The sequence below is a fragment of the Microcoleus sp. F10-B2 genome (genome assembly GCF_036704965.1).
Classification (GTDB): Bacteria; Cyanobacteriota; Cyanobacteriia; order Cyanobacteriales; family Microcoleaceae; genus Microcoleus.
Genome location: NZ_JAUBTB010000043.1, coordinates 1 through 57,671, shown reverse-complemented (window position 1 = coordinate 57,671; position 57,671 = coordinate 1). Strand labels below are relative to the sequence as shown.

General features: G+C 46.0%; 49 protein-coding genes and 2 pseudogenes. 22 read left to right on the top strand and 29 right to left on the bottom strand.

Annotated features, from left to right (window positions below; all coding sequences use genetic code 11):
• Window positions 1-430: 430 nt before the first annotated feature.
• The 4 genes from QUA99_RS17955 to QUA99_RS17940 form a co-directional block, all read right to left on the bottom strand.
• Window positions 431-1,309 (bottom strand): Rpn family recombination-promoting nuclease/putative transposase, encoded by an 879-nt coding sequence (locus tag QUA99_RS17955; RefSeq protein ID WP_333343458.1) that lies wholly within the window; start codon window positions 1,307-1,309, stop codon window positions 431-433.
• A 69-nt stretch (window positions 1,310-1,378) separates the two neighbouring features.
• Window positions 1,379-2,263 (bottom strand): Rpn family recombination-promoting nuclease/putative transposase, encoded by an 885-nt coding sequence (locus tag QUA99_RS17950; RefSeq protein WP_333343456.1) that lies wholly within the window; start codon window positions 2,261-2,263, stop codon window positions 1,379-1,381.
• A gap of 62 nt (window positions 2,264-2,325) precedes the next feature.
• Complete coding sequence (locus QUA99_RS17945) at window positions 2,326-3,909, bottom strand: chloride channel protein (RefSeq protein WP_333239354.1); 1,584 nt, start codon at window positions 3,907-3,909, stop codon at window positions 2,326-2,328.
• A gap of 414 nt (window positions 3,910-4,323) precedes the next feature.
• Entirely contained in the window at window positions 4,324-5,757 is a 1,434-nt protein-coding gene (locus tag QUA99_RS17940) for a hypothetical protein (RefSeq protein ID WP_333239352.1), read from the bottom strand.
• 38 nt (window positions 5,758-5,795) lie between these two features.
• Here QUA99_RS17940 and QUA99_RS17935 point away from each other — a divergent pair, with 38 nt between their 5' ends.
• Complete coding sequence (locus QUA99_RS17935) at window positions 5,796-6,449, top strand: pentapeptide repeat-containing protein (protein WP_333239350.1); 654 nt, start codon at window positions 5,796-5,798, stop codon at window positions 6,447-6,449.
• A gap of 91 nt (window positions 6,450-6,540) precedes the next feature.
• Here the strand turns inward: QUA99_RS17935 and QUA99_RS17930 are convergent, their stop codons facing one another.
• The 3 genes from QUA99_RS17930 to QUA99_RS17920 all read right to left on the bottom strand — a co-directional run bounded on the left by QUA99_RS17930 (window position 6,541) and on the right by QUA99_RS17920 (window position 8,869).
• Window positions 6,541-7,083, bottom strand: a complete 543-nt coding sequence (locus QUA99_RS17930; protein ID WP_333239348.1) for a hypothetical protein — start codon at window positions 7,081-7,083, stop codon at window positions 6,541-6,543.
• Between the two features lie 101 nt (window positions 7,084-7,184).
• Window positions 7,185-7,700, bottom strand: a complete 516-nt coding sequence (locus QUA99_RS17925) for an isoprenylcysteine carboxylmethyltransferase family protein (protein WP_333239346.1) — start codon at window positions 7,698-7,700, stop codon at window positions 7,185-7,187.
• A 224-nt stretch (window positions 7,701-7,924) separates the two neighbouring features.
• The gene (locus tag QUA99_RS17920; RefSeq protein ID WP_333239375.1) at window positions 7,925-8,869 is read right to left on the bottom strand and encodes an aldo/keto reductase; all 945 of its coding nucleotides are present in this window, start codon (window positions 8,867-8,869) and stop codon (window positions 7,925-7,927) included.
• Between the two features lie 141 nt (window positions 8,870-9,010).
• On the opposite strand from QUA99_RS17920, the gene QUA99_RS17915 reads away from it, so the two are divergent.
• Window positions 9,011-10,444 carry a BCD family MFS transporter gene (locus QUA99_RS17915; RefSeq protein ID WP_333239344.1) on the top strand — a complete coding sequence of 478 codons (1,434 nt, stop codon included), beginning with the start codon at window positions 9,011-9,013 and terminating at the stop codon, window positions 10,442-10,444.
• 75 nt (window positions 10,445-10,519) lie between these two features.
• Window positions 10,520-11,350 (top strand): inositol monophosphatase family protein, encoded by an 831-nt coding sequence (locus QUA99_RS17910; protein ID WP_333239342.1) that lies wholly within the window; start codon window positions 10,520-10,522, stop codon window positions 11,348-11,350.
• A gap of 124 nt (window positions 11,351-11,474) precedes the next feature.
• Here QUA99_RS17910 and QUA99_RS17905 read toward each other — a convergent pair whose 3' ends face one another.
• Both QUA99_RS17905 and QUA99_RS17900 read right to left on the bottom strand, forming a co-directional pair.
• The gene (locus QUA99_RS17905) at window positions 11,475-12,056 is read right to left on the bottom strand and encodes an NAD(P)H-dependent oxidoreductase (protein WP_333239340.1); all 582 of its coding nucleotides are present in this window, start codon (window positions 12,054-12,056) and stop codon (window positions 11,475-11,477) included.
• 546 nt (window positions 12,057-12,602) lie between these two features.
• Complete coding sequence (locus QUA99_RS17900; protein ID WP_333239338.1) at window positions 12,603-13,484, bottom strand: ChaN family lipoprotein; 882 nt, start codon at window positions 13,482-13,484, stop codon at window positions 12,603-12,605.
• Between the two features lie 802 nt (window positions 13,485-14,286).
• On the opposite strand from QUA99_RS17900, the gene QUA99_RS17895 reads away from it, so the two are divergent.
• The 3 genes from QUA99_RS17895 (at window position 14,287) to QUA99_RS17885 (ending at window position 15,176) form a co-directional block, all read left to right on the top strand.
• Window positions 14,287-14,580 carry a hypothetical protein gene (locus QUA99_RS17895; protein WP_333239336.1) on the top strand — a complete coding sequence of 98 codons (294 nt, stop codon included), beginning with the start codon at window positions 14,287-14,289 and terminating at the stop codon, window positions 14,578-14,580.
• A 54-nt stretch (window positions 14,581-14,634) separates the two neighbouring features.
• On the top strand, window positions 14,635-14,793 hold the full coding sequence (locus QUA99_RS17890; protein WP_333239334.1) for a hypothetical protein: 159 nt from the start codon (window positions 14,635-14,637) through the stop codon (window positions 14,791-14,793).
• A gap of 119 nt (window positions 14,794-14,912) precedes the next feature.
• Complete coding sequence (locus tag QUA99_RS17885) at window positions 14,913-15,176, top strand: hypothetical protein (protein WP_333239332.1); 264 nt, start codon at window positions 14,913-14,915, stop codon at window positions 15,174-15,176.
• Window positions 15,177-15,904: 728 nt separating this feature from the next.
• Here the strand turns inward: QUA99_RS17885 and QUA99_RS17880 are convergent.
• The 8 genes from QUA99_RS17880 to QUA99_RS17845 form a co-directional block, all read right to left on the bottom strand.
• Window positions 15,905-16,750: a nitrate ABC transporter ATP-binding protein gene (locus tag QUA99_RS17880; protein ID WP_333239330.1), complete on the bottom strand. Its 846-nt coding sequence runs from the start codon at window positions 16,748-16,750 to the stop codon at window positions 15,905-15,907.
• Window positions 16,751-16,934: 184 nt separating this feature from the next.
• On the bottom strand, window positions 16,935-18,935 hold the full coding sequence (locus QUA99_RS17875; RefSeq protein ID WP_333239329.1) for a nitrate ABC transporter ATP-binding protein: 2,001 nt from the start codon (window positions 18,933-18,935) through the stop codon (window positions 16,935-16,937).
• A gap of 258 nt (window positions 18,936-19,193) precedes the next feature.
• Window positions 19,194-20,039 (bottom strand): nitrate ABC transporter permease, encoded by an 846-nt coding sequence (ntrB, locus tag QUA99_RS17870; RefSeq protein ID WP_333239327.1) that lies wholly within the window; start codon window positions 20,037-20,039, stop codon window positions 19,194-19,196.
• A gap of 64 nt (window positions 20,040-20,103) precedes the next feature.
• Window positions 20,104-21,498, bottom strand: coding sequence for a CmpA/NrtA family ABC transporter substrate-binding protein (locus tag QUA99_RS17865; protein WP_333239326.1), 1,395 nt, complete (start codon window positions 21,496-21,498; stop codon window positions 20,104-20,106).
• Window positions 21,499-22,190: 692 nt separating this feature from the next.
• The gene (locus QUA99_RS17860) at window positions 22,191-22,976 is read right to left on the bottom strand and encodes a methyltransferase domain-containing protein (protein ID WP_333239324.1); all 786 of its coding nucleotides are present in this window, start codon (window positions 22,974-22,976) and stop codon (window positions 22,191-22,193) included.
• Between the two features lie 257 nt (window positions 22,977-23,233).
• Window positions 23,234-23,548: a hypothetical protein gene (locus QUA99_RS17855; protein ID WP_333239322.1), complete on the bottom strand. Its 315-nt coding sequence runs from the start codon at window positions 23,546-23,548 to the stop codon at window positions 23,234-23,236.
• A 289-nt stretch (window positions 23,549-23,837) separates the two neighbouring features.
• Window positions 23,838-25,316, bottom strand: a complete 1,479-nt coding sequence (locus QUA99_RS17850; RefSeq protein WP_333239320.1) for a bifunctional UDP-sugar hydrolase/5'-nucleotidase — start codon at window positions 25,314-25,316, stop codon at window positions 23,838-23,840.
• A gap of 352 nt (window positions 25,317-25,668) precedes the next feature.
• On the bottom strand, window positions 25,669-25,797 hold the full coding sequence (locus tag QUA99_RS17845; protein ID WP_333239318.1) for a hypothetical protein: 129 nt from the start codon (window positions 25,795-25,797) through the stop codon (window positions 25,669-25,671).
• 311 nt (window positions 25,798-26,108) lie between these two features.
• Here QUA99_RS17845 and QUA99_RS17840 point away from each other — a divergent pair.
• Window positions 26,109-27,145, top strand: a pseudogene (locus QUA99_RS17840) (IS701 family transposase).
• Between the two features lie 260 nt (window positions 27,146-27,405).
• Window positions 27,406-27,528 carry a hypothetical protein gene (locus QUA99_RS17835; RefSeq protein ID WP_333239316.1) on the top strand — a complete coding sequence of 41 codons (123 nt, stop codon included), beginning with the start codon at window positions 27,406-27,408 and terminating at the stop codon, window positions 27,526-27,528.
• A 147-nt stretch (window positions 27,529-27,675) separates the two neighbouring features.
• Here QUA99_RS17835 and QUA99_RS17830 read toward each other — a convergent pair whose 3' ends face one another.
• From QUA99_RS17830 to QUA99_RS17815, 4 genes are all read right to left on the bottom strand, one after another.
• Entirely contained in the window at window positions 27,676-29,211 is a 1,536-nt protein-coding gene (locus QUA99_RS17830) for a mechanosensitive ion channel family protein (RefSeq protein ID WP_333239314.1), read from the bottom strand.
• 27 nt (window positions 29,212-29,238) lie between these two features.
• On the bottom strand, window positions 29,239-31,569 hold the full coding sequence (locus QUA99_RS17825; RefSeq protein WP_333239312.1) for an adenylate/guanylate cyclase domain-containing protein: 2,331 nt from the start codon (window positions 31,567-31,569) through the stop codon (window positions 29,239-29,241).
• Between the two features lie 731 nt (window positions 31,570-32,300).
• Window positions 32,301-34,421 (bottom strand): mechanosensitive ion channel domain-containing protein, encoded by a 2,121-nt coding sequence (locus tag QUA99_RS17820; protein ID WP_333239310.1) that lies wholly within the window; start codon window positions 34,419-34,421, stop codon window positions 32,301-32,303.
• Window positions 34,422-34,603: 182 nt separating this feature from the next.
• Entirely contained in the window at window positions 34,604-36,685 is a 2,082-nt protein-coding gene (locus QUA99_RS17815) for a histidine phosphatase family protein (protein WP_333239308.1), read from the bottom strand.
• Between the two features lie 1,625 nt (window positions 36,686-38,310).
• Between QUA99_RS17815 and QUA99_RS17810 the strand changes: the two genes are divergently transcribed.
• The 3 genes from QUA99_RS17810 (at window position 38,311) to QUA99_RS17800 (ending at window position 42,494) form a co-directional block, all read left to right on the top strand.
• Entirely contained in the window at window positions 38,311-40,788 is a 2,478-nt protein-coding gene (locus tag QUA99_RS17810; protein WP_333239306.1) for an ATP-dependent Clp protease ATP-binding subunit, read from the top strand.
• A 443-nt stretch (window positions 40,789-41,231) separates the two neighbouring features.
• Window positions 41,232-41,849: a signal peptidase I gene (gene lepB, locus QUA99_RS17805; RefSeq protein ID WP_333239304.1), complete on the top strand. Its 618-nt coding sequence runs from the start codon at window positions 41,232-41,234 to the stop codon at window positions 41,847-41,849.
• Between the two features lie 321 nt (window positions 41,850-42,170).
• Window positions 42,171-42,494, top strand: coding sequence for a DUF1825 family protein (locus QUA99_RS17800; protein ID WP_333239302.1), 324 nt, complete (start codon window positions 42,171-42,173; stop codon window positions 42,492-42,494).
• Window positions 42,495-42,694: 200 nt separating this feature from the next.
• On the opposite strand, the gene QUA99_RS17795 is transcribed toward QUA99_RS17800, so the two are convergent.
• Window positions 42,695-44,614, bottom strand: coding sequence for a transglycosylase domain-containing protein (locus QUA99_RS17795; RefSeq protein ID WP_333239300.1), 1,920 nt, complete (start codon window positions 44,612-44,614; stop codon window positions 42,695-42,697).
• A 311-nt stretch (window positions 44,615-44,925) separates the two neighbouring features.
• Between QUA99_RS17795 and tyrS the strand changes: the two genes are divergently transcribed.
• The 3 genes from tyrS (at window position 44,926) to QUA99_RS17780 (ending at window position 47,617) form a co-directional block, all read left to right on the top strand.
• The gene (gene tyrS, locus QUA99_RS17790; RefSeq protein ID WP_333239373.1) at window positions 44,926-46,158 is read left to right on the top strand and encodes a tyrosine--tRNA ligase; all 1,233 of its coding nucleotides are present in this window, start codon (window positions 44,926-44,928) and stop codon (window positions 46,156-46,158) included.
• A 115-nt stretch (window positions 46,159-46,273) separates the two neighbouring features.
• Complete coding sequence (gene pyrF / locus QUA99_RS17785; protein WP_333239297.1) at window positions 46,274-46,981, top strand: orotidine-5'-phosphate decarboxylase; 708 nt, start codon at window positions 46,274-46,276, stop codon at window positions 46,979-46,981.
• Between the two features lie 36 nt (window positions 46,982-47,017).
• Window positions 47,018-47,617 (top strand): hypothetical protein, encoded by a 600-nt coding sequence (locus tag QUA99_RS17780; protein WP_333239295.1) that lies wholly within the window; start codon window positions 47,018-47,020, stop codon window positions 47,615-47,617.
• A gap of 367 nt (window positions 47,618-47,984) precedes the next feature.
• Here QUA99_RS17780 and QUA99_RS17775 read toward each other — a convergent pair whose 3' ends face one another.
• Window positions 47,985-48,662 carry a uracil-DNA glycosylase gene (locus QUA99_RS17775; RefSeq protein WP_333239293.1) on the bottom strand — a complete coding sequence of 226 codons (678 nt, stop codon included), beginning with the start codon at window positions 48,660-48,662 and terminating at the stop codon, window positions 47,985-47,987.
• Between the two features lie 191 nt (window positions 48,663-48,853).
• Here QUA99_RS17775 and QUA99_RS17770 point away from each other — a divergent pair, with 191 nt between their 5' ends.
• Together QUA99_RS17770 and QUA99_RS17765 are read left to right on the top strand one after the other, a co-directional pair.
• Window positions 48,854-49,525: a phosphoribosyltransferase family protein gene (locus tag QUA99_RS17770; protein WP_333239291.1), complete on the top strand. Its 672-nt coding sequence runs from the start codon at window positions 48,854-48,856 to the stop codon at window positions 49,523-49,525.
• A gap of 63 nt (window positions 49,526-49,588) precedes the next feature.
• Entirely contained in the window at window positions 49,589-49,858 is a 270-nt protein-coding gene (locus tag QUA99_RS17765; protein WP_333460387.1) for a hypothetical protein, read from the top strand.
• A gap of 184 nt (window positions 49,859-50,042) precedes the next feature.
• On the opposite strand, the gene QUA99_RS17760 is transcribed toward QUA99_RS17765, so the two are convergent.
• Together QUA99_RS17760 and QUA99_RS17755 are read right to left on the bottom strand one after the other, a co-directional pair.
• Entirely contained in the window at window positions 50,043-50,414 is a 372-nt protein-coding gene (locus QUA99_RS17760) for a VOC family protein (protein ID WP_333239288.1), read from the bottom strand.
• A gap of 60 nt (window positions 50,415-50,474) precedes the next feature.
• Entirely contained in the window at window positions 50,475-51,095 is a 621-nt protein-coding gene (locus QUA99_RS17755) for a histidine phosphatase family protein (RefSeq protein WP_333239286.1), read from the bottom strand.
• A 55-nt stretch (window positions 51,096-51,150) separates the two neighbouring features.
• Between QUA99_RS17755 and QUA99_RS17750 the strand changes: the two genes are divergently transcribed.
• A complete protein-coding gene (locus tag QUA99_RS17750) occupies window positions 51,151-51,618 on the top strand; it encodes a hypothetical protein (RefSeq protein WP_333239284.1) in 468 nt (155 codons plus the stop codon).
• A gap of 146 nt (window positions 51,619-51,764) precedes the next feature.
• On the opposite strand, the gene QUA99_RS17745 is transcribed toward QUA99_RS17750, so the two are convergent.
• Window positions 51,765-52,091, bottom strand: a complete 327-nt coding sequence (locus tag QUA99_RS17745; RefSeq protein WP_333239282.1) for a hypothetical protein — start codon at window positions 52,089-52,091, stop codon at window positions 51,765-51,767.
• 473 nt (window positions 52,092-52,564) lie between these two features.
• Between QUA99_RS17745 and QUA99_RS17740 the strand changes: the two genes are divergently transcribed.
• The 3 genes from QUA99_RS17740 to QUA99_RS17730 all read left to right on the top strand — a co-directional run bounded on the left by QUA99_RS17740 (window position 52,565) and on the right by QUA99_RS17730 (window position 54,397).
• Window positions 52,565-52,846, top strand: a complete 282-nt coding sequence (locus QUA99_RS17740; RefSeq protein ID WP_333239280.1) for a hypothetical protein — start codon at window positions 52,565-52,567, stop codon at window positions 52,844-52,846.
• 315 nt (window positions 52,847-53,161) lie between these two features.
• Window positions 53,162-53,989 carry a PHP domain-containing protein gene (locus tag QUA99_RS17735; protein ID WP_333239278.1) on the top strand — a complete coding sequence of 276 codons (828 nt, stop codon included), beginning with the start codon at window positions 53,162-53,164 and terminating at the stop codon, window positions 53,987-53,989.
• A 198-nt stretch (window positions 53,990-54,187) separates the two neighbouring features.
• Entirely contained in the window at window positions 54,188-54,397 is a 210-nt protein-coding gene (locus tag QUA99_RS17730) for a CsbD family protein (RefSeq protein WP_333239276.1), read from the top strand.
• 926 nt (window positions 54,398-55,323) lie between these two features.
• Here QUA99_RS17730 and QUA99_RS33195 read toward each other — a convergent pair.
• The 3 genes from QUA99_RS33195 to QUA99_RS17715 all read right to left on the bottom strand — a co-directional run bounded on the left by QUA99_RS33195 (window position 55,324) and on the right by QUA99_RS17715 (window position 56,396).
• On the bottom strand, window positions 55,324-55,614 hold the full coding sequence (locus tag QUA99_RS33195) for a WD40 repeat domain-containing protein (protein ID WP_445251023.1): 291 nt from the start codon (window positions 55,612-55,614) through the stop codon (window positions 55,324-55,326).
• Window positions 55,615-55,662: 48 nt separating this feature from the next.
• Entirely contained in the window at window positions 55,663-56,106 is a 444-nt protein-coding gene (locus tag QUA99_RS17720) for a WD40 domain-containing protein (RefSeq protein ID WP_333239272.1), read from the bottom strand.
• 65 nt (window positions 56,107-56,171) lie between these two features.
• A complete protein-coding gene (locus QUA99_RS17715) occupies window positions 56,172-56,396 on the bottom strand; it encodes a hypothetical protein (protein WP_333239270.1) in 225 nt (74 codons plus the stop codon).
• A 109-nt stretch (window positions 56,397-56,505) separates the two neighbouring features.
• Here QUA99_RS17715 and QUA99_RS33190 point away from each other — a divergent pair.
• A pseudogene (locus QUA99_RS33190) lies at window positions 56,506-56,955 on the top strand (transposase); the annotation flags it as partial.
• 260 nt (window positions 56,956-57,215) lie between these two features.
• Window positions 57,216-57,611, top strand: a complete 396-nt coding sequence (locus tag QUA99_RS17705) for a transposase (RefSeq protein WP_333239266.1) — start codon at window positions 57,216-57,218, stop codon at window positions 57,609-57,611.
• The last annotated feature ends 60 nt before the right edge of the window (window positions 57,612-57,671 follow it).

Genomic DNA, 57,671 nt, shown 5'->3' with positions numbered 1-57,671 from the left:
CGGTAGGTCGCTCTTTTTCCGTTATATCCCCGCAGGCTTTAAGTGCTGCGCTTAAGGAGGTATTCTATTTTTTCATGGAATCAGTCAACGTTTATTTTTTAAAGCCTCTCCTCTTTTCAAAGCAAAACTTTTAAGCTCTGCGGAAGTCAAAAAGATGCCAACGCAGAATGCTGTACAGATAAATCCACCCAATAAGGCTGTGTACCAGGGCAAATGACCTTTTCGACTCGTGAGTTGACTTGTAAATCATCATTAATGGCGATCCTAATGCGCCAAATAGCCCAAGATAGTATCCCAAGTCACCTATACGCCAAAGCAATCCCAAGAACCAACTTTGCTTGCGTAGTTTTTCATATTCAGGATAGTCTAATCACATCACAAATCCACTCCTTTTACCAATTCCTTTAAACTATGAATCGCCCGATTCCCTTCAAGATAGCTTCGCTTCACGCAAATTCCGTACATCCTCAAGGCTAAGCCCGGTAGTTTGGCTGATAGTTTCGTCATCTAGCCGTGAAAATAATTGTCGGGCGATCGCGATCGCCTTTTCTCGCATCCCTTGTTCTATGCCTTGTTCTATGCCTTGTTCTATGCCGTCCTGAACAGCTTTAATAATTGCTCCCTGTTGGTCGTAAATAAACTGTTCTCTTCTGTCCAAATCTTCCACTTCCTCTCGGCTCAAACTGGCTTGATTCGCAATATTAAAAGCTTCATGTATTTCTGGTATGCTATCCATTGTTTCTGGAACCGATGTCAGACTTCTCGCATTTTTCATAAAATAAATCCATTTGTCTGCTAAAGTTTCAAGTTCCTCCTGTCCTTTGGTAAACTTGGGCAACTCTACAAACACTAAATCCAGCTCGTTTTCGGGATAAGTCAAATTTGTCTTGACTTCTTTGAACACAAATCTGGAAATAAATTCGGGGCTGTTACGAAACATTTCAAAATCAGTAATTGTCAGAGCAATTACTGGCTTCAGCATTCGATATCCTTGGGCTGCTTCCAATTGAAAAGCGTAAGTTTTGGCTGCATTGTACAAAACTCGTTTTCCAAAAGACTGGACGTTGATCACTTGCATTTCAATAATTACTAAAGTGCCGTCGCTGAGTTTGGCTTTCACATCCAGATAACTATCTTTTAAGCCTTCTAGTTTGGGCGGCAGATTCGGGTTGATGATTTCTAAGTCTTGAATTGTGGGATTGCCTTCATAAATTAAGGCGTTGAGAAAGCTAATTAGAATCTCTTTGCTTTCTGAGGAACCGAATATTTTTTTGAAGGCGTAATCGGTTTTTGGGTTGATAAATATCATAGTTATAAATTTGCCCGTAGGGTAGGGTAGGAATTCAATCAGTACAGTAAATTATGCTCGTAGGAAGGGTTAAGAATCTCCCCGCAAATTTTGTACATCCTCAACGCTAAGCCCTGTAACTTGACCGATCGTGGCATTATCTAGCTGTGAAAGTAATTGTCTGGCTATCGCCAGCTTTTCTTCTCGCATTCCTTGTTCTCGTCCTTGTTCTATGCCTTGTTCTATGCCTTGTTCTATGCCGTCCTGAACAGCTTTAATAATTGCTCCCTGTTGGTCATAAATAAACTGTTCTCTTCTGTCCAAATCTTCCACTTCCTCTCGGCTCAAACTGGCTTGATTCGCAATATTAAAAGCTTCATGTATTTCTGGTATGCTATCCATTGTTTCTGGAACCGATGTCAGACTTCTCGCATTTTTCATAAAATAAATCCATTTGTCTGCTAAAGTTTCAAGTTCCTCCTGTCCTTTGGTAAACTTGGGCAACTCTACAAACACTAAATCCAGCTCGTTTTCGGGATAAGTCAAATTTGTCTTGACTTCTTTGAACACAAATCTGGAAATAAATTCGGGGCTGTTACGAAACATTTCAAAATCAGTAATTGTCAGAGCAATTACTGGCTTCAGCATTCGATATCCTTGGGCTGCTTCCAATTGAAAAGCGTAAGTTTTGGCTGCATTGTACAAAACTCGTTTTCCAAAAGACTGGACGTTGATCACTTGCATTTCAATAATTACTAAAGTGCCGTCGCTGAGTTTGGCTTTCACATCCAGATAACTATCTTTTAAGCCTTCTAGTTTGGGCGGCAGATTCGGGTTGATGATTTCTAAGTCTTGAATTGTGGGATTGCCTTCATAAATTAAGGCGTTGAGAAAGCTAATTAGAATCTCTTTGCTTTCTGAGGAACCGAATATTTTTTTGAAGGCGTAATCGGTTTTTGGGTTGATAAATATCATAGTTGTCAGATTTAGCTTTGAGGTTATTGGTTTTGTGACGAAGCAACGGGATATGAGCTGGGTCAAACTGCTGATTTTGTTTCAGGTAATGGTTTGACATTTTCCGGCAAATGTGCATTAGCGCTCGCGAGCACAGGCTCATCGTCCCTGTGTTCGTCATCAAGGGGAATTTGGCAAGAAATCAATTCTGTGACGATGCGATCGCCGAGAACATCTTCCCAATCTTGCAACTGTTCTCTGGCTTTGATCGGTGTATTGAGAGCCACGTCTACGCCCATTTGCTGAAGGTTGAGGCTGTGGGCTGTCGATCGGCGGTTGACACACTCCACCAGCCAAACGCTCAATCCGACTGCTGCCATCAAAGGCAAGACAATCCGGTAATCGCGGGTTAATTCAAACATCAATAGGATGGCTGTCAGCGGTGCTCTGGCGCTGCCGGCGAGGACGGCGGCCATTCCCACCATTGCGTAGGCGGCAGGGCCGGCGACTCGATCGCTCATTGCCGGCAGCATTTCCAAAAACAGGCCGTAAGCCGAACCCAGGGAAGCTCCCAAAAACATCGCCGGAGCGAATATACCGCCCACTAAACCGCTGCCGAGGCTGATTGCTGTCATCGCCAGTTTGACAAACAGCAGCTGCAGCAGCAAAGGCAAGGAAAATTTAACATCTTGGAGCATTGCTTGGATTGTTTCGTAGCCGACACCCAAAATTTGAGGAAATTGCAGGGCGACTAAGCCGACGCAGGCCCCGCCGATGATGGGCTGAAGCGGCCGGGGCAGTCGTCCGAGCCAAGCAAATCCTCGGATTTTGCCTTGAAAACAGCGATCTGCCAATTGAATTGCTTCTTTGTAGGCTAGGGAGACTCCGCTCGCCAAAAGTCCCAACCCCATGTACAGAGGAAGTTCTAGGGGGCTGCGGACATCGTAAACCGGCAAAGCAAACGCCGGCTGAGCTCCCAAGCAGATTTGAGCGATCAGCGCCGAAACTACGGCCGAGAGCAAGACAACGCTGACTGACGAAGTGGCGAAGGTGCTGCCGAGCACGACTTCTAAGGCAAAGAAGACTCCGGCGATGGGAGAGTTAAACCCAGCGGATAAACCTGCTGCTGCTCCCGCCCCGAGGAGCAAGCGCTGCCGTTCTGGCGAAAGCTGCAAGACTTGAGCCAGCAGCATTCCGAAGTTGGCACCGATTTCGACGCTGGGGGCTTCCGGGCCGAGGGAGGCACCGGTGCCGAGGGAAACTGAGGCTGCCATCATTTTGGTGATGGGCTTGAGAGGAGAGAGTTCTTGCAGGCCGCGGGTGGCTGCAATTAAGGAAGACATATTCGGGCCAAAGTCCCGAAACCGCCACCGCATCAGCCCGATGACGACTCCGCCGAGGGTGGGAATGCAGGCTAGCGTCCAAGAGCCTTTGGAGGCGATCGCCCCCATAAAGTCTTCCAGCATCAGGCTGTGGATCAAGTTGATGAGATAGTGAAAAGTGACCACGCCTGCGCCCGTAACTCCCCCGATGATTAGGGAGAGGATGAGCAGGAGGGTTTCAGGGCTCGGGTGCAGGCGGTTGAATAGCGGGCTTAGGCGGGAGGCTTGGGGAGTTGCTGCGGTTGGTCCGGGTGGCGGCAGATCCACAGGAGGGGTGACTCTCATTTAGCGGTTAATTCTTCTGTGAGAAGTTAGATAAATATTACATTTTATTTCTTTTTTTAATTTTGAGTGATTTTACGGGAATTGACAAGTTAATTAAGGCGTATTTTAGGGTAGATTTTTTGGGCCTGCGGCTGGGGTGGAATGACCAATTCAGAGAGTCAGCAGATTTGGCGTAATTGTATTCTGAGTTACATTCAAACTTAGATAGACTTTTGCGATAATGCTAATTAAGTATATTTACAGTGTTGGCGCTTAGGGCGATCGCATCAGTGAACTGTTAATATCATATAACTCAGTGAAAAACAACATTCAGATTAAATAATTGGAGATTTGAGATTTTACCTTAAAACCACAAATCTCAAATCTCAAATCTCAAATCTCAAATCTCCAATCTCCAATCGATCGCGCACAAGATCACATCGGTTGTTGACTGGGCGGGATTCTTGGTCTGGGTTTGGCGATCGGCATTAGCGGATCGCCGATGGTGGCGACTTTCCAGGGCGGGGATTCTAGCTGGCGTGCTGCGATTAAAAAGGGTGCCCCTCGCTTCAGGCGATCGACCATTAATTTAGGTGGAATAAATGCAGATAAAAGCGGTTCATTGACGCTGCCAATATATGCGTAAGCACCATTCTCTAGCCACCTTCCGGCAACGGTGTTTGTGTCATCTGGCGCTGCTGCTGACCAACTGTGGATCGTGTGGATTGCTGCGGGAAATTGGAGTTGTGGTATGTCCTCGACAGAAGCGTCGCCGTTGCCGACTTGAAATGATTTTGGATAGCCTTTGGAATTCATTAATATTAAGTCAAATGTCCACGGTTTTGAGGCTAAACTCCGCCACTTTTCCAAGCTAGATTCTGGTTGCTGCACTATTTCGACATTTAAACCTATGGTTTTTAGTCCGCTAGCTGCTGCCTCCATTTCATATTTTCCCCAATTTCCTTCCTTGGGGTAACTGTCATAAAGCATGGCTGTTTTGCTGTCTAGAAATATGGCACACATGGCTTGATAGATCGATCGTACTTCGGAGCCGTAAATCCAGCCGACAGCCGCCCAACGTTCGCCGTTCGGGTGCCGTCCCAAACCGTCGGTAACAGCTAATTGTTCGTCTTTGTTTTGAGGGGATTGATATTTTACGGCTAGTTGGCGTACAATGGTTATTGTGTCGATATTGTCTGCGAGTTGAGAGTAAAAATATCCGGTTGATTCGACGGCTTTTGTAACTGCTAGTTGCAGAGTTTTCCACTGTGTGTTATTGAGGGTATCGTTGGGTTTGCCGAAGTTGCCTTCAAGAAATACTAAAGGTTGGCCGTGAGCGGCTGCTAAGGCAACTGCTGCTGAGCGTGCGGGGTCGTTTTCTGATGTGATTACTACTCCTGGGGGTTCCCAGCCGAGTTGCGTCCATTTTGCTTTTAAGGTTTGAGTATCGGTGGCATTCCAGGCTGCTGCTGCGCTGTTGAGCATTAATTGTTGGAGTTTTTGATTTTTTGGCAGTTGCTGTTTGATGCTTGGCAAACGGACTATTTCTTCGGGTTGAAAGCGCTGCAAAAACATGGGCGCATATTTTTTATCTTCGATGAGAATAGGCCAGTTACCTTTGAGATTCCATTTTTGGATTGCTGCTAAGAATGTGGCTTCGTCGGGTACTAAAACTACGCGGTTGACTGTTGGTATGTTGTCGCGGAGGATGGCTGCTCGGAGGCCTGTTTGAATTGGCCAGGGTTCTTGTTTGGCTGAGGCGGGAAGTTGAAAGGGTTTTTTGAAAAGGCGATCGCATCCGACACCGATTATTGCTAAGCTTACAATAAGTGCGATCGTCAGGAATTTAAATTTTAACTGTTTTTTCATAGGGGAAGGGCAGGGAAGCCAAACACTGGATTATAAATATGAGCAATTCTCTAAATATTTTTAGGTGCTGCAAGCGGATTTTCCGAGAAATACAACAGAGAAAACTTGTAAGTGCGATCGAACTGACAACTTTTAGCATTATCGCCTTAACAGGTACAGGTTTGATAATTTTTGCAGCCAACATTTCCTCAGCTAAGCATCGAGTCCGACATTTGCTTGTAGCGAGAGAATGTCGGGACTGCAATCTCTCAGCCGCTAATTTGAGTGCTGTTTTTCTCGAAGGCGTTAATTTAGAAAATGCTAACCTTAAAGATGCCAATTTGTGGAGTGCCAATCTGGTAAATGCTAATTTGAAAAAAGCAAATTTGCGCGGAGTCTACCTGATTGGCACCAATTTAGTAGGGGCGAATTTGGAGGATAGCAATTTAGAAAATGCCTTTCTAGAGGATGCTTATTTGGGAGCTAATAACTTGAAAAATGCCAATTTAAAAGGTGCTTTCATGAAAGGGACTTTTCTGGTGAATGCTAACTTGGAGGGTGCGAATTTGGAGGGGGCGAATCTGTGGATGGCAAACCTGGAAGAGGCTAATTTAAAGGGTGCTAATTTGAGGAATGCTTTGCTGCTTAGTACCAATTTGGCAGGAGCGAATTTAAAGGGGGCGATTATGCCGGACGGTACCAGGCATGAATGATAGTCATTAGTCATTAGTCGTCTTGAATTCTGCTCTGCCTGGTCTAGACAATTGCAATTTACCCTTCTTCTCGTGCGTTAGTCTTAATTGTCTAGTTTAAATACTCAACTTTCTGAATCTCAGAGCTAAACATTTTCCATTTTCCATTATATTTGTTGAATTGATGCCTTAACACCATTCTATTATTTCTGAACTGCGGACCTCTAATTTTTGTTGTCGTTTGATCTACTGTAACTATCGCTGTATTGCCTGAAATGGTTGCCGCATCAAATTTATTCATTACATAATTTAAATCGTAGATAGAAAAAATTTGTGCAATCGCATTTTTTGTTAGTTCAAATCCTGGAGACTTTGGGTCTATTGTGGCCATATAAGCTTCTATATTTTCTTCATTCAAAGCTTTCAGATTTAATATGACAACTGATTTAATTGCTGCTTTTTCACTGTTGACATCAGCTACGACTAAATTTGGTTTTTGTTTTCTAGGTGAGGTAGTGGTCTGAGAGTCGGTAAAGTGAAAGAGATTTTTATGTATTTGAGAAGGTTTTGTGTTGGTAGCGTAACTGCTGAGCAATAATGATAAAGCTGTGAAGGCGAATGCTGTTTTTAACAGTTTGATATTTAAACGTAGCATGGCTGTTAAAATTCATAATTAATTGCGCCATTTCTAGCATAAATCACAATTCATGTCAATCTGTTAACTTCGCTCGGTTTTTTTAATGGGCGAGCGAGATTTTAATAGATTCCGGGAATTAGTTTTTTGACTCGCTGGCGATAATCTAAATAGTCGGGATATTTCTCTAGTAGCCAGGTTTCTTCGCGGTTGGCTTTAATGTCGAAAAATATTAGTAAAATTGCAGTGGCTATTAAGTGGGATATGCTCATTTGAAAAATTGTCCAGCCGAGGGCGGCTAAAATTAAGCCGCTGTATAATGGATGCCGCACTATTCCGTAAATGCCTGTTTGGACTAATTCTCCGTTTTCTATGGGATAGGGTAAAGGTGTGAGGTTTTTTCCTAAGTCTATCAATCCTTTGATGATGAAAATTAATGCGGTTAAGCCGAGAATTGTTGCTAAAATCCAGGTAATAGCAAGTAATTGAGTTGATTGCATTTTTAATCCTGGCAGTTGATAAACTGGTAAGATTACAAATGCTGCGAGCAATGCTCCTTGAAGCAAAACTAAATATTCGCCGCGGCTGTTGTTGCGCCAGCCTTCGCGCGTGAAACCCCAGTCAGTTAAGATTTTCATAGTAAGACGAAGAAGGAAGAAGGAAGAAGGAAGAAGGAAGAAGGAAGAAGGAAGAAGGAAGAGGGGAGAGGGGAGAGGGGAGAGGGGAGAGGGGAGAGGGGAGAAGGAAGAGGGGAGAGGAAAGTGAACTGTAGGTTGGGTAGAGTGAAGTAAAACCCAACCTACGGGAACAGCGAACAGCGAACAGCGAACAGCGAACAGTCAACAGTCAAAAATTAACAAATTTATTCTCGCCAGGGACGAGTCATTAGTTCTAGTTGGTTGACTTCATCTTGGCTCAAATTCCAACCTAAAGCGCCTGCATTTTCTTGGGCTTGTTTTGCGGTTTTGGCGCCGGGAATGGGGATGACTCCGTTTTGGCATATCAACCAGTTTAGGGCAACTTGGCCGGGCGTGCGATCGCGCTTTTTGCCCATTTTCCGCAGCGTGGACATGACTAATTCGATTTTTTCGATGCCGCTTTTGCTGAAGCGGGAGTCCATTTTGCGGGCTCCTGTAGGTTGTAGTTGGGCTGTGTATTTGTCGGTGAGCAATCCTTGGGCTAAGGGGCTGTAAGCTAAAATTGTGACTCCCAATTCGCGGGCTGCACTCACAATTCCTTGTTTTTCTACTTGCCGCGACAGCAAGGAGTACCGGACTTGATTTGTTGCTAGGGGAACGCCTTTTGCTGCTAGTATTTTGTGGGCTTGGCGCATCTGTTCTACTGAATAGTTGCTGACTCCTACTGCTTGAATTCTGCCTTGTTTTACTTCGTCGGCTAAGGCGTTCATCAGGGTTTCTTGACTGAGTAAAAAACTGAAGGGCCAGTGTACTTGGTAGAGGGTTATTTGTTCTACTTGCAAGCGTTTTAAGCTGGCACTCAAAGCGTCGGAAACTGATTTTCCTGTAATCCGCCAAGGTACGGGGCCGAATTTGGTGGCTATTTGCACGGGTTGGCTGGTTTTTTTGATAAACTGTCCCAGCAATTCTTCTGACAAGCCGTTACCGTAGACTTCGGCTGTGTCGAAAAAGTTGACTCCGCTGTCTAGGGATGTTTTGAATGCTGCTTCGACTTCGGCGGCGCCGTAGTTGCTGCCGTAGTTCCAAAATAGTTTGTCGCCCCAAGCCCAAGTTCCGACGCACAGGGGAATGACGGCTGGGCCATTTTTTCCTAGGGTAATGGTTGTCACGGTTGGTAAATCCACAATTCTTTATTGTCTATTATTTTTCTATAAATAGTCGCAATCGAGCTTCTAGCCTGGGGAGGAATGGCGGCGGGTTGCGATATCTCAGTTACTATAAATGCAAATGATGTGTTTATGTGAATAGTTATGTCGATCGACCGTTTGCCAGATTCAAGATTAACAGATTCCGCGACTGCTGCCATCAAGAGAGTTAACCTGCTGACTATGTTCCGGTTGGGTTTGTTTCAAATGGGATTGGGCATGATGTCGATTTTGACGCTGGGGGTGCTCAATCGCGTCATGATTAAGGAGTTGGCGATTCCGGCTACTGTGGTGGCTGGTACGCTGGCGATGCACCAGTTTGTCGCCCCGGCGAGGGTGTGGTTCGGGCAAATGTCTGATGCAAAGCCTTTGTTTGGCCATCACCGCACGGGTTATGTGTGGGTAGGAAGCGTTTTGTTTGTGATTTCTGCTTTTTTGGCGGTGCAGGTGATGTGGGGCTTGGGCGGCAGTTTGGAGGCTGTGGGGTGGACGACTCCTACTTACGGTTGGGTGGGTTTGTTGGGTTTGATTTTTGCGCTTTACGGTATTGCTATTTGTTCGAGTTCGACTCCTTTTGCTGCTTTGTTGGTGGATGTTTCGGATGAGGAAGACCGATCGAAGTTGGTGGGTGTGGTGTGGTCGATGCTGATGGTTGGTATTATTATCGGGGCGATTGTTAGCAGCGGTTTGCTGAAGCAAATTGATGGGGATGTGTCGCGGGAAGTGTTGCAGGCTTCGATTAACGGTTTGTTTGTGAAGGTGCCGGCGCTTGTTTTATTTTTGGTGGGGATTGCGACTTTTGGGGTTGAGAAAAAGTATTCCCGGTACGGGGTGCGATCGAGCGCAGTGAATCGAGAAGATAAAATTACTCTGGGAAGTGCGCTGCGGATTTTGACTGCTAGCCGTCAAACCGGTTTATTTTTTACTTTCCTGCTGATTATGACAATTTGCTTGTTTATGCAGGATGCAGTTTTGGAACCTTACGGCGGGGAAATTTTTAAGATGCCGATTTCGGAAACTACTCGGTTGAATGCTATTTACGGTACTGGTACTCTGATCGGTTTGAGTACCACTGGTTTTTTTATTGTACCGCGCATCGGCAAGCAAAATACGATTAGGTTGGGCTGTTTGTCGGTGGCGGCTTGTTTTGGTTTGATTATTTTATCGGGATTCACAGGAAATCCAATTGTGTTTAAGTCGGCTTTAATGTTGTTTGGTTTAGCTTCGGGTATTACGACGACTGGTGCGCTGAGTTTGATGTTGGATTTGACTGCTGCAGAAACTGCGGGGACTTTTATTGGCGCTTGGGGTTTGTCGCAGGCGATGGCGCGGGGTGTGGCGACGGTTAGCGGCGGTGCTATTTTAGATTTTGGCAGGAGTTTGTTTGGAGTGCCGATGTTGGCTTACGGGTTGGTGTTTGCTGTGCCGGCGGTGGGTATGATTCTGGCTGTTTGGCTGTTGGGTAGGGTGGATGTTCGGGAGTTTCAGGATAATGCTAAAAGTGCGATCGCCACTATTCTTGAAAATGAATTAGACTAAGGTTTGTAGTCAGGACGGAAGTCCTCATTCTCTTGTTAATAAAGGACTGAAGTCCTTAATACAAAAAAACTGCTAATGAAAGATTTTTGGGATTCTATTTTAAGTTTTGCAGGGGTTACTGTCGAGAGAGTCGGACAGCAGTTGTTGCAAGATTTCGGTTCCGTGCAAGCGGATGAGAAGGATGACGGGAGTTTGGTGACGAAATCCGATAATTGGGCTGATGCGGACATTAGAAGTGCGATCGCATCTGCTTTTCCCAGTCACGGGATTTTAAGTGAGGAGGGCGAACACGTTTTCCCCGATACTGAATGGTGTTGGGTTGTCGATCCTCTCGATGCTACGACTAATTTTGCTCGGGGAATTCCGATTTGGGGTATTTCTTTGGGTTTGTTGTATCGCGGAACTCCGGTTTTTGGCTGCGTGCATTTGCCGCCAATTAATCAGTCTTTTCACGGTTTTTATGCACCTGATTTTGCGGGCGGCGTGTTTGACAATATGCCTCAAGGTGCGTTTTTAAACGGGCAAAAAATTCGGCCGACTGCTGATAAAATGAGCGGCAATCATTTTTTTAATTTGTGTTCGCGGAGTGTGGGAATCGGGCCTCATCTTCCGAGTAAAGTTCGGATGTTGGGTATGGCTAGTTACAATTTTTTGACTGTGGCTTCGGGTGCTGTTTTGGGAGGGGTGGAAGCGACTCCGAAAATTTGGGATATTGCGGGGAGTTGGGTAATTGTGAAGGCTGCTGGTGCGGTTTGGTTGCCGCTGGAATCCCCGGCTATTTTTCCGCTGGAAGTGGGGAAGAATTACAGCAGGGTTTCTTATCCGACTTTGGTGATGAACCGGCAGGAGTTGGTGTCGGTGTTTTTGCCGTTTGTGGAGGCTTGGAAGAAGAAAAAAATGGGGTAATTTGCGATCGCACCTGAATTTGTTTTAAACCAAAATGCTCATGCAACTTTTGATAGTTGCATGATTGGAGGCGATCGCAAATTTGTATGATATTTACGCTAGACTCGGGATCTAGCTAATCGCTTCACGCGCTTAATTTTACTAAAATTCCAGCCAGCTTAGCACCGAGATGCTCTACAGCCTCTTGTTGCTTGGCATCTTTCAGTGTGCCGTCAGGATTAAATGCCTCAAAGGCTTTGGAAATCGCTTTTTGATCGGGAATCACCATCACGTTAATATTCTCCAAAAGCGATCGCAAATTAGCCAACCCCCGCATACCTCCCAAACCTCCGGGAGAAGCGCTCATAATTGCTGCTACTTTACCGTTGAAAGCTACCAGCCCCGGTTCCCCAGGCTGCGGGCGAGAGGCCCAGTCGATCGCATTTTTCAAAACTGCGGTAATTGAACTGTTGTATTCCGGGGAAGCTATCAAAAGTCCCTGATGCGCTATCATCAATTCCTTGAATTTCCGAGCATTTTCTGGAATTCCTTCATTTGCTTCCAAATCTTCGTCGAACAGCGGCATGGGCAAATCTCGCAAATCTACATAGGTTACTTCAGTCCCGGCTAATCTAGCGCCTGTCGCAGCTATTTTTACCAGCATTTTGTTGTAGGATGCTTGGCGGGTACTTCCGGCAAATGCGAGAATTTTTGGTGTGTTACTCACGGGTAGTTATTGATAGTTGAGTAAGGTGCTCTAGACATTTTCTGCGCTTAGTTTAACATTCCAAGCGAGCGCTGTCTCCCTTCCTCGGATATATCAGTTAAACAAATTAATTTTTACAAATAATTATGAACGGTCAATTAAATGATTTGGTTGACTGAAACACTTATCAAAATAATTCTTAATAAACCGTCTCAGGTTTTTGATAAAAAGACCCGGCAGGCGTGACGGAGGAGTATCCCGCGCCTGCCGTGCGGTTTGTTGCAAATATAACCGACCGATGACCGATGACTCAAGTATGTCAGCTCTCATCTATTTCTGGTAATCTGCGATCGGGTGGTTTTCTTTTAAGTCGATCGGGTGATGCGGTTTTCGTACAATTTGTGGTAATTTCCCGACTAGCTATTGATGGTTAGTTAACAAAACTTACGCACGGTCTACCAGAAACCCGGTTTATTAGTAAATATCTAGCGGTAAAACTTCATATTTTGGCGATCGACCGGGTTTCTTACCCTGCGCGCGACAGTCATGTTGTTAATTTTTTCTCCCCTATTCTGAATGCTTCCAGATATAATCGGCAATCGGTTTATCTGCCGACAAAGGAGTATCTGTAACTGAACTCAATAAGATCGATCGCATTTTTACATTCCCGACTCCCAAACGCCTCTCGACGCGACTGGGAATGCCGTAACCGTAAATAATGTGTCCTTTCCCCGCCAACACGACAACTTGATAGTCGGGGTTTGCTTTGACAAATTCAGCTATTTTTTCCGCCATAGTTTCGTCCCACAAAACTTGGGCTTGCAAGAATCTTTCAAAAGCCGTACTATTGCCCTGTTCTGCCTTTTGGTGTTGCTGGTAAACTTCTAGCAGCAGTTGCCGATATTCGGCGTTGTCGGTGCGAATTTCCGATATTGGGGGAATGTGCTTTTTTTCCTCTGCTGTGAGGCTTTCTAAACCTTGACTGGCAACTTTTCTCGTTACTTCGGAGGGTGTATTTAAGGCGAGGACTGGTAGTTGATTTTCTTTGGCAAACCGCAAAATGGGGGCGTAATATTCCCAGGGAAAACGCCACCTGCGATCGTACTCTGTTTGCTCGATTAATTGCTGTTCAGTCAGTTTACCTGCTAAGTAGTTGTCGATCGCGCTTTGAAAGGGACGCTGAAACATTTCCATCGCGATCGCAATTTTTCGATTTTGCCGCTGCATTTCTCGGATAATCGCCAGTTGAGCTTGGTGGTCTTCCGCGCTATCGTGGGTTTCTCCCAGATACACGACTTTTGCCTTTGCCAACTGTTGCAGAATCTCTTGGTTAGTGTAAGTTTGCACAGGTTGAGGGTTCGCCGTCGTTGAAGCAGCCGCTGCTATGCTGCACAGCATCAAGATGCCGATCGATAAGGCGCACAGTTTGATGAGTTTGGTTGTTTTCATACAAACATTATGCCTGTTTGTCGCAACAGCAAGCACAGCCGAACTCTACTGTTTTGCCTGAGCAGCTAGAAAGCTGGATGCTTGATTTAACTTCATAATTATCCGCCCTTACTTCTCAAAATGTAAAGTTTAGTTGCAGGTACTTGTGCTTCTAGAAGAAGGTGCTAAATTAATAATATGAAGCGAACAAAAAGCTTCTCTGACAGATACCACATCCAAATCCCACAGCGAAGTTCACAATAAAATCTAAGGAGTAAAACGCTGTTTAATCTCAAATCTGTCTCATTAAAAAGCAATAACAGCACCCACCAACAAAGCTGATACTTCCTCAACTAATTAGAGGGGAGCAATGCAAGTGAATCTCAGGATCTATTGCAACTCCGCATCGAAGTTGAAAAAAGAGGAAATCACTCGGTACATATGGCTGGGTGCTGTTGTTGTTAAAAGAGATTTTCGGTTTGTGATGTTTTTTTCTGTAAAGGCAGAGCCTCTATATATCCGTTACCGGGCAGAGCCTGGTAACGAGCAAACCCACTCCTATAAGCAGCGGGTTTCACCAACAACTTTTAATTCACATCGACAATATCTATAAACCCGCCCTTGATAGGCGACTTTCTCGAAACAGGCGTCTATTATAGCATTCCGGTTTCCGACGATCGCACTTTCACGCTCGAACATAACGCCTGTGAGTGCAGCAAAGAGTTAGAGAAGATCGTATAGTCGATCGCTCTTGACGGTTGTGTATTACATATATGGTAGGAAAGCTCGATCGACACTAGCAAACAATATTTAGAAAAAACCTATGCAGCCCATCCGACAAGGCGACGTAATTCTCACCCCCGTACAGCAAATTGAAGGAGAAAAAAAACCTCACCTAACTCTTGCCGAAGGTGAAGTCACCGGACATTCTCACCAGATTATTGAAGGACAAGCTGAACTTTACGAAAAAGACGGCACCCTGTACTTGCGGGTGCTTTCTCCGACAGCTTTATTGAGTCACGAAGAACACCGTGCGATCGCAATTCCCGAAGGTAATTGGATGGTGCGAATTCAGCGCGAATACGAGCCGCAAGGCTGGCGGTATGTCGCAGACTAAAGTTAAAAAACAAACGCCATAACAAGCAGCTTTGATTCCAGTGTATCGGGAAAAGTGGAAAGCGCGATCGCGCTTTCCACAGGCTCAATAAATTGCTCGCAAGCTGCCGAAACAATTAAATCGGCTGATTGTGCGATCGGCAAAACAGCACCGGAAATCATTTTTGTCGATCGTATTTGTCAACAACTAGCAGCCACTGAATTAGAGATTTGACAGGAATATACCATGTTAAAAATCGATTTTTAGGACGATTTAGACGCAGGCGAGCGCCCTGTAACAGTTTTTTTGTTAAAAATGACCTCTCCGAGCACCGGGTTCATTCATGCGTTGCGATGGCCGCCAAAAGTGCGATCCTCTTGGGAGCATCTCAGTTTTGCAGCCAAGCTAGAAATTGGAGTTTTGAGGCCCGAGGCTGCGGGGCAGGAGGCAGAAGGAAAGAGGCAGAAGGAAAGAGGCAGAAGGAAGGAGCCAAAAGAAGTATTTTTACAAATATGAGATGCTCCCGATCCTCTTCGAGGGCTTCGCTAACGGCTCAAGAGGCAATTCGCTGGGTAAATTGGGATATTGACCCAGAGGAGTTTTCCCTGCAAACCTGAGTAATACCAATTTAAAAAAGTCTTGCTACAATCATCAGTCTGATACCAATTGTTAAAAGTCACAGATCCCCTCGCCGGACTTAGGATCGGCCGTTTCCCTACCCGAGCATCTGTACTTCACTCCACTGAAAACCGCTATATTGACAAAAACATTAATTCATCCAACACGAATCAACTTCCCGGAGTGTGCCAGTTCAAAGGGTGGAATGCACACACCCTCGATCGCGCAAAAACTGTTAATAACATGAAGAAGAAGCCCACCCTCGATCGAAGGTGGGCTCAGTTCATGCCAGCTTACCGACAGCTAGGCAATCGGGTCTCTTCGCTGGTAGACGTAAAACATCGGAAAAAGATCCGAACGTCCGAAAAAACTTATCGCCCACCATTAAGCTTCAGTTTACCCAACCGGATCGGGAAAATTGCGCCCGCAGCGATGTTCCCCTGAAATCGGGCAACACTGGGGCTTCAACTTTTCAAGAGAATTCTGCAACAAAGCAAGTCTTGGGCCGGCAGGATGCCTAAAACCTACTTCCCACAAGAATTAAAATTGTTCGAGAAGTCTCATAATTCTCCTCTTTAACTTTGATTTGCCAACCGATTAAGGATCGTCAATTAAATAATTTCCCTTTTTTTTTGTGGGATGGGCTCTCGTAGCCCGTCTATCGGGGACGGGCGGGACGCCCATCCCACAACAGTCATAAAAAGTGGATTTTATTTAATTCTCATCCCTAAGCATCGTGATCGTGTGCAAAACGACGGAACAGGAAATCTAGGGCGTAGTTCCGCAAATTGTAGTATTCCGGATCTTCCATCATTTGAACCCGATCGCGCGGACGCGGAAAAGGAATCTCCAAAACTTCGCCAATTGTCGCCGACGGGCCGTTAGTCATCATCACCAGTCGATCGGCCAAAAACAGCGCTTCGTCAATATCGTGAGTAATCATCAACACCGTACAGCGGTGATCGTTCCAGATTTTCAGCAACTCTTCTTGCAATTCCTCCTTAGTAATTGCGTCCAGAGCACCAAAAGGTTCGTCTAAAATCAGCACTTTCGGGCGAATTGCCAAAGCGCGGGCGATCGAAACCCGCTGCTTCATCCCCCCCGAAATTTGCGGCGGTCTTTTCTGGGCAGCTTCTGTCAATCCCACCATCGCCAAATGCTCATTGACGATCGCATTTTTTTCGACCTTCGACTTATTCGGAAATACAGAGTTAACCGCCAAATAAACATTTTCAAACACCGTTCGCCAAGGCAGCAAAGCGTAACCCTGAAACACCACCATGCGATCGGGGCCCGGCTTCGTAATCCGCTGCCCGTTAATCGTCACGGTGCCCTGGCTGGGATGGCTAAAACCCGACACCATATTTAACAGTGTTGATTTGCCGCAGCCCGAGTGTCCGATCAGAGTAATAAACTCTCCCTCAGCTACATTCAGATTGACGTTTTCTAAAGCCCTGTAACCGTTTGGATATTCTTTGTAAACATTCTCCATCACCAAAAAAGGTTGGCGGCGGCCTTTTCCCCGCTGGATTTCAGTTTTGGTGTTCCCCTGGTTTTTAGTGGTATTGAGCATGGGTTTAGGAAATTGTGAGTGGGTGATTTGCGAAGGAAGAAGGAAGTTCGGCAACGAGCAATGTACGGGATTTAACGGATGTAACGGAGGTCATGAAGAGGGAATTGCTCACTAGCAATTAGCACTTAAAAACTAACAACTAACAATTAGCAATTACCCTGTTTTTATCGAACTAAAAACCGCTCTAAGCAGCTCTGCGGCCAGAATCGAGTACAACTTCAGCCATCGTGAAATCGCGTTTAATCGCCAGATTGTTGAGATAGCCGATCGGATCGTCAGCATTAAACACCGAGCCGTCAAACAAGCTGAGAGAACCGCGAGTGTAATTAATATCAGCCATCCCCAGCTCTCGCGCCGCCGTGCTGAACGCACCGACTCGCACCACCCGTTCCAGAATTTCCACCCAGTTGCGCGGGAACACAGTATCGCCCCAGCGCGCCATCTGCACCATGTGCCAGAGTTGTTCGGTGCGGCTCGGGCGATTCACCCCCTCTCCAGAAAACAAGTGGTGGGCGTATTCCCGCATCGGAGTATCGAGGTTGCAAGCAACAGATTTCGGGTCGCCTAGTTGGATGTAACTCTTGTCGGTGGCGACGTACTCCCTTCCCGCGACAATTTCCGAAACCTCTTGGGCGTGATTTGGATCGGCGCAATAGTGGCAAGCTTCCAGCAAAGCTTTGACCAGAGCAATGTGAGTGTTGGGATAAGCATTTGCCCAGTCTTCCCGAACTCCGAGAATTTTCGCGGGGTGTCCGGGCCACAGTTCCAAATCTGTCGCCACCGTAAAGCCGACTCCTTCCATTGAGGCCCGCAAATTCCAAGGTTCGCCGACGCAGAAACCGTCAATAGTGCCACCCTGCAAGTCAACAATCATCTGAGCCGGTGGGATATTTTTCAGCAACACATCGCGATCCGGGTCAATGCCGCCGGAAGCCAGCCAGTAACGCAGCAACAGGTTGTGCATCGAAGAAGGGTGGACGATGCCCATGCGGTGCGTTTGCGCGGGCGTTCTCTGGAGCATTTTTTTAAAGTCTGCCAGAGTGTAGATCCCTTGGTCGTAAAAGCGCCTCGCGAGGGTAATTCCGTTGCCATTGCGGCTCATGGTGAGGGCTGTAACTGTCGGAATCGGCTTCTCTTGGTGGCCCCCCAAGCTCAACCACATCGCCATCCCAGAGGGCATTTGAGCTGCGTCTAAGTAACCTGCGGCGATGCCGTCTACGATGCCGCGCCAGCTTGTTTCCCGCACGAGGTGGACTTCATCGAGACCGTGCTTGGCAAAAAAGCCTTTTTCTTTGGCGACAGCGAGGGGAGCGCAGGCTGCCAGCGGAATAAAGCCGAGTTCGAGGTTGACTTTTTCCAGCCCGTGGCGGGCGATCGCGGGTACTTTCCGTGCCCGCAGTTTTTTAACGCGCTTCTGCTGGTTGAGGAAGTAAATCATTTCGCTACGTAGAGCGTAGTAGCTGGGGTGTGAGACTACTTCCATCCGTTTGCGGGGGCGGGGGATGTCTACTTCGAGAATGCCGCCAATCTTCGATTCTGGGCCGTTGGTGAGCATGACGATGCGATCGCTCAGCAACACGGCCTCATCCACGTCGTGCGTTACCATCAGGGCGCTGATTTCGTACTCTTGGCAAATTTCCATCAACTTTTCTTGCAAGTTGCCGCGAGTCAAAGCATCCAAAGCGCCGAAGGGTTCGTCTAAGAGTAACAGTTTAGGGCGCAGGGCCAGAGCACGGGCGATCGCCACGCGCTGTTTTTGTCCGCCCGACAGCAGTGCGGGTTGCTTCTCGGCGTGGGGCGTCAAGCCCACCATATCGATGTGTTTTTGGATGATTTCGAGGCGTTCGGCCTTGGGTAAGCCGCTCATCACCGAATCTACAGCTAGAGTAATGTTTTCTCTGACCGTCCGCCAAGGTAGCAGGGAATAGTTTTGGAATACTACCATGCGATCGGGGCCTGGCTGGGTGATTCTTTGCCCGTCAATTGTCACCAATCCGGATGTCGGCAAATCCAAACCTGCCACCATATTGAGCAGCGTAGATTTGCCGCAGCCCGAGTGTCCAATCAATGAGATAAATTCGCCTTTTTTAATTTCCAGATCTATGCCTTTGAGGGCTATGTATGTGCCACCGTCTGACAAATTAAAAACTTTTTCAACTTGTTCTACTGCAATCAAAACAGACATGATTTTCTTGCCTTTTTTGTAGGTGTGTTATTTTACTGTTGACTGTTGACTGTTAACTGTTCGCTGTTCGCTGTTGATATAACAGCTAATAGTTAATACATGACTGGATACAACAACCTGTTTTTTCAACCAGCCAAAAGACTTCTTTTAATCCATTAACAAGAGTTTTAAAAAAAGGTTTTTCAGCCTGGGAGTTCGTAATTGCTGTAACAGTCAACAGTCAACAGTCAACAGTCAACAGTCAACATATCTAATTAGCTACTTTCCTTGAGGGGGAGCAATCTTTTGCTGCAACCAAGCCATCAGCCGATCGAGCAACAAACCAACAGCCCCAATGTAGAACACCGCTAACAGAATTTCGCTGATGTAGTTTTGCTGGTAAGCATTCCAAATAAAGAAGCCGATACCCGTAATCCCAGACATCACGATTTCCGCAGCAATAATCGCCAGCCAAGCCAAACCGATCGCAATTCTCAATCCTGTGAAGATATAAGGAAGCGCCGACGGAAACAAAATATTCATGTAATATTCCTGACGAGAAAGTTGCAGCACTTTCGCCACGTTGTTGTAATCGTCGGGAATTTGGCGAACACCTTCAGCCGTGTTGATTAAAATCGGCCAAACTGAAGTGATAAAAATCACGAACAAAGCAGCAGGTTCGTTTTGTTGCAGTGCAGCCAGGGCGATCGGCACCCAAGCCAAAGGCGCCACCATCCGCAAAAACTGGAAAATCGGATCTAAAGCCTTGTTCAAGAAGGGATTCGTACCTACCACAACTCCCATGCTGATTCCCACAGCGGCCGCGAGAGTGTAGCCTTTTGCCACCCGTTCCAAACTAGCCAAAGTCTGCCAAAATAAGCCGACTCCGTAGGTTTTGGAGTTCATAAAAGGATACATCAACAGTATCCGCGTCCGTTCGTCAGTCCAAACGCTGAGGGGTCCGGGCAATTTGATAATTCCCAAACTCGACAGGAACTGCCAAACCAACAGAAATCCAATTACTCCCAAAATTGGCGGCAAGATATTCGGGGAATTTTTCTTCCAAAATTCGCCAAACGATCCTTGGACATCGACTCCGCCTCTCCGATTTGTGCTGACAGCCATCTTGATAATCTCCTATGTTTCTGCTGTTTTTTTCGAGACTAAATTATGCGAACCTAAGACCCCATCACACTTTTTTAATTGCCAAACTCTTGAGGTAAGCTTCTGGCTGAGCCGGATTAAATTCTGTGCCGTCAAAGAACTTCTCAACGCCGCGAGACGTACTTTTCGGAATGTCAGCATCAGCAACTCCGGCTAATTTTGCTGCGGCTTTCCACAAATCTTCTCGGTTGACTTTATCGATGACTGTCTTAGCATCTGCCAAGGTTGTTGTTGGCAGGAAACCCCAGCGAACGCTTTCGGTTAAGAACCACAAATCGTGACTCTTGTAGGGATAGGAAACGTTGCCGATGTCGTCTTTCCAGTACAGCGGACTGCTTTTGAAGTCGTTGATGTCTGGTTTGCCGTCGCCCATGACATACTTGCCTTCATAGGGAGGCGTCAAAACCGTCGGAGATACGTCAAAGAAGTTTCTTCCAGAAACAATGGCGACTAATTCGGCGCGATGTTCGGGCTTGTCGCACCACTGCTGTGCCTCAATTAGTCCTGCGAGTAAGGCTTCGGTGGCTTTCGGGTGTTTGTCTACCCAGTCGCTGCGAATTGCTAGATATTCCTCTGGATGTGCTTTCCAGATTTCGGAGGTGAGGGCGGACATGAAGCCGATGTTTTCTTTGACAATCCGCAGCGGCCAGGGGTCGCCGGTGCTGAAACCGTCCATGCTGCCGGTTTTCATGTTGGCCACGGTTTGGGCGGCCGGTACTGTTAGCAGTTCGACATCTGTATCGGGATTGATGCCGTTAGCTGCCAGCCAGTACCGAATCCACAAGTCTTGGTTGACTTTGGGGAAGGTGTAGGCTGCTTTGAAGGGAGTACCTGCTTGTTTGAGGCCTTTGATGTAGTCTTGGGCTGCTCGATCTAGTTTAAGTCCGATGCCTTTACCTTGGTGTTTGGCTGCGATCGCAATTCCATTTCCCTGAGTGTTCAACTGGGCTAGAACATACATCGGGATTTGGACGCTGTTTTTGGTAATCAGGCCTTTACTAATTAGATAAGGCATCGGCATTTGCCACTGGCCGCCGTCAATGCCGCCGCCGGCAGATCCGATTTCTACGTTATCTCTTGCCGAACCCCAGTTTGCTTGCTTGGCAATCGTGACTTCGGTCATGCCGTATTTGGCAAAAAAGCCTTTTTCTTGGGCAATGATTAAAGGTGCTGCTTCGACGATCGGGATATATCCCAATGTGATTTTAGTGCTTTCAATTCCTTCGACTCTTTTCTCGTTGGCAACAGCCACTACTGAGGTAGCCGCGGGTATTGCGCCGTCAGCACCGGCAGTTGCACCGGGTTCTGGGGGATTTCCCAAACAGCCTTTGAGCAGTATTGAACCCAGGGCAGATGCACCTGCTGTGAGGATAAATTTACGCCGAGAAAGCGCCGAAAATTCATCTGAAAATCTTGTCATAGCCTAGCCTCGCTGCAATTCATAATCTTCTGTAACAACATTCACTGAAGTTTATCAAGGCGCTTTTTTTCTGTTCGCTAATCGGGTTGAGCGAACTGTTTTGAGCGCAGGTTGGCAGGAGGGAGCTAAAGATTTATTGCTAGCATAAGTCTTTAAACTACCCTGCTGATTTGACTTATTTGATTAATATCGATATTTCGATCGGCCGAGTTGTGTGAACTCACTTTTTGCGAGCCGCACGTTTCCTTGGCTTGATAATTAACTCTACCGTACTCTTGCGTAAATTATAAAACAATTATTAAATTTGATTGATAAGTAAATCTTTTAGGATGACGCTATCGATAACGAACCGTTGTGAAGGGCGATCGGGTTGGCTTATCAAAACTGGTTCAAACCAAGACTTGCAGGGTAAGGGTTGTAGCGAATGGCGATCGGGGAACCTTCAAATCTATTGTCAATAAGGATCGTCAATTAAATAATTTCCCTTTTTTCTTGTGGGATGGGCGTCCCGCCCGTCTATCGGGGACCGGCGGGACGCCCATCCCACAACACTCATGAAAAGTGGATTTTATTTAACTCTCATCCCTAAGCGGCAAACATCTGAGCCACCGTACATTTACTTTGTTAATATCTGTCTACTTGTTTTAAGGTAGCGGTTCATTGTAATGTACCAGACAGAAACAATTATTTTCTTACGACATTACCGTTGCTTGAATTTCTAACCATTCTGCTTTACTTTCAATTAAACCGCTCTGGTTGGGAGGATTGCGTTCCATATAAATACTTACTAACTCCTCAAGAAAAGTATCGTAAATTTCTGGAGGTATTCTAGTACTCAAAGAAAACCAAACTTTTTCAACTTGTTGCTTTATTTCTGTTTTGCTATTATTATTTTTTAACGGATAGGAATAAATTTCTACGCTATTTGTACTAAATCCCACAGCTTTTAACATTTCTCTATATTCTGCAGTAGAATAAAACTGATAACTAAGATTATTTAATTCTTTCCATTTATTATCCAGGAGTAATTCTTGCAACACAAAATGAAAAGACTTGTTAGAGCCTTCACCTAAAAACGATAGTAAAATTTTCCCTGAAGGCTTGAGCGCTTCTTTAAACCTTGTCAGCACGGGGATATGATTGTGGATATAATGAAGAGCTCCACAAGAAACAATCACGTCAAATGAATTTTCAAATTCAAGGCTTCTCACATCGCCTACTTGAAATTCTAAATTCGGGTGATTTTGGCGATCGAACTTATTTTTAGCAAACTCTATAACTTCCGGAAAAATATCACTACCAATAACATAACCTTGGGGCAATAATTTTGAAATTTCTGCCGTTATTCTCCCGTCTCCACATCCTACGTCTAGAATTTTTTCGTCACCTCGCAATTGGAGTTGTGATATTAAATCCATCATGCGAACATGAAAGGGAAAAGGGTTATTGTAGTAAGAGTCTATAGTAGATGAATACATAGCTAAAAAATATTAATTGCCGATTAATCATTAACTTTCAACGATTTAAATTAAATCATACCTACTGCATTAATGCACAGAGTTTTAACATTTCGTCATAAAGGTGAGTTAACACACCTCCCAGTGGGCACATAGGTATTGCCGGGATACGGATATGGTTGGCGAATTCCCAACAGTCAAATGATCATCTTTTCTTTTTTTTAGCAGCTTTAGAAGCAGCCGCTACCGAGGGAGTAGCCGGGGCAACAGTCGCATCCCTATTTGAAAATAGTCCGGAGTATTCTAATATCAGACGCTTCAATATTTCTCATCTTGATAAAAAGACTGGATTTTGCAATCGTACCTGCAGAATGTGGATTGGACAGCATCACCGTTTTGAATTCCTCAAAATCGATACTGCCTGACAAGTCAAAGTCCACCTCTTTGAGCGTGTCCCCCAGCTCAGTGTCGCTGGGGTAAACTCCCACCTCTTTGAGCTGCCCCAGTTCCTCTAGTGAGATAGTGAGACGGCACCCTGCCGTCTTCATCAAACGCTTTGAAAGCTTTCCACAGATTCTCCACTTCTTGTTCACTGAATGTCGCTTTTTGCAACTTTACACGTTTCAGAGAGCTCCTCCCTGATTATATATTATTTCAAAAGAGCGATTTTTTAGAATAATACAGAAGGAGAAATCCCATAAATGAATCTGTAAAATTGGCGCGCAACTGCAGCATCCCGACGATCGCAAATATACCGAGTGCAACGGAAATTTGGGGTATACAAACCCTCGTCCCATAGGCGGGTTGAGTCTGCGTACATGGGAATTCCATTCACTCTTTTTACTGCATTCGGATACGCGATCGGCTGCCGCGATCGCCCATCTACTTGTAGATCAATCTTCCTTCGATATGGCTGTTAAGATTTTGATGATGGCTAAAGAATTCTTCAAGGACATCGTGGAAGGATGTTGAAACTACCTTTGCGTTGTCTAGTTTTGTCAATTCTTCAATTGTTATGCCTAGACTCTGTAGAGAATTTTTGTAATGAAATTCCTCTACACAGATAGTGTATTTAGTATCGGCTTGTACCGGCTGTCCATTAATGCTCAAAGATTCAAGCTGACTTTGGGAATCACTGTAAACTGCCTGAATACCTTTGCTGACCTGAAAACAACAACTATCCTCAGACATTCTGTTTTCCAGTCTCATAATATATGCGAATATCTGAGTGAGCTGTACGCCTGTAACTTTAAGTTTATAAAGTACACCGTCGTAAGGAAGAACTATTTTAAGGTCGCTCAATGTAACTAGAGGGCCTAATTGTGTGCCGCGGATTGAAGCACTTCCTATCATAACCACGTCAAAGTTATCGAGTTGGGCAACAATATCAGCAATTAAGTTACCCAAATCAGTTTCTTCTTCACGCTTAGGATGGGTCAGTTGACGTGCTAATCGTCCAATTAGTCGATTATATTTGCGATCGACCTGTTCTTGGAAAGTCGCAATCAGCTTTTCGATTTCTGGATCTGGCACGGCGAGATTATTATCTACAGGCAGGAGTTGCCACTTCCATTCAACAATGCTGTTAGTATCGTCATCTACTACTATATCGAAACGTCCAATTTGGTCTGTGCCTACTCCTGCTTGTGCGATCAGAATGTCGTTAACTTGGGCTGGTTGTTCTAGGATTGTATGGGAGTGTCCGCCAATGATCATATCGACACCCCATTCTGGATTTAGCAACGCCGCTAGTTTTTTATCCTCTTCAAAACCGATGTGTGTCATGAGGACTGTCAGGTCAATGTCCTGGTTTTTGTAGGCGTTGCAAATTTTACCAACTTCTAAAGCAGCATCTTCAAGACTTACAAATGTACCAATACTGGTATCCAGTTTCAATGATTTGAGAACTTCTTCCGTGACAATCCCGATGAACATAATATCAAATCCATCTACATTGAGGATGATATATGGATTCATCAACCGTTTGTTGTACTTTTTGATATACAAGTTGGCATTCACGATCGGAAAATTTGCCATTTTTTCCAAGAAGAGTAAGTGAGGCAACCCATAATCCAATTCGTGATTCCCCAGAGTTACTACATCTGGAGCGAGGTAATTCATAATCTCTATGGTGGAAAGACCTCTATATTCCTTATCAATCAGAGATCCCTGAACCATGTCACCTGAAATCACAAACAGTACGTTTTTCTCTTCCTGGCGTACCTGATTGATATAGCCCGAAAGCAGCGATACTCCACCAATCAGATGACCCTCTTCACCCCCAGCCTCTGCCAGAAAGTCTCCGTGCATATCATTGGAATGCAAAATCGTGAACTTTTTAAACCGTTCTGTCGTCGCCATGATTTTTTACCTTTGTGAAACTAACACGTTTAATTTTGCCTGTGCGGTTCAGATACCCGACTGCTTAGAGAAGCTGGGTATCTTGCCTTCACGAAAGAACGGGGGCTGTGAATAGCTGCTTCAAATTTTCCATGAAGCGGGTAAGAAATTTGCTCTCATTTACCTGTAACGCTATCTAGGCATTGGCTCCTGTTTTCGGTGCAGGACGATGATAGATCGATGTGTGTCCCAGTGCCTACTTTCCCTTTGTTTCAACCCGCGCTTTTGCCCTTTTCAACAATATCATCTCGGCTGTCAAATACTGCCTGAGCAGCTTCAACATTAAACCGAATATTGAATTCAGCATGGTGAGTCAAATTACCGGAACAGAAGAAAGTACCCCTGTAGCTGCGTTCAGCTCGTCGATGATGATTTCGTCCCAGTAGCGAGCTTCCTCAAAGTTATGCGTGGCTGCGGGTAAGGTATGGGATAGATTGGTCATCCCATCCGACCTCGGAAAGATTGCTCAGGTAAGGGATGATTGTATCAAACTCCGGGATTAGTATCAAGGCCGCGATCGGGAGCATCTCAATGAAAGCAGCCAAGCTAGAAATTGGAGTTTTGAGGCAGGAGTTTTGAGGCAGGAGGCAGGAGGAAAGAGGAAGAAGAAAGGAGCAAGAAGAAGTGTTTTTACAAATATGAGATGCTCCCCCGCGATCGCCCTTCAAGTCAGCAGCAACACTTCTAGGAGTTACGCCTTGACAGAATAACATAATAGTGCATTGATAAATATAGGTCGTCTACTTTCTAGGTATCGGACAATCAGAGAAATCACGCTTACCATCCACAGCGCAATGCAATCTAGACCTATACACCTTATTTTTACTGTCAGAGCCAAAGTTTGGAGGTTGTAGCAGGTTATCAGAAATATTGGGAGACGTTTCACATGATAGTGTGAATCGCTTTTTATTGAGAGAGCGATATGAACCGAAAGATTTATTCAAGATAATGCGTGAAAATTATTAACTTGGTAGGAGGAATACTAAGTGTAGACGATACTGTTATAGAAAAGATTTACAGCGACCCGAAAAATGCAGAGTTAATCAGTTATTTTTGGTCAGGAAAAGCCCATAAAACAATTATTGGGTTAAATTTAATCACTCTATATTACAGTGATATTAATGGTAATTCAGTGCCCATCAATTACAGAATATATGACAAAAAAGAGGGGAAAACAAAAAACGATTATTTTAGAGAGATGGTAAGTGAAATAATAAGCTGGGGAGTCAAGCCAAGAATAGTGACAGGAGACAGTTGGTATTCAGGAGTAGAAAACTTAAAATTTCTAAAAAACCAGAAAGTGGGTTTTCTATTCGGAATTGAAAAAAACAGAACTGTCTCAAACGAGCCACATAAGTATTGCCAAGTAAGGAATCTGGTAATTCCAGAGTCTGGATTGAGAACTCATCTGAAAGAATTTGGATTTGTCAAGTTGTAAAGGTGCGACTTTAAAAAAGAAGACTCGCTTACATTATATTTTGTATCTTCCAGATGAGGAAAAAATTAAGGATATAACTAGAAATGAATTTATGACAATTCATGATACCCATTGGGGAATTGAAACCTTTCATCGAGCCATAAAACAAGTCTGTGGAATTTGTCGGTTCATGGTTAGAGATACTCATGCAATCAAGACTCACATCTTTTGTTCACTTCAAGCTTTTGTTAGGCTGGAGTTTATGCGCGTTGAAAAAATAATTAGCAATTGGTATGAAGTACAACGGAATCTCTTTACTTTAGTTGTACGTGAGCATATTTTTGCTAATCTTAATAGTAATGGCACGATCTAGAACGCATAGATAATGTTGTTTGTCAATGCGTAAGTCCTAACTTCAATAAAACGATTCCAGCTCAGCGACTATCCTGCGGTGCGATCGCATTTTGTCAATCAGCCAGAGTCTTTTCTCAATTACTGAATTTGAGCGGATATTGAGAGCGAGCTTTTTCTAAATAGAGTTGCTGGAACCTGTTATATGAAATCCGGTAGCATCGGAATTAATATTACCCACAGTCAGGACACCGCGAGTGCAATGCCGTGGGGAGCATCTCAATGAAAGCAGTTAAGCTAGAAATTGGAGTTTTAAGGCTCTCTTGCTGCGGGGCAGGAGGAAAGAGGAAGAAGGAAGGAGCCAGAAGAAGGAAGGAGCCAGAAGAAGTGTTTTTACAAATATGAGATGCTCCCAATGCCGTGTCCCTACAATTAATCGCGGTAGGGACACGGCGCCGTGCCGTGTCCTCGGTATCATTCCGATGCTACTTTGGAGAAAATAGGTCATCGCTGCCCTCTTTACACAGGCAATAAAAATGACAGTTGATTTGGTTAAGTGTTGTTTTTTGAAAGTGTTATATTTGGGTGCGATCGCATATCTTCTTCTAGCTGATTTTGAATAGAGAGTTTCTCATGACGGTTAGTCCGTTGCGCTACATTAATGGCGTGTCTTCGCATCTCTATTACCTGAGCAATTTCACGCGATAAGGTAGGTTGTCGTTCGATCAGGGCATTGACTGCATCTGCATCGATCGCCATCACCTCCATATCCTCCACCGCCGTAATCGATACCGGACTTGGTTCCCGACTGAACAGCGCCATTACTCCAAAGAACTCGCCCCGCGACAGCTTGACAACCTCCAGTTCTTCACCTGCATCATTCAAGACGGTCATTACCGCCTCCCCCGCAATAATGATGTACATAGAGAAAACCCGGTTGCCTTGGCGGATAGCGGTTTCTCCTGTGCCAAAATGCTCTACTATTGTTCCCTTCGTCAGTTCATCTAAACTACTTTGCTCCTTAGTAATTGGGATCAAAGCAGGAATCGAGGAAAATCCTTTACTCAACTTGCTTGCGGTACTATCTGTCTTGCTAGCTGCAGACTCCACGGCACCTTTGTATTGGTAGTGATACAGTGTGAGATTGTTGCGCCGTGCTGCATACCAAATGCGTGTCATAAATTCGTTTTGCGCCGACCCAATCTGTAGATAATCTTTGACGAAGAATCCTACTTCATAGGTAATCACAAAGTCATCGTAAGATATCGTTTGAGCATCGGGCTCGGGTTCTGCCAAGATTCCCGGAATAGATAAGGCGGTATTGAAAAGGACTTGCCTCACTACATTGGGAGGATTGTCGTAGGAGAAGCCAACTTTAATGCTTCCAAAATAAATCCGATCGGGTGCGGTGTGATTACAAATCACTTCCTTTCCCAGTATCTGATGCGGAACGATAAATACTTGCCTATCTTCAGTCAGCAAGCGAACTGCCCGCCAGTTCATGTCAATCACCTGACCTTCAGCGTCCCCCACCTTGAGCCAATCCCCGATATTAAACGGACGCTCAAATAACAGCATAATTCCCGTCAAGATGCTGCCCAACGGGTCTTGCAGCGCTAAACCGAGAACGATCGAAGTAACACCCAATGCGGTGGCAAGCCCTGCCAAGTCAGCCCCCCAAACTTGCGACAGGACGATCGCCCCGCCGATGAGAATGGACACAACCCGGCAAAGGTCAACCAGTAGTTTGGGCATCCGTCCCCGCCAAGTGTCCGCTTCTGCCTGCTCGAACAACAATGCGTTAATCAGAGAAAGCGCCGCGTTGATCACACATATCCAAAACAGCGTTTGGATAACTTTAACCAGCGTTGCTTCTGGATCTAACTTGAAGACTTCTCGAACAAAAATCATTAACGCAAAAGATGGCAAGACGAGGTTTTTCACCGTCTGCAAGGTTGATGCCAGGGGATTTTTCTGCCGTTTTAATCGCTGAATCACCTCTCCCAAGAGAATCACGCTCAGTGGAAACCCAATGCCTAAAACGATTACCCAGATCAACCAAGGTTCTTGCAAGTTCAAGTTACCCATCTGAAAACATCTCCAACTACACACGGTTTACTCGATTCCTTCACTCTCGTTTTGTGGTTTGACGAGGGCTTCATCTCGCGATTTTGTTGCCCGATCGCCAGATGTGTTCAAAGTAGCGATCGCTCCCTCACCCGATCGATCTGGCACATTCGCCAAGACAGCACGGTTGCCCCCAACAGTTGTCGCATTTTGAGCCGCGTCATAATTATTTGATTGTTCCGAGCGATCGTCAGTGGCTAGGCGGTTGTATCGCAGTTCCCAAGCTATCAGCGGTTCCTTGTCGAGTGCCTCCAGGATCTCAACTTGCTCGAACTCGTAGAGGTCAGACAAGCGCTCCCGGACATATTCAGAAACCAAAATGCTTCCGGGCGGACAAGCTGCCTTTAGCCGGTGGGCAATGTTGACCGTCTCGCCCCAAACGTCATACACGTAACGGCTCTTGCCCACAATACCTGAAATCAAATCCCCCATATTGATCCCAATTCGCAGATCCAAGTTCAAACCGCGTTCGTAGTTGAAGCGACGCACGTGGGCCAGCATTTCCAATGCACAATCGATCGCCCGCTTGTCGCTATCTAGGCGAGAAACAGATAGTCCGCAGACTGCCATGTATCCATCGCCCATTGTTTTAATTTTCTCCAGACCGTGTTTGTCTGCCAAGTCATCGAAGGCATCGACCAACTCATCCAGCAGAAAAACTACCTCTTCAGCAGTTAACGATCCAAACAGCTTGCTAAATCGGTGCAGATCCGTAAACAAAATGCTGACACCGGAAAAGGGGTCAGCGATCACACCCTCTCCCTGTTTGATCCGCTTGGCAATCTTAGCAGGCAGCAGCAGGTCAATCAGACCTTGGTTCTCAGCGTTTTGCTGTTCGACCTGTCGGATGTGGCTTCGCAGCGCGTAAACCCTCTCGTTGAATGACCTCTCCAAATCGCCAAATTCATCCCGCGTTCCCGATTCCACCATCGAATTTCCGTCGCCAGACTCGATCTTTTTCGTGCTGGCGATCATGCGATCGATCGGCGAGACAAACAGCCTTGCCAACCACATCGCCACTAGGGTGACAATCACCACGATCGCAGCGGCCGCAACTGCTACCTCTCGTTGAAATGTGCCGATCGGAGCGAAGGCTTCACTGATATCTATTTCTGCGGCGATCGCCCATCGCAACCCATCGACTTCTACCGGTGCATAGGCACCCAGCACGTCGCTGCCCCGATAATCCTTGTTGCGCAGCAGCACGGATTTGCCAAACAATGCCTGCTTCACGCCGTCAACATTGGCAGGCAAAAACAGAATCGTCGTGTCAATGTCGCGGATTTTTTTGACGCTGGATTCAGGCAGCCCGCTCTCGGAGAGCGATTTGATAAAATTCTCTCGATCTTCTATCAAGAATCGCGATTTCGATCGCATCAGTTGATCTTGCCCCACCAGATAAGTTTCCCCGGTGTCGCCCAATCCATTCTCCTTCCATTTGCCGTAGCCATTCACAACGTCGCTGAGCCGATCTGCTGGAAGTTGGAACGCCAACACGCCAATCATCTGCGCTCCATCAAAAATGGGGGAGGCGATAAAAGCCGATGGCACATTGTAAGAATAGATGTAAGGTTGGAAATCAACGATTTTGACGAAAGCCGTGCTATTAGAGCTGCGAGCATCTTTAAATGCTTGGACAAAGTTACTATCAGCAACCGGCCCCGTAAGCAGGTTAGAGGCGAAGTCACCCTCGTTAGAAAGTAGGTAAACGACATTCCCACTCATATCAAGCAGGTAGATGTCGTAGTAACCGAAGCGTTCGGCGATGTTGGTGAACTTCGGGTTGTAGCGAACGTTAACGCGGGTGTAGGTACTGCCATCTTTCGGGTCATCTAGCTTGCTCTTCTCACCAATTGGATAGGGGTTATTGGCAAGGTAGTGATACTGGAGGTAACGGGCCGCAGGGCTTTTAGGAAAGAAGGTTTCGGGAACCGGCGGAGCCTCCATCGTCTTTTGGAGTTTTGGAACATACTCATTGCGGTAGAACTGAGCGATCTTGTCATCATACGCCTTGGGTACGTTCACCGTAGCGAGTTCATCAAAAGCTCGCTTGTAATCCTTCATCGCATTGATGAACATATCACCATCACTGAGCGTCTGGGTGTGCTGAACCAGAAATTTAAAATATCGCTCGACTTCCTCACCTCTGATACCCCGGAGACTCGTTAACTGGTTAAATACCCGCTGTTCGAGGAGCTGTTGCCCTGCTCGGGAGCAAATAAAGGTACTTGCCAACATCGAGCAAAGGCTGACTACCAGCAGCATGATGATGAGCTTGGTACGGACACTGAATCGATTGAGCTGATTGAGCGATCGCATAAAAATATTTGTGATACGGAGGTATCAGAGAGTGAAAATAAGTTGTATTCCAGTTGCTTTTTGGGCCTTGCAAGCGATGCCTAGTATACCTTCTTTTGGCTCCTAAAAGTAAATGGCAGTTAGGGCGATCGCTTAAAGTTAATATTGTTGCGATCGCTGTCTGAGCTTTCAACTATCGCATTTAATTTTTCGCCTAAATACGCCTGATACGTTTCTTAATTTCTCCACACGTTTCTTAATTTCTCCGATAAATTAAGAAACGTCTACCAATCCCAAAAATAGACGCTATGTATCCAGCTCCAGTAATATCATGTCCGGTAAATTAGTGATAATATCAACTCCGGTAGCATCGGAATTAATATTACCCACAGTCAGGACACGGCGCCGTGCCGATTGGTGTCAACTTAAGACTAAAACCCTCGATCGATCTCGCTTTTAGCCTAGTCTCGATCCCCCTAAATCCCCCTTAATAAGGGGGACTTGAAGACGTTTCCAGTCCCCCCCTTATTAAGGGGGGCTAGGGGGGATATGGTCCTAATCGTCAAACAACTGTCTGTGACTACGTTTGACGTTAAGTTGACACGAAGAAGGGCACGGCGCCGTGTCCCTACTACTTCATAAACCTGGAATACGCTGTACAAGTTGGGTTGCACTTAGGCTCAACCCAAATCTCTGGCTAGGTCATCTTTTCTCGATCGTTGAACCAAAGAGTCCGTCAGCATCGATCGCATTCATCTGATTGTAGGGCTTTCGGAAACCGAGCCTGCACCCGGATGCACAGAGGTTTCCGAAACAAGATAGGGAATGTTGCCATTACTATTATCTGGTTCTCCTACATCCATACTTTTGGGGATAGCAGCAAGTTGGATACCCTCTTTGTAGAACCGTTGCCGAATCATCCGGATCACGTCAGAATGGACTGTCCAAAAATCTTCTTTGTTCACCCACCCATCAGCCTTCAAACTGATGTAATAGTCCTCAATGCTCCACACTTGCGTGCTGGGGGCTGGAGCTGCTAAAACTTTGGGATGGGATTTGAGAATTTCTACGAGCAATTGCTCCACCTTCGCCAAGTCTTCCTCAAAGCCAATCCGCAACCAGTGTGTAAATTTGCGAGTTTCACTGTGACTCAGGTTTTCGATAGTGTCGCCCCAAACCGTGTTGTTGGGAACGTTAAACATCTGACCGTCAAGGCCTTTGATTTTCGTGTTAGCTAAGGTGATGGACTCTACCCATCCCCAAAGTTCGCCGAGTTTGATTTCATCACCGACATCGAAGGGCTTGTAAGCCATAATCATCAAGCCGCTGGCTATGTTACCCAGGTTGCTTTGCAGGGCGAACGCCAAAATGAAACTCAAACCCCCAACCAGGGCTAAAACTGGACCGAGGCTGACTTCCAGCGCTGTCAGAGCCACTAGAAACCCGATCACAACCCCGCCGCGCTTGACGAGCATCACGATAAATTGGCGCATGATTCTCGATGTGCCGCCGAATAGCTTCATCAGTCGGTAGAGGATCGCGCCGAGGATTTGAGAGACAATGATGGAGACAATCACAATCCCGACGAACTTCCCTGTATTGCCCACCCAGCGCATGCCACCTTCTTCAGCTTTTGCCCAAGCCAGAAGCCGCACGCCCAAACCTTGAGTATCTTTGGTATCTACGTCGATACTCATAACGGCTTGAGTGTACTGGCGGTAGGGCTTGGCATCGCCACCTTTTTTCTCCAGTTCTTCTAAGATGGCGTTAAAGCGATCTTCGATCGCCGTTAGCTGCGATTGGAGTTCGGTAACAGTCACTACGAGTTGGTTCTTTGCTTTGGACTCCGCATCGGTACTCTTTTGCAAATTTTCCGTCGTTGTTTTGAGTTCCTGTTGTTTTTGTTGGAGGTTCTGTTGGTTGTTGACGACTCCCGGTTCCCCAGCAACTTTCTCTTCCCCGTTGTTTTTAATTTCGGTGTTTTCAACGGCGGCTGTGGCCTTGTCTAGCTCTTGGGACGATTGTTCTGTTAAAGTACCCCCAATCTCTTTGAGCAGTTGTTTGAGGGCTTCGTCGGCTTTTTCTAGCTGCTGGGTGGCTTCCTGGTATTCCGGTGACTCGGGATCGGCACCTTTTTGAGCTTCTTGGGCCGACTCGAAGACTTTGATCGCTGCTTCTAGTTTTTCGATCGTTTTGGTCGCCTCGGAATAAGCTAGAGATCCAGCAACGGTCTTATCTCGATCGGCCTTTATTTTATCGATAGTTTGTTTGGCTGTTTCTAAGTCGCCGGTTTTTTGAGCTTTTTCCAGCGTCTTATTCGATGTCTCGTCTTGTTTTAATTCGGCTTTGGTTGTTTTCGATTTCTCAACTGCTGACTGAGCTTTTTTAAGGCTTTCTTTGGCTTCTTCTACCTTTTTCGTTCCTTCTAGATATTGCGGTGAACCAGGGGCAGCACCTTTTTGAGCTTGCTCGGCTGCTTCGAGGGCTTTTTTGGCTTTTTCTAGGGCATCAACGCCTTCTTGCTGTTGGCTGATGGCTTGATTCTGGCGCTTGATGGTAACTTCAGCTTCGCTGATTTCGTGGGCTTTTTTTTGGAGTACAAGCATCCACGCTGCTGCCTCGTCTCGGAGTTCTTCGAGAGTGAGCGGCTTCAGGAGGATTTTCAGTTCATCGACGGGAATATTAATATCTTTGGTAGTTGTTGCTGCTTTGGGGTCTGCTGGTTTCTCTGGTTCAACTTGTTCCACCTTTGGAGTGTTGGCATCTTTAGCTGGCTCTTGTTCTTGCTCCTGCGATCGCACCGGAGTCGTCCATACCACGGCAACACAAACGATTGCTGTCAGGATAATTGATCGAATTTTATAACGTGACATTTGCTGCATTCTCCCGATTTTGATATCTAACAAGTTCATTCCAGAACTAGGTTTTTAAATAGAAAAATGGAGGAACAGTGGATAAAAGTAATCTCTAAATTGCTCCTCTCTTGAACTTGGAAGTAACAGAAATTTTATAAATTCTGTTGCTTCCATTAATATCAACTATGGGCGATCCCCACTTATGCTCCAACAGGGGATACAGTAGCAGATACGACGTTCAGGTTAGCAACTAACCCATAGGTTGATACGTACTCTTCTAACTCTGCTAAATCGACAGTGCCATTTTTATCGCTGTCAAGAATGTTGAACAGATAATCAGTGACGTAGCTTCTGACTTCTTCAGAGCTGCGTTCACCTGTTGTCATATCTTCGATTAACCCTAACAACTCCGTAATTTCGGCTCGATCGAGCGTCTTACTTGCATCCGTATCCAATTGCAGGAACAGCTTTTTGATATCTTCTGTTGCCACTCTCGAAGAACGCAGTGTTTCTCTCAGTATGTCATTGCCAAATGAGTTCATAAACAGGATCTGCTCGGCGAGGGGTATGCAGAAAAAGCCCAGCGATGCCCAAAAAACTGCATACTTGACATCCGAAGTAGTTGCACTAACACCGATGAAAAGAGCGGCCCAAAGGAAAAAGTTTGGGTTCACAAGCAGGATATAAGCATCCCGAGCTTCTGCCTTACTTAGCTTGCCCTTTGTAAACACTGAGGTTAATGTAGCTGCTACGCGCATCAAGACAAATACCAAAGTTGCAATTGCCAATTGTTGCAGACAAGCTAGCGATCGATTCGGCTCGGTTGAAGAAAATAGATCCGAAATGAAGGTTGCCGGAGTAAACTGAAACCCGGTGGCCAAAGCCATGAATGCAACAGCAAGCACGCCGATAAATTTCCAGTTTTTACTGTGGTGGTTTGATTCTACAGGAGATTTGTCCCGCCAAAACTGGGCGATCGCTCCCGGTATTGCCAGACCTAGAATTAGAATGACACCGAAAAATATCAGGCTGTCAACGTTAATGGGTAAATTGGCAACCTTCAATGTAGCCAGAAGCGCCAGTGGAGCAACGATTGATAGCGTTCTTGACAACAGAGCCGACGGATAAAGATTGCCGCCCCAAAGCACCGATAAAACTGGGGAAGTCAGGGCTGGTGGAACCATCCAAAACAGCACCCACAAAACTTTGTACAAATCGGCTTCGCTCTGATACAAAAGTCCAGAAAATATTAAAAATAGGCCAACAGCCCATCGCACTGCCATCCACCCGTAAACTAAATACTTCACAGTTGAAGTTACTTTGCGTTTACTCGCGGCAAAGTCGATGTCCAGGTAGGTATAAAATGTTGAAGCGGCAAGACACGCAACAATTATCGATCGAAATAGCGCTGACGGAATCGCTCCTGCTGCGCCGCTGATTGCCCCTACCAAACTTCCCAGCAAAAAGGCGGCGGCATAGATCAAAATCGCCCACATAATTGAAAGATCGTTGATCTCTTTCCGCACCGAAGCGGCACCGCCCGATTCCTTGTCCCGAAACTTGACGAGATCCACACCGCTGAGAGCTTTACCGTTGGGGAGTTTCAGGTGTTTGTAAGCAGTTGGCGGTAAACCGCTTAAATAAAGTGCTAGAGGCTCCAACACATATTGGTGGCACACTACTAGAACTGTTTCACCGCGTTCTAAGTGCGGTACAACCTTGTCTTCGTAGAAACGGGCAGCGCGAGCGTAAACTTGGGCAATCTTTTCGCCAGCCGGGGGTGCTTCGTTATGTGAATGCAACATTTCCTCGAACCCTTCGTAGCCCAGGGCTAGACGCAGCAAATTTAGGTTGCGACCCGCAAAAATGCCAAAGGATTTCTCGCTAATTCGATGATCTATCTCAACGGGGGTATTTGGCGACTTTAGTGCTTGACTTTCAGCAAGGGCGATTTCACAGGTTTGGCGCGCGCGTCTCATGTGAGAGACATATACTGCGTCAAACTTTGTACCTTTTTTCTTCAAGTCAACACCTGCACGGCGTGCCTGCAACCTGCCAAATGATGTCAGGTCAACATCCAGAACTCCTGCAAAAATATTGCGTTCGTTACTGGTACTTTCACCGTGCCGAATAAAGTAGACACGTCCTAGCTGTTCTGCATTTAATTCTTTTGGTGAAGCGACAGAAGTAGCTCTGGTTACATCCTGGGATTTACCTGTAACTTCGATCGTCGATCCATTGTCGCTACTTTCTACTGGGTCATCTAAGTTTCTAGTGTTCATGGTTTACTTTCACTACGCCTCAAACATGATTTAGATTGTCTAACGTTGAAGTTTTAGACTTTCAAGTCAGACCAGTTAACGACCAAAAGCACTTTACCACGAAACCACGGTTATAGACCGTGCCGATCGCAATACTTTGCACGATCGAAGACCGTGCTTTTTGTCCAGCAAAATTTCTGGTAAAATCACCCCAAGTAAAAAAATCCAAGTAGTCCACTTTCTCGCGGTTTACCAGAAAATAGAGAGCTATGCTAAAGATTGAATTTACTCCGGTTGGTATCAAAGCTTTTCATGATTGCAATAGTGCGGGCTGTTGTGAATTCCTAGTCTGAAACCCGTGATTTTCGGTTGAGCGATCGTGCGATCGTTAGCGCCACCCTCCTGCCGATGGGAGCATCTCAGTTTTGCAGCCAAGCTAGAAATTGGAGTTTTGAGGCCCGAGGCTGCGGGGCCCGAGGCTGCGAGGAAGAAGGAAGAAGGAAAGAGGAAGAAGGAAGGAGCCAAAAGAAGTATTTTTACAAATATGAGATGCTCCCCTGCCGATCGCCCTGCAACCCTTCTTCTACGGTTGGTTATCACTCACATCTAGCACCATTCTCAAGAAGGGGCTCTGCGACCAGTGAAGCCAGAGATGAATTTTCTCGCTTCACTGGTCGGAAAGCCTGTTCGTAAAAGGATTATTGAGAATGGTGCAACATCTCAGTTATCAAAAACTGTCGGAAGTGCGGTTATTAGCGATTTCCTGAAAGCCCATTCCCGCGTGCGACTGAATACTAGATATTTTCTCGTGCTCACCAAACTTAAATTTGATAGAAAGCTTGTAAAAATTTGTCAATAAAAGTGTCTGTACTCAAAGTATTACGCATTTTTTTAAAGAGCAAAATCCGAATTGCTCGCGACAAATGCTAGAACTCATAAACAAGATTTAGATTCTCTTGTGACTGTAAAGTTTGAGAGATTTAAGTCCGATCGGTTAACGACAAAAAGCACTCTGCTGCGAAAGCACTTTTTTTGACCGTGCTGAGTATAGTCTGACCCCAACCATCGGAGTGTAGCAACACTAACTAATTGATGCAGGACTTACGCACAACTGAGAACATGAACAACATCCAAATCTTCAAAGGATCTGAGACAAAATTTTAGATAAAAAAAGCCCAGCTCGCTCTTTCCCTCGCCAACCAAAAGATTCTTGAGATGGACAGCAGCTTAAGAGTGAGTTTAGGGGATCGATCGTGAATCTAACTAATAAGTTTTGTACAAAACCCGTCCTGTACTTCGAGAATTATCACTTTTGCACCTGCATGACAGCCAAAAAGATTGTGCTAGAATCCATCAATACGTAGTCGTAGGTTGGGCACAGGCCGAGAAGAGCAATCTTCTTGCAGTCTAGGGGAGGTTGTAGGTCAGCCACCATTTGGGTCTTCCCAGTTGAAAGCCACCCTGCAACATGAGCCTGGAATCTGCAACCGCAGCCGAGTGCGGCAGATCGGTTGGGAGTGTCGCGCTAGAATAAGCAGTACGAGTAGGGACACGGCAATGCCGCGTCCCTACGAGAACACAAACGCTCCTTAAATGCGAGCGTGACCTCGAAACGGGCACATAGCAGCAGGTGATGGGAATAAATCATGTTTGAACGCTTCACAGAAAAAGCAATAAAAGTAATCATGTTGGCCCAGGAAGAAGCTCGCCGCCTGGGTCACAACTTCGTAGGGACAGAACAGATCCTCCTGGGTCTGATCGGTGAAGGAACCGGGGTGGCAGCTAAAGTCCTCAAATCAATGGGGGTCAATCTCAAAGACGCTCGGATTGAGGTCGAAAAAATCATCGGCCGCGGTTCCGGCTTCGTAGCAGTCGAAATTCCGTTCACTCCCCGCGCCAAGCGGGTTCTAGAACTATCCCTAGAAGAAGCTCGCCAACTCGGACACAACTATATAGGTACCGAACACCTGCTGCTGGGCTTGATCCGCGAAGGTGAAGGAGTAGCGGCTAGAGTCTTAGAAAATCTGGGAGTAGATTTGTCGAAAGTCCGCACCCAAGTGATTCGGATGCTGGGAGAAACCGCAGAAGTCGCAGCCACTGGCGGAGGTGCCCGCACCAAAACCCCAACCCTCGATGAATTCGGAGCGAACCTGACTCAAATGGCGGTCGATGGCAAACTAGACCCAGTAGTCGGACGCCAAAAAGAAATCGAACGGGTAATTCAAATCCTCGGTCGCCGCACCAAAAATAACCCGGTGCTCATCGGGGAACCCGGAGTCGGCAAAACCGCGATCGCCGAAGGCCTGGCCCAACGCATCGCTAACAATGACATCCCAGACATCCTGGAAGACAAGCGCGTCGTCACCCTCGATATCGGCTTGCTCGTCGCCGGTACCAAATACCGGGGCGAATTTGAAGAACGCCTCAAAAAAATCATGGACGAAATCCGCACTGCGGGTAATGTCATTTTAGTGATTGACGAAGTGCACACTTTGATCGGTGCAGGTGCGGCTGAAGGGGCGATCGACGCAGCGAACATCCTCAAGCCGGCTCTGGCAAGAGGCGAACTCCAATGTATCGGCGCTACCACCCTCGACGAGTACCGCAAGCACATCGAGCGCGATGCAGCCTTAGAGCGGCGCTTCCAGCCCGTCATGGTCGGCGAACCCACCGTTGAAGAGACGATCGAGATTCTCTTCGGTCTGCGGGAACGCTACGAACAGCACCACAAGCTGAAAATCTTGGACACGGCCCTGGAAGCAGCAGCCAAACTCTCGCATCGGTACATCTCCGACCGCTTCCTCCCAGACAAAGCAATTGACTTGGTAGACGAAGCAGGTTCGAGAGTCCGCCTGATCAACTCCCAACTGCCCCCCGCAGCCAAAGAACTTGACAAAGAACTCCGCCAAGTCCTCAAAGATAAAGACGAAGCGGTGCGTTCTCAAGACTTTGACAAAGCCGGCGAATTGCGCGATCGAGAAATGACGATCAAAGCCGAAATTCGCGCTATTTCCCAAGCCAAAAAAACCGACTCGGCCCGCACCGGCGAAACCGACCCATCGCCAGTAGTCACCGAAGAAGACATCGCTCAAATCGTGGCAAGCTGGACGGGCGTCCCGGTCAACAAACTGACCGAATCCGAATCCGAAAAGCTGCTGCACATGGAAGATACCTTGCACCAGCGCTTGATCGGCCAGGAAGAAGCAGTAAAAGCCGTTTCCCGCGCCATCCGCCGCGCTCGCGTCGGCTTGAAAAATCCCAATCGCCCGATCGCCAGTTTCATCTTCTCCGGGCCCACCGGCGTCGGCAAAACCGAACTCACCAAAGCCCTAGCCGGCTACTTCTTCGGTTCCGAAGACGCGATGATTCGGCTGGATATGTCGGAGTACATGGAACGTCACACCGTCTCCAAACTCATCGGTTCCCCTCCGGGCTACGTCGGCTACAACGAAGGCGGCCAACTCACAGAAGCAGTCCGCCGCCGTCCTTACACCGTCGTGCTGTTCGACGAAATCGAAAAAGCCCACCCCGATGTCTTCAATATGCTCCTGCAAATATTGGAAGACGGCCGTTTAACCGATGCCAAAGGTCGCACCGTGGACTTCAAAAACACGCTGCTGATTATGACATCCAACATCGGGTCTAAAGTCATCGCAACAGGCGGCGGCGGCCTCGGCTTCGAGTTCAGCGAAAACCAAACCGATGCCAATTACAACCGTATTCGCTCCTTGGTTAACGAAGAACTCAAAAACTACTTCCGCCCCGAATTCCTCAACAGGCTCGACGAAATTATTGTCTTCCGCCAGTTGAACAGGGAAGAAGTCAAGGAAATCGCCGTCATTATGCTCAAAGAAGTGTTCGGCCGCTTGACAGAACAAGGAATCACGATGGAAGTCACTGAACGGTTCAAAGAACGGCTGATAGAAGAAGGCTACAACCCCAGTTACGGAGCCAGACCCCTGCGCCGCGCCATTATGCGGTTGTTGGAAGACAGCTTGGCCGAGGAAATCCTTTCTGGCCGCATCAAAGACGGCGATACCGCTGTTGTGGATGTGGGCGAGGACGGAATTGTTAAGGTGCTGCAAGGTCAAAAGCGGGAATTGCTGCCTCAAGGCGCTGAGTAAGTGCCAAGGCAAGTGAAGTTTTGAAATAACAAATTTTGCAGCCGGAAACAACTCAAAATCCTCACATAAAAAAAGGTAGAGAATTTTAATTCTCTGCCTTTTTTATGAGTTAAAATCAAGAGAATGCACTACACTTTTCTAAGGGATGAGAATTAAATAAAATCCACTTTTCATGACTGTTGTGGGATGGGCGTCCCGCCCGTCTATCGGGGACGGGCGGGACGCCCATCCCACAAGAAAAAAGGGAAATTATTTAATTGACGATCCTTAAGTATCTTCGTGTCAAAAAACATCAGACCGAACGACTCGGTTTCTGTAGGGGCTGCGGCCCAGTGTTCGCCCTTCCGGGTTTCTGAATACCCAAACAAAGTTTACGTTTAATTAGAGCGAGCTACTTCAATGGCAATTAGATAATTAGCAAGAACTATATAGTGGAGAAATAAATGACATCGGAAAAAAAGAATTTGGGTACAGAAGTAGCAGAAATTCAGGCTGATGCTTCGACTTCGCTAAGCACGAGCACCTGGTGGCAGAAAGCGTGGAAGTCTAGCTTTGAAAATATTCAGATAGTGATTATTGCTTTGGGTTTAGCAATAGTTATTCGAGCGTTGGTCGCAGAACCGCGCTACATACCCTCAGATTCTATGGTACCAACTCTGCACGTGGGCGATCGCGTCGTAGTCGAAAAAATCTCGTACTACCTAGAACCTCCAAAAACTGGCGACATCGTAGTATTTGCCCCGCCCGAAAAGTTGCAAGAACAAGGCTTTACCGAAGACCAAGCATTCATCAAGCGGGTAATTGGCTTACCGGGTCAAACCGTCGCTGTTAAAAAAGGTCTAGTCTACCTCAACGACAAACCAATCGTCGAAAAATATATTGCCGAACCTCCTAAATACCAGTGGGGGCCTTATCGCGTCCCGGAAAATCAATACTTCGTGATGGGAGACAACCGCAACAACAGCAACGACTCCAGCAGGTGGGGATTTTTACCTAAGCAGAATATCATCGGCCGCGCTGTACTGCGGTTTTGGCCTCTAGAACGCATCGGCGAAGTTTGAAGAAGTCATCAGTCATCAGTCATCAGTCATTAGTCATTAGTTATTGGTTATTGGTTGGTGGTTAGTTTGAATAACCAATAACCAATAACCGATGCCCTGTTTGGCCGATGCCCTGTTTGGCCGATGCCCTGTTTGGCCGATGCCCTGTTTGGCCGATGCCCGATGCCCCATTCCCATGCCTTATCCTGTACGGAAATTTCTACTTATTCTTGTGCCTTAAGGGGTAGGGACTTCCTCCGGCAACTGATAAAATAGTACAAAAAGCAGCGGGATTTCTCGCCTAGATCAAAATTAGTAGAATATTAAAAAATCAGGAAAGCTATGGGATTTTTTGATTCAGAAATTGTTCAGCAAGAAGCCAAGCTGTTGTTTGAAGACTATCAATCTCTCATCAAACTAGGTGGCAATTACGGCAAATTCGATCGCGAAGGCAAGAAAATGTTCATCGCTCAGATGGAATCAATGATGGAGCGCTACCGTATTTTTATGAAGCGGTTTGAGCTGTCTGAGGACTTCATGGCTCAGATGACTGTAGAACAGTTAAAAACACAGCTCAATCAATTTGGCATCACGCCCCAGCAGATGTTTGAGCAAATGAACTCAACGCTGGAGCGGATGAAAACTGAGCTGGAAAAACAATCTTAAGATCGGAGAAAGAAGGAAGGCACAACACGGATTTTGACACGGATACACGGATTAATTATCGAGTGTGAGCCAGAAGCCAGAAGTCAGAGGAGAAATAATGGGTAATTGTCAACTGCCAACTGTCAATTGTCAACTGTCAAACACCAACTGCCAACTGCCAACAGTCAACAGTCAACTGACAACTGACAAATGACTGATAATTAAGGCCGCTCAAAAGATGAAGCAGGTTTAAAACTTTCTGCGGGAACGCCCTGCAAAGCTTGGCTCATAAAATCGCGCCAGACAGGGGCGACAATAGTACCGCCAGTAGCGCCGTAGCTCATCGGCGTGTAATCATCGTTGCCCATCCAAACTGCCACCGACAACTGGGGGACGTAGCCCACAAACCAGATATCCCGTTCTGAGGAAGTTGTACCAGTTTTCCCAGCAGCCGGTCGCCCAAGTTGAGCCGCCCTTGCCGTTCCGTTGTAAATTACCCCTTGGAGGGCGCTGTTGACAGATGCCGCAGCCCAGGCATTGAGAACTAATTTGGGTTTGGGCGTATTGTCGAGCAAGACGTTGCCGCTGCTGTCGGTGACTTGCACGATAAACGTGGTGTCAGAATGCCAGCCGTTGTTGGCGAAGGTAGCAAAAGCTCCGGCCATTTCTAAAGGAGTCAAGTCAACTGCACCCAAGGGCAAAGAAATCACGGGTTCCATCGGACTTCTGATGCCGAGCACCCGGCAAATCTCAATTACTTTATTCAATCCCACTTCTTGACCGAGCTTGACGGCGGGAATGTTCAGCGATACTTCCAAAGCTCTGCGGATGCTGACGGCACCCGAGAAGCCGCCGCCGTAGTTTTGAGGGTAGTAGTAGCCGTCGCCGTCGCGGTAGCCGACCGGGGAGTCGTAGACAACTGAATCGGGGCTGTATTTGCCGCTAGCAAAGGCAGCGTAGTAGATGAAAGGCTTAAAAGAAGATCCGGGCTGGCGGCGTGCTTGAATGGCGCGGTTGAACTGACTCTTTTTGTAATCGACGCCCCCAACCATTGCTTTGACAAAGTGGGTGCGGGGATCTACTGCGGCTAGGGCAATTTGACCTTGGTCGCGATTGTAAAACAGCCCTTGGTAGTAAAGCCTTTCGTGCCACCCTTTGACGGTTTCTTCGGCTATGCGCTGCAGTTTGAGGTCGATCGTGGTTTGAACGCGCATTCCTCCCTTGAGCACGGCATCTCGCCCGAAACGCCGTGTCAGCTCTTGGACTACGGCTTGTGTGACGTAAGGAACTTGAGATCCGCCAAAAGAGGTAATTTGGCCTAGCTTAATTTTTTGCCCTCGGGCGGCAGTCTCTTGGGCCGGCGTAATCCATTTGAGCTCCTTCATCCGGTTTAAAACGATTTCCTGCCGCTCTTTTGCCAACTTGTAATTGACGAAAGGACTGTATTCTTCGGGGGCAGAAATTAAGCCGGCCAGCATCGCTGATTCTGAAAGAGTCAAATTATTTGCTGACTTGTTGAAATAGCTTCGAGAAGCTGTCTCTACGCCGTACAAGTTGTGCCCTAAATAGATTTGATTCAGGTATAGTTGCAGAATTTGGTCTTTGTTGAGAATTTGCTCCAAGCGGATAGACATTACCGCTTCAGCTACCTTGCGACTAAATTTTGACTGGGGAGATAGAAACAAGTTTTTGACTAGCTGCATAGTCATAGTGGAACCGCCTTCAACGGTTCTACCTTTTTCTAGGTTGACTATGAGAGCTCGGGCTATCCCGCCGGGGTTGATGCCTTTGTGGGTGAAGAAGTTGCTATCTTCGATCGCCAGAACCGCCCGTTTCAGGTTCGGAGAGATTTTGTCAAGGGGTACGACATCCCGGTTGGCTTCGTCGTGAATGCTGGCTAGGGGCTTGCCGTTGATGTCGTAAATGTGGGTAGTTTCTGTGGGAGAGTAGGTTTGCAAGATGCGAACATCTGGCAAATTGCGGAAGCTGATCGCTAAGCCAACCAGTCCGCCAGCGACTACGGAACTGGCAAGCATTGTCATGCTGAGTATGGTTCCGGCGGTCACTTTACTGACTGACTGAACAAACTCGAATACGGGGGCTGAGTTTTCCGTGTTTTTGCGGACTGCGTTGGTTGACACGTGGATTTCACTTCCTCAATCGATTGTGGGGCTTAAGACTTTTAATTTTAGATGCGAACCCTAGAGACTGTCAGTCGATTTTAGATTTTAGATTTTAGATTTTAGATTGATTCCACAGATGAATCTGGGAGTTTGAACAAGAGTCTAAAATTTGGGGATCTCCACGACTGTTGTCGGGGGCTGGTATCCGTTTTTGGGCGGGGTCAGCTAATGAAAGCCGGTCAGCTTTGGGATTATAGTAGCTTGATAGTTATGTTTTTATGCGTCAACCAGTGAGTGTAACTAATTCTGCTGCACTTTGGCAAAATAATATGATGGACGATCGCTCCCCGATGATAACTCCTAACCTTTCAGCGCTTTACCGCGGCGTCAGCGAGATTTTTCCAGATCGACCTGATTCTAGCAACCCTGACGAAAATTTAGCCCGACTGCTGGCAAAAGTCGATCGACCGTTGCGCGTCAAACTGGGAATTGACCCGACAGGGAGTGACATTCACTTGGGACACAGCATTTGCGTCCGCAAGCTGCGAGCATTTCAAGATGCCGGTCACACAGCCGTACTGCTCATCGGAGATTTTACCGCAAGAATTGGCGATCCGACAGGGAAATCCGAGATGCGCCCCCAGTTGACGGCCGAACAAGTGGCGGAAAATGCCAAGACTTATTTAGACCAAGTGCGTCCGATTCTAGATTTTGAGACGCCCGGACGTTTGGAAATTCGCTATAACTCTGAGTGGTTGTCAAAATTGGACATGGCGAAGATTTTGGAACTGCTAGGCACGATGACGGTGCAGCAGATGCTTGCTAAAGAGGGATTTGATAACAGGATGCAGCAGGAAAATGCGATTTTCCTCCACGAGTTTCTGTATCCAGTCATGCAGGGTTACGATTCAGTAGTCTTGGAAGCGGATGTGGAGTTGGGCGGAACCGACCAAAAGTTTAATATTGCGGTGGGGAGAGATTTGCAGCGGCATTTTGGGATGAAACCGCAGTTTGGTTTGCTGATGCCGATTTTGATCGGGACTGACGGCGTGCAGAAGATGTCGAAGTCTTTGGGCAATTATGTGGGTTTGTCGGAAGACCCGCTGACTATGTATTCTAAGTTGGAGAAAATTGCTGATAGTTCGATCGCCCAATATTTTGAACTATTGACAGATTTGCCACTTGATGAATTGCCAGAAAATCCGCGAGAAAAACAGAAACTTTTGGCTGTGGATGTGGTGCGCCAGTATCGCGGTTCGGAAGCGGCGGATCGCGCACAACAAGATGCAATTGCGCTGGTTAAAGGTGCTGCGGGACAAGCTGATGCTGTGGCGGAGTTTTCTTTGGCAAGTGTGCAGTTTCCGGCTAAGTTGTTTTATATTCTGAGTGCTAGCGGGCTTTGTAAAAGCAGCGGTGATGCGCGGAAGTTGATGCAGGGCGGCGGGGTGAAGTTGGAGGGCGATAAAGTTTCTGATGTTAATCTTACTTTTGAATCACCTGCTGAATTGGAAAGTAAGGTTTTGCAAGTCGGGAAAAATAAGTTTGTTCGATTGGTGTCTTGAATAGACATCTCCAATAATTATTGTGGAACAGGCATCTTGCCTGTTCAAAACAGGCTTTTCTGGAGATGACTAATCTATTTTTTTAACCGCACATGAATAGTGAAAATGAACGCTGATGAACGCTGATAACCGAATTATTGTTGCTTTGGATGTTTCGAGTCAAGAAGAGGCGATCGCGCTTCTTGACAAACTGCCTGATGTATCTTTCTGGAAAGTGGGTTTGGAACTGTTTGTGAGTTCCGGACCGGGGATTTTGGAAATTTTAAAACAGCGGGAAAAGCGGATTTTTCTCGATTTGAAGTTTCACGATATCCCGAATACTGTGGCTGGTGCTTGTCGGGCTGCTGCTAAGTACAATGTGGATTTATTGACTATCCATTCTACTTGTGGTAAAGATGCTTTGAAAGCGGCACAGTTGGCTTTGACTGAAGGGGCGGCTGTGGATCAACCGACTCCTAAGTTGATTGCAATTACTCTGTTGACGAGTTTGAATTCGCGACAGTTGGCTTTTGAGTTGAAAATACCTTTGGAGTTGCCAGAATTTGCTTTGCACATGGCATTGTTGGCTAAGGAAACGGGTTTAGCTGGGGCTGTGTGTTCTCCGCAAGAAGTGGAACAGTTAAGAATGAGTTGCGGGGATGATTTTCTGTTAGTTTGTCCCGGTGTGCGTCCGAAATGGGCCGATGGAGGCGATCAAAAACGATCGATGACTCCGAAGGCTGCTTTGAAAGCTGGTGCGGATTATCTGGTGATTGGGCGACCGATTACTGCTGCGCCCGATCCGGCGGCGGCTTTTGCGCGTATTTGTGAAGAGATTGAATAACAATATGAATGTTTTTTAAACCGTAGGTAAATACAGATGAACACCGATAAAATTACATCAGCGTTTATCGGTTTTTATCTGCTGATATCTGCGGTTGCAACTCCGACTTTGGCAGTTAATTTTGTGACAAATGATACTAATAGTTTAAATGCAAGTCGGTATGATTTGTTAGCGCGATCGCCCTGTCCCGCTGATTTAGAAACTTTGGTCGATCGCCTGTTGCAAGATTTGCCGAGTTATGCTAATCGCGTAATTGTGCGATCGCACTTTTCTCCTAACACTAACACACCGCCCGGTTACGTGCCTCGTCAAATAATTTTAGCCGGTCGCCCGGAGTTTGAACCGTTACCTTTAAATTTTGAAGATGCACTTCCTGACAATGCCAGTCAAGTTTTCATTACTACTTTGGAACGGCAGTATCGCGGGGAAAAACGAGTCGAAATTCAGCAATATCATTGGCTGTTTTTAACTAAAACGGAAAACGGTTGGGAATTGGCAAAAATTGTTTCTCGGTTTGGTACTGCGGCGGATATTCGTCCTTTATTTGAGCAAGATAGCGAGAAAAGCGCAATTGCTGAGGCTATTCGTTTGTGGCTGCGCGATTGTCAGGCAAAAAATAAGTTGTCCGGCAACTAAATTGTATTTTTGGGCGGGCGAGATGCCCACCCCACAAGAAATAATTGCGATTGTGGAACAGGCATCTTGCCTGTTCCTGACAGAAAATAATTTTATTGTGGAACAGGCATCTTGCGGGCGGGCGAGACGCCCACCCCACAAGAAATAATTGTGATTGTGGAACAGGCATCTTGCCTGTTCCTGACAGAAAATAATTTTATTCAGGAACAGGCATCTTGCCTGTTCCTGACAGAGGTATCAGAAAATTCACGAATTTTCGGTTGAGCGATTTACGTGGGTGGGGCGGGTTTACGAGATTATCTGTTTTAGCCAATTATAGTTGGGGAAACCCGCCCATACAAAGCACAACAAAAAATTATTACAATTGCTATTTTAATTCATCCAATTTAGCCTTGATAGCCTGCATATCTTGCCACATAAACCATTTCGGAGTTTCCGGTTCTCGGGAGGGATTTCGCAACAAGTACGACGGGTGAAAAATTGGCATACACAAACGATTTTCCCATTCAATCCATTGACCTCTAATTTTACTAATTGGTCGCTTGTCGTTTAGCAAACCTTTGAGGGCTGTTGCACCGGTTAATAAAATAATTTTGGGGTCTAAGATGCGAATTTGTTCGAGCAAGTAAGGTTTGCAAGCTTCGATTTCTTTTGCTGTCGGAGGGCGGTTGTTGGGAGGGCGACATTTGATGACGTTGGCAATGAATACGTCGGTTTCTGCACTCAATCCCACGGATTCTAAAATCTTATCTAACAGTTTGCCCGATCGCCCGACAAAGGGCAATCCGGTTTCATCTTCGTTTTGTCCGGGCGCTTCTCCCACAATCAAAATTGAGGCTTGAGGATTGCCGCGCCCGATGACGGCGTGAGTGCGCGTATTGCCTAATTCGCAGCGGTGACAGCGGTTGCAGTGCTCGCCGATTTGTTCCATATTTTGATAAGTGCCGGGAGGAATGGGAATTTTGGCATTTGCTGGTATTGAGTCTGTTTGGAAAGTGGCACTTTGATTGTTGTCAAAAAGGCTCAGTTGCAAGTCGCTGGACATAAATTTTACAATTAGGGAGATTTTTTTGAGTCTAGAGTTTATAGTTTAGATCGGGTTTGGTGATTTGAGTTTGGCTAGAAGCTTGTGTGCAATGCTGTCGATTCCCTACGGGATAGCTACGCTTCATGCACAATCTCCAATTAATACTCGCAAATCTCACATTATTTGGTTGAGCTCGTGCAGGCAAAAATATGTTCTCTAACCCGTTTTTTGACGATCGCGCCGATGCTGGCGAAAAACTGGCCGAGGCAGTTGTCGGCGAGCTCGGCAAGTTGAGTTTAACGGCACAGGAGGCTGTGAAACCGATTGTTTATGCCTTGCCGCGCGGGGGTTTGCCCGTTGCTGTGCCGATTGCGCGCCGCTTGGGCTGTCCTTTGGATGTGGTTGTCGCCAAAAAAATTACTCGCCCAGATAATTTAGAATTGGCGATCGGGGCTGCAACTGCTGACGGCCACGTCCTCTGGCACAAGCAAAAGCAGCACAATTTGCGCTTGCAAAAATTAGCACTGCCGGTGGCTCAAAATAATGCTCAATCTCTGCTGGCGGATTTATCTGCAGGACGCCCCAATGTCAGCGCGGGAGGGGCTTTGGCGATTTTGGTGGACGATGGCATTGCTACGGGGATGACGATGGCTGTGGCGGCGCTGGCTTTGAAGTCGCAGCAACCGGCTGCTTTGTGGATTTGTGCGCCTGTGGCACCGGTAGAATTGATGGGATTTTTGGCCGAAATCGGCGATAAGTCGATTATTTTGGAAACCCCAGACCCTTTTTACAGTGTCAGTCGCTTTTACGGGCAATTTCAGCAGGTTGAGACGGCGGAGGCTTTAAGGTGTTTGCAGCAACAAATTGAGTGGCGATCGTAGGTTAAGCTAGAAGGCTAAATCCAAAAGCTCGATCGCTAAAACATGAGACCTTGGCAATATTGGTTGGACACTTTGATTCTGTCTACTCAGCACAATCCGCCTCGCTTTGTTGAGTTGGTGATGTTGAGTTTGGCGATGATTTTGCTCGGGCTGTGGAGTCTAACATTGCAGTGGCAGTATTTAGCACTGTCTTTGAGTTATATAATTGGTTCGTCTTTTTCAATTTTGGTGCGGGAATCCCTCGGCCCGCGGCCTCAATTTCAGCTAACTCATCTGACAGCTTTGTTGTTATTAATTATCAGTTTTTATAGTTTTGCTGAACTGATTAGGTAGTTAAGGCAGTTTTGAGTTGTACAGGCGGGTTTTACAATGTCATGGCGAAGGTTGTGAAGCAATTGCAGAGCTGATATAGCAATCCTCAGCGGGTTGTGAACTAGATGTTTTTTTGAACGAACCGCGAAGACGCGAAGGAAGAGAAGATCGAGAGTTCACCAATTATTAGCCATCATCCTACGTTCTAATGGGATTGATGTAAAATTATGCGGTTCCCGGCAGGATCGAAGGCATATATTTCTAGACCGTGAGCAGCTTTGATAATTTCTCCGCTGGGCGGATAACCTAAAGCCCAAATTCGGGCGATCGCAGTTTCGATATCGCTGACTTCCAAACACAAACTCATGCCTGTTTTGGCTCGATTTGCAAATTCCGATTTGTGGGAGTCTTTGGGTTTGAATATGCCGAGTCTTAAGCCTGGGAGTTGAAATTCAGCATAAGTATTGGGAATATAAGGGTTTGGTTCTATGTCTAGAAAATTTTTGTAAAATTTAACGAGAACTTCCTTATCAAGGTCTGCTAAAGTCACTAGGGCGGCGCTGTATTGGAAACTCATATAAATTGGTAATGGGGAATTGGTAATGGGAAATTGATAATATTATAACTTTCTATCTATTTAAAATCCTCCAATTCGTCCGACTATTTCGATTTTACCTTGTCGAGACCCTCTGAGAATGACAACTTCGCCGCTTTGCGGTACAATGTCAGTAATCGCGGTAATATTTACTTGATGAGTTACCAGAATTATCGCGCCTTTAGTGTTGCGGTTGTCCAAAATTAATTTGCGAATTGTCGCTGTTTGTCTGGCTTCTTTGCTGCTGTCGCTAAAGAACGAGTTCAGTGCTGGGAACGGTTCGACTTTGCCTAAATTTATCAGTTTGGCTGTTTCCAAACACCGACACCACTGACTCGATAAAACTCTCGCAACTTTGATGTTTCGGTTGCGAAATTCGGCTGCAATTTGCTTGGCTTGGGTTCTTCCTCGTGCTGATAAATTGCGCTGGGTGGAACAGTCGCCTAACTTAAAGTTAGCAGGATCTCCCGTACCTGGGGCGATCGCGTGTCGCATTGCTACCACCAGCCCCGTCTCCCCCCGCTGCAACAATTGCCACCCTGCTTGAGTTTGCGCGTTGGTTGCTGCGTCAGAACTTGCAGTTGCAGTAATTAAGCCGATCGACAATACTAAAGCTAGCGACCCGAAAAAGCCTTTCCAGTTGAGGTAAATCCGCCCAGCCATTGTTCCAGAAGTTAGAAATTAACTTATCATATTCTAATACAACAAATATTGCTCTATGGAACTCACCAATTTTATTGCTCTGTCTGTCATTGTTGCCCTAGTGCTGGGGATTGGGTTTGGAACAATGACTTGGGCTTACTTCGGCAAGGGCAGCATTTCTGTACTCTTTAAAGAACCAATTTTAAGTGCGCCTGAATTTCCAGCTACTGACGCAGGGAGCAAAGCTTCGGTTTATTTTCAACAAGGAATTGAGGCTTATCAATCGGGAAATTACCGCAAAGCAAAAGATAAATTTACCAGCGCTGTAGAACAAGTTTCAACTTTGGCAGAAGCTTACCACAATCGCGGCTTGGCTTTTGCGAATTTGCGATCTGATGATGAGGCTGTTGCCGATTTGCTCCGTGCCAGCGAATTATATCAACAGCAGGGGAATGGATTTGCGATCGACACGATTAAACAAAATCTAGCCGCCTTGAAGCAGCGCAAATTAGAACGAGAAAAACCAAAAGCACTAGCGACATAAATTATTATGTTCTGCCCGTGGAACTCAGCCAAAACCTAGAGTTTTGGTCTGAAAAACCCGGTTTCTTTAAGGGTGGGGAGAAATCGGGTTTGTTTGCATAATTTTTATTAAAGTTGAAAATCAATATTTAACATTCTTCCGAGTAACTAAATGTTTCTGGCATCTTCTATTTGGTCGATTTTAGAAATCATCATTTCTCGGCTAGATGCGACAACTCGATAATTAGTAATTGGATCGTAAGCTTCCCACTCTTGAGTTACTTCGCTGTCTAGCCATAAAAACCATTCGCGGTAAATTTCGCCGTCATCAATGTCGCCGCACAAGGGAAGCCAATCATCTCCTCCCAAATTATCAAAGTCTCCTCCTACTAAATCAATCCAAGCTGCAACAATACAAGATTCAATAGCATTATTGTTAACAGCAACGGTGTTAGATTCAATAGAAGTTTCGGGAAAACAAAGTGTGGATTTCATAAGCTGTACCTGAATGTTATGTTATTAATTTATAAAAAAATCCTCTACCGCAGTGACAGCAGAATGCCGCTATCTCAACCTCCACAGTTCCCACCAGAGAAAAACCTTGACGCCAAAAGTGCTCAAATGCCTCTGCTGTAAGACTTGAGAGCGCTTTGAGTCAAGTCGCTACAGAGGCTAAATTGAGCCACTTTGCCAACTGGCATAGAAGAAAGCCCGATCGACCAAATATTGCTGGCGAAGGCTCTCGCGCCTTGAGGAGCGAAGACAGCGCGACTGCCAATTGTATACTTGGTAAGTTGGCGAGTTTCAGTACAGTTTTTGTGATAAAATTAGCACTAAGCGGACTTTCGTAGCGACAGCCGGGTTTGGTCAAAAGCTTTGCAACGAGCTTTCCAATCGTAGTGCGATCGCCAGTTTTGATTTATTGTTAATTTTGCTAAGTCCCGAGCGACTGTTAAGGGAAAAAATTTATGCAAGCAACCAACCAAGAAGGAATTATCAATCTGACCATCCACTATACCAACGGCAAACAGCAACACTTCCAGTTCATTGCACCAGAGGGAACAGTAGGAGAGCAAGCAACTTTAGGCACTCGCCTGCACAAAATGTTGACGGCAGACCCGATAATTCTCGAAGTGGCAGATAAACTGGTAGTTATCCCAGTTCACAACATACAAAGTATTGAAATATCGCCGGTTCCTCCCAAATTGCCAGAGGGTGTCCTTTACCCAATGCGAGAAATCAAGAAATAGCTAAGCTGTTTTGCATTTCAATTCAACTGAAAAGGCGGACAGGATAATCAACATACGCAAAGTTTTAATAAACAGAAAGGTACAAAGTTAAGGCTGGAAAACTTATTACAGCTAACAGATTTAAATCGCCAAAAAACTTGTTGGTTGCAGTGAAATCAGTTCCTAAAAAAAAGGCAATTGTAGATAACAGCCAACCCTTATAGCATCACTAATTAAATCTAAAATCTAAAATCTAGAATCTAAAATCGCATGACGATATCTCACATGAGTGAGGGGAATAATTGCAGGTTTCGCAGACTTTAACTTACCGAAAAAATGCTAGAGCTCCACTGTCATACTACTTATTCCGACGGCACTCTCACCCCTGCCGAACTCGTAGCCGCCGCTGCGTCTTCGGGGGTTCGCGCCTTGGCCGTCACCGATCACGATACGATGTCGGGTTGGGATGAAGCCTTCGCCGCTGCTGCTTTGTACGGTATAGAAATCGTGCCCGGACTCGAACTCAGCACGGTTCACAACGGCCGTTCGCTGCACATTTTAGGTTTTTATCCCGATGCAAATAAGTTGCGAGTTCCTTTGAACGATCGCCTGCAAGGAAGGTTTCGCCGATCGCAAGAAATGGTCGAAAAATTAGCAGCAATGGGATACGCGATCGAACTGCCAAAAACATCTCCAGGAATGGCACCGGGACGGCCTCACATTGCCTCTGCACTTGTAAAAGCCGGTCACGCCAAATCATCGCGGGAAGCCTTCGATCGCTGGCTGGGAGATGACGGCCCGGCCTACGTGCATTACGAGAAATTCTCGATCGTCGAAGGCATTGATTTACTGAAGAGTTGTGGCGCAGTACCGGTTTGGGCTCACCCTTATTTATTTCGCGGCGGCGCTGTTGAGGAAGTCTTACAAGAATTAGTAGATGCGGGTTTAATGGGAGTTGAAGTATACCATCCCAGCCACAGTTCTAGCCAAATCCAAAAATTGAAAGATTTGTGTCTTCATTACGGTTTGCTGGCAACTGGTGGCAGCGATTATCACGGCCCAGATCCTGAAAGGAAAGCAGCAGATAGCACCCAGTTGAATATGCTGCATTTGCCGTTAGAATTACTGGAACCGATTAAAGTTGCTGCGGCAAGTTTGAAATAGTTGTTTGTGACGCATTTTGCGGATGTATAAAGTTGTCACTCAAAAAGCTAAGGATTTTTGAGGGAGGAATTTGCACGAAGTAAGCCATCAGAAGAAGACCGAGGTCAAGCAGAATATAAATTAATATGAAGTTAAAGGCAATTGCAGGCGAGTTAATTTTACAATTTTAGTAAAGCAACTTGCCAAACGGAGCTTATCATGAGTACAGAAGACAGAGCTAAGGCGATCGGCAAAAATTTAGAAGGCAAAGCTCAGGAAATTTTCGGCAACATCACGGGCAACAAAAAAGACCAGGTTGAAGGCAAAGCCAAACAAGCCGAAGCTGCGGCCCGCCACGCAGCAGAAGATGCTAAAAATGCGGTGAAAAATCTGACAGATCAAGCCAAAAGGTCGATCGACAAATTGTAGAAACTGCAATTAGTGAATTAGTGAAGCGGAGCTTTCGCAGAGACCCAGCGATAGCTTCCCTTCCCTCGCCCCGGACATTCCATATAATTAGGGCTTGCTGAATAAGTCAACGAAGTTCAAAAAGACATCGAGCATTAATTCCAGCAAGCCGCTAAGTTAAGTTTTTATTGTCGTTACACTTCTCGAATATAATTTTGTTTTATAATCGCCGAATAGGAGCAAGTTGTTATTGATGAAAACTGACACGAAAAAACCACAATAACCTTCTCAATCGCGCGACAACGTTCATCAATAAAAAAGCAATTGCTTCTTCGGTTTGGGAAGTATTATCGAGACATTTAAAGTTTTGCTTGCCGCTACGAGTCAAGCCATTTTTTATGACATTTAAAGAACCGCACTTGGGAGAATTTATAAAGCAGGATGTTAAGCAAGTGAAACTAAATGATTATACCCGATCCGCCTAACTATGCACCACTACCGATGTCTGAAATCTATCCCGTAAATGTGCCACTAGATTTTACATAAAAAATTCACTCGGTCTGTGCTTTTAATCTTAGCGATGAGTTTCTATCTGCTGCGAATTAGATCGATTATCTCTTCAGGTTAGATCCTCGCCAGTTAATTACCAATTCCCCTATTCCCCAATTATTCCATCTCAAATTGTTTGACCGCTAACGCCCAAGTCCGAAGTCTCACGCCGAAGTCTAAAAGCTCAAATCTAAATTTGTACCTCACTTACAGCGTATTCCAGGTTTATGAAGCAGGGACACGGCGCCGTGCCGTGTCCCTACGCCGGGATATCGATATGCGGGTATCCTTCATAAACCTGGAATCGGCTGTATTTGATAATTGCTATAGAATGTAATGGATGCAGACACCCTATAGGTGCGATTCCGCACACTTGATGGCTTTAGAATGCGGTTTTTTTAAGGAGTGCAGATTTCTGCGATCGCTTTTTCTTCAGGATGATTAGCAATATAATTGCTCAGCCATTGGCAACTCAGTTTCATTAAATTATCTATATCAAGTTCCAAATTCCAGATCCTTAAAGTAGCATCATCGCTGGCAGAAACAAGAGTTTTGCCGTCGGGACTGATGTTAACGTCATTAACTCGATCGCTACCTTCAAAAGTTTTTAGGGGCAGCGCCTCCGAGCCCGTTTTGCTGTCTGCTACATTCCACAGTTTAATTGTGCGATCGAAACTTGCAGATGCGATCGTTTTGGGAGCATCTCAATGAAAGCAGTTAAGCTAGAAATTGGAGTTTTAAGGCCCGAGGCTGCGAGGCAGGAGGAAGAAGGAAAGAGGAAGAAGGAAGGAGCCAGAAGAAGTGTTTTTACAAATATGAGATGCTCCCATCGTTTTTCCGTCGGGACAGAAACTAATGCTTTTTACCCAAGTTCCGTGTCCTTGAATAGTTTTGAGTTCGCTGCCTGTTTCTGCATTCCACAATTTAATGGTGCTGTCATCGCAAGCAGATGCTAAAATTTTGCCGTCGGGACTGAAACGGAGGCTGGTAATTCGGCTGTTATGCGCTCTCAAAATATTTCTTGGGGTAGATTCTAAATTGTTTAAATCCCAGAAATTGATCGCGCGATCGTTCCCTGCGGATGCTAAAGTTTTGCCATCGGGACTGAAAGTGACACTTCTAACTCTTTCGAGATGTGCAGTGAAGGTTTTGATTTGGGCACCGCTTTCTAGATGCCACAATTTAACAGTTTTATCGACTCCTGCTGATGCTAAAATTGTATCCCCTCAATATTTCGGGGAAACAGTTATTCAGGCATCCATGACAAACCAAAAGGATTGAGAACAGATTTTTCACGAATAATAGTTGCCAAAGAGGGAATATTCCCAACCTGAGAAATGCGGTCACGGATATATTCAAAAAAGCTGATACCCAACTGACGAGTAGTAGCAACAAGAGACATAAAAGTATCCCAAGCCTGTGTACCCTCAAGAGTCTGAGTGGCATAACTAATATTACGTCGCTGCACCATCGTCCTAGGGCGTCGGTTCAGTATCAGGAGTTGACAAAACAAACTGGAAATGATATGTGAATTGAGAAGCCTGTTAAATTCTCACAATCAGGAAGAAGGAAGAAACCTTATGCGCCCTCACTTATGGCATCCTCCAATTGAACTCTCAGAAAGAGAATCGTTGATTATCAAACGCATTAAACGAGCCAAGTTATTCACGTTTCTTCGACTGAATCGTTCATTCATATTTAATGATGAGTTTCAAGAAGAACTTGCTACAATTTTTAAAGACAGCACCGTGGGTCAGAGTCCAGTTCCTCCTGCACAACTTGCCTTGGCAATTATTCTACAAGCATATTTGGGTATTTCTGATGATGAAGTGATTGAAGAAATGCTCATGGATCAAAGTTGGCAGTTAGTTCTTGATTGTCTCAATTGTGAAAGTCCTCCTTTTAGCAAAGCCACTTTGGTTCGATTCAGAAAGGGCTTAATTAAAAAAGAACTAGACCAACGTTTAATTGACCGCACCGTAGAAATTGCCAAACAAAAAGGTGGATTTGGCTCATCTCAACTTAAAGCGGCCGATAATTCCTCCCCGTTATGGGGAGCCGGGAAAGTCGAAGATACATATAATCTATTGGGTCATGCTTTGCCCAAAGCAGTGAGCATGATAGCTGCTGTGCAGGGGCGGGAGCCAGCAGAAATTGCCCTGGAAGCAGGTGCACCCATCCTTAATAGTTCCAGCTTAAAAACGGCATTAGATTTAAACTGGGATAATCCAGTAGAGCGTCAAAATGCACTCTTAATATCCTAAGTAGCTTAGATTCAGTGGAAGAATGGATGCAAAGCCAGTCTGATTGTGATGAATTTGAAGTAGTTCAAGAGACTCTGGATGTTGCCCGAGTCATTGAATCCCAAAATGTGACTTTCGACTCACAAGGTGTTCCGAGTTTAAGTAAAGGGGTCGCCGCATATCGTCGCATTTCTATTGAAGACCCAGATATGCGGCATGGGCGTAAAAGCCGCTCTAAAAAAATAGATGGATATAAACGCCACGTTCTTAAAGATTTAGAGAGTGGTGTAGTTGGCGCGGTGGCGTTGACACGCGCAAATACTCCGGAAGCCACTGCTACAGTTGACCTAGAACGTGACTTAAAATTTCAAAATATTCACCTAGCTGAGTTACATATTGACCGGGCTTATTTATCCAGTCATTGGGCATTTGTGACAAGTTAAGAAAAAGTGCAAATTGTCAAGGGGGTACACAAAAAAATGTAAAATAGGCTGAAACATCTA

Coding starts and splice junctions, on each gene's coding strand:
- QUA99_RS17760 (WP_333239288.1), bottom strand. CDS start 50,414: ATGAGTTTCCAATACAGCGCCGCCCTAGTGACTTTAGCAGACCTTGAT.
- QUA99_RS17810 (WP_333239306.1), top strand. CDS start 38,311: ATGTTTGAACGCTTCACAGAAAAAGCAATAAAAGTAATCATGTTGGCC.
- QUA99_RS17820 (WP_333239310.1), bottom strand. CDS start 34,421: ATGTCACGTTATAAAATTCGATCAATTATCCTGACAGCAATCGTTTGT.
- QUA99_RS17955 (WP_333343458.1), bottom strand. CDS start 1,309: ATGATATTTATCAACCCAAAAACCGATTACGCCTTCAAAAAAATATTC.
- QUA99_RS17740 (WP_333239280.1), top strand. CDS start 52,565: ATGCAAGCAACCAACCAAGAAGGAATTATCAATCTGACCATCCACTAT.
- QUA99_RS17915 (WP_333239344.1), top strand. CDS start 9,011: ATGTCGATCGACCGTTTGCCAGATTCAAGATTAACAGATTCCGCGACT.
- QUA99_RS17755 (WP_333239286.1), bottom strand. CDS start 51,095: ATGGCTGGGCGGATTTACCTCAACTGGAAAGGCTTTTTCGGGTCGCTA.
- lepB (WP_333239304.1), top strand. CDS start 41,232: ATGACATCGGAAAAAAAGAATTTGGGTACAGAAGTAGCAGAAATTCAG.
- QUA99_RS17865 (WP_333239326.1), bottom strand. CDS start 21,498: ATGACAAGATTTTCAGATGAATTTTCGGCGCTTTCTCGGCGTAAATTT.
- QUA99_RS17880 (WP_333239330.1), bottom strand. CDS start 16,750: ATGCTCAATACCACTAAAAACCAGGGGAACACCAAAACTGAAATCCAG.
- QUA99_RS17945 (WP_333239354.1), bottom strand. CDS start 3,909: ATGAGAGTCACCCCTCCTGTGGATCTGCCGCCACCCGGACCAACCGCA.
- QUA99_RS17745 (WP_333239282.1), bottom strand. CDS start 52,091: ATGAAATCCACACTTTGTTTTCCCGAAACTTCTATTGAATCTAACACC.
- QUA99_RS17770 (WP_333239291.1), top strand. CDS start 48,854: ATGTTCTCTAACCCGTTTTTTGACGATCGCGCCGATGCTGGCGAAAAA.
- QUA99_RS17825 (WP_333239312.1), bottom strand. CDS start 31,569: ATGCGATCGCTCAATCAGCTCAATCGATTCAGTGTCCGTACCAAGCTC.
- QUA99_RS17735 (WP_333239278.1), top strand. CDS start 53,162: ATGCTAGAGCTCCACTGTCATACTACTTATTCCGACGGCACTCTCACC.
- QUA99_RS17850 (WP_333239320.1), bottom strand. CDS start 25,316: ATGGCGACGACAGAACGGTTTAAAAAGTTCACGATTTTGCATTCCAAT.
- QUA99_RS17925 (WP_333239346.1), bottom strand. CDS start 7,700: ATGAAAATCTTAACTGACTGGGGTTTCACGCGCGAAGGCTGGCGCAAC.
- pyrF (WP_333239297.1), top strand. CDS start 46,274: ATGAACGCTGATAACCGAATTATTGTTGCTTTGGATGTTTCGAGTCAA.
- QUA99_RS17895 (WP_333239336.1), top strand. CDS start 14,287: ATGCAGCCCATCCGACAAGGCGACGTAATTCTCACCCCCGTACAGCAA.
- QUA99_RS17775 (WP_333239293.1), bottom strand. CDS start 48,662: ATGTCCAGCGACTTGCAACTGAGCCTTTTTGACAACAATCAAAGTGCC.
- QUA99_RS17800 (WP_333239302.1), top strand. CDS start 42,171: ATGGGATTTTTTGATTCAGAAATTGTTCAGCAAGAAGCCAAGCTGTTG.
- QUA99_RS17875 (WP_333239329.1), bottom strand. CDS start 18,935: ATGTCTGTTTTGATTGCAGTAGAACAAGTTGAAAAAGTTTTTAATTTG.
- QUA99_RS17940 (WP_333239352.1), bottom strand. CDS start 5,757: ATGAAAAAACAGTTAAAATTTAAATTCCTGACGATCGCACTTATTGTA.
- QUA99_RS17815 (WP_333239308.1), bottom strand. CDS start 36,685: ATGAACACTAGAAACTTAGATGACCCAGTAGAAAGTAGCGACAATGGA.
- QUA99_RS17885 (WP_333239332.1), top strand. CDS start 14,913: ATGGCCGCCAAAAGTGCGATCCTCTTGGGAGCATCTCAGTTTTGCAGC.
- QUA99_RS17705 (WP_333239266.1), top strand. CDS start 57,216: ATGCAAAGCCAGTCTGATTGTGATGAATTTGAAGTAGTTCAAGAGACT.
- QUA99_RS17750 (WP_333239284.1), top strand. CDS start 51,151: ATGGAACTCACCAATTTTATTGCTCTGTCTGTCATTGTTGCCCTAGTG.
- QUA99_RS17830 (WP_333239314.1), bottom strand. CDS start 29,211: ATGGGTAACTTGAACTTGCAAGAACCTTGGTTGATCTGGGTAATCGTT.
- ntrB (WP_333239327.1), bottom strand. CDS start 20,039: ATGGCTGTCAGCACAAATCGGAGAGGCGGAGTCGATGTCCAAGGATCG.
- QUA99_RS17715 (WP_333239270.1), bottom strand. CDS start 56,396: ATGGTGCAGCGACGTAATATTAGTTATGCCACTCAGACTCTTGAGGGT.
- QUA99_RS17900 (WP_333239338.1), bottom strand. CDS start 13,484: ATGAAAACAACCAAACTCATCAAACTGTGCGCCTTATCGATCGGCATC.
- tyrS (WP_333239373.1), top strand. CDS start 44,926: ATGATGGACGATCGCTCCCCGATGATAACTCCTAACCTTTCAGCGCTT.
- QUA99_RS17860 (WP_333239324.1), bottom strand. CDS start 22,976: ATGTATTCATCTACTATAGACTCTTACTACAATAACCCTTTTCCCTTT.
- QUA99_RS17845 (WP_333239318.1), bottom strand. CDS start 25,797: ATGACCAATCTATCCCATACCTTACCCGCAGCCACGCATAACTTTGAG.
- QUA99_RS17835 (WP_333239316.1), top strand. CDS start 27,406: ATGAAAGCAGTTAAGCTAGAAATTGGAGTTTTAAGGCTCTCTTGCTGC.
- QUA99_RS17780 (WP_333239295.1), top strand. CDS start 47,018: ATGAACACCGATAAAATTACATCAGCGTTTATCGGTTTTTATCTGCTG.
- QUA99_RS17730 (WP_333239276.1), top strand. CDS start 54,188: ATGAGTACAGAAGACAGAGCTAAGGCGATCGGCAAAAATTTAGAAGGC.
- QUA99_RS17930 (WP_333239348.1), bottom strand. CDS start 7,083: ATGCTACGTTTAAATATCAAACTGTTAAAAACAGCATTCGCCTTCACA.
- QUA99_RS17910 (WP_333239342.1), top strand. CDS start 10,520: ATGAAAGATTTTTGGGATTCTATTTTAAGTTTTGCAGGGGTTACTGTC.
- QUA99_RS17950 (WP_333343456.1), bottom strand. CDS start 2,263: ATGATATTTATCAACCCAAAAACCGATTACGCCTTCAAAAAAATATTC.
- QUA99_RS17935 (WP_333239350.1), top strand. CDS start 5,796: ATGAGCAATTCTCTAAATATTTTTAGGTGCTGCAAGCGGATTTTCCGA.